Source organism: Reyranella sp. (assembly GCF_004297265.1).
Lineage (GTDB): Bacteria > Pseudomonadota > Alphaproteobacteria > Reyranellales > Reyranellaceae > Reyranella.
Genome location: NZ_SCUT01000017.1, coordinates 1 through 52,966, shown reverse-complemented (window position 1 = coordinate 52,966; position 52,966 = coordinate 1). Strand labels below are relative to the sequence as shown.

The window sequence follows — 52,966 nt, the reverse complement described above, 5'->3', positions numbered from 1 at the left end:
GCAATCCTTCTAAACCACTTCGACGCCGATCTCGGCGGCGATGCGGCGCAGGGCGGCGACGGAGCGGGCGGTCGCGTTGCGGCCGTCCTGCGGGCAATGCGTTTCGATGCTGGCATGGATTTCCCGGACCGGGTTTGGAGCCTTGGCCGATCCGGTCAGCAACCGCGTGAGTTCCTTCGCCCACGGCACGTCGCCATCGCCCAGCGGCACGGTGCGCTTGGCCGACAGGTCGCGGTCCTTGAGATGGATGAGGTCGACGAGAGGGGCCAGTACGGCGATCTCGGCATCGGTCGGCGGTGCGCCCATCGACCAGGCATTGCCGATATCGACCAGCGGGCGCAGGTGTGCCGGCATCGCATTGGGCGCCATGGCCTCTTCCATCGCGGTGAAGAAATCGGCCAGTTCGGCCAGAGAGCCGATGTTGCAGACCGGTTCGTTCTCGATCTCGACGTTGATGGAATAGGTGAGGGCGAGATCGGCCAACCGCTCGAAACGTCCGAAAAGATCGGCTGGCTTGTAACCGGGATAGCGCAAGTGCGTGAAGACGCGGATCTTCTCGGCGCCGAACACGGTGGCCATGTCGAAGGCATGCACCAGCGGATCGTCGGCGGGGCAATCGGCCGGATCGAAGGCGAAGTCGACCTTGCCGCCTTCGCTGCCCTTGCCGGGCGCGGCCCATTTCAGCAGCGGCGACACGAAGGTCGGAACCGTGAGGCCGGCCTGCTCGATCCGGCGCGCGATCGCGCCGCCTTCATCCAGCGACAGGCCGAGCAGGTTCCTTCCCTCCACCGTGCGCATGTCGAGGCGCCGCACCTCGTTTTCGCCGCAGAAGGAGATCATTTCGTCGAGGGACGGGCCGATTTCGTCGCCGATCACGGCGAGGGCGAGACGGGGCAGGGACATGCGGCTAACCTACTATGGGCGGGTCGCTGTGGCTAAAATCGGCGCCGATGCAGAGGAGACGGCATGAGCGACGATGCGATCTTCGTGGGAGCAAGCGAGGCCGACCAGTATCTCCTGCTGAAGTATGCCAACCGCCACGGCCTCGTGGCCGGCGCGACCGGCACGGGCAAGACCGTCACGCTGCAGACCATCGCCGAGGGCTTCTCCGCCTATGGCGTGCCGGTCTTCATGGCCGACGTGAAGGGCGACCTGTCGGGCGTCAGCCAGCCCGGCGGCGACAATCCACGGGCGCTCGAGCGCGCGAAACAGCTCGGCATCGACGGCTATGCCGGACGCGCCTTCCCGACGATCTTCTGGGACCTGTTCGGCGAGAAGGGCCATCCGATCCGCACGACGGTGAGCGAAGTGGGGCCGGTGCTGATGGCCCGCCTGCTGCAGCTCAACGAGACGCAGGAAGGCGTGCTCAACATCGTCTTCAGGATCGCCGACCAGCAGGGCCTGCTGCTGCTCGACTTCAAGGACTTGCAGGCGCTGCTGCAATGGGTCGCCGAGAATGCCGGCACGCTCACGACGGAATTCGGCAATGTCAGCAAGGCGTCGGTCGGCACCATCCAGCGCCAGCTCCTGACGCTCAGCCAGCAGGGCGGCGAACGGTTCTTCGGCGAGCCGGCCCTCGTGCTGACCGACATGATTCGCTGCGATCCCGCGGGCTACGGTGCCATCAACGTCCTGGCGGCCGACCGGCTGATGCAGAGTCCGCGCCTCTACGCGACCTTCCTTCTGTGGCTGCTGTCCGAACTCTTCGAATCGCTGCCCGAGGTGGGTGATCTCGACAAGCCGAAGTTCGTGTTCTTCTTCGACGAGGCGCATCTCCTGTTCGACGATGCGCCAAAGGCACTGCTGTCGCGCATCGAACAGGTGGTGCGGCTGATTCGCTCCAAGGGCGTCGGCATCTACTTCATCACGCAGAATCCGCTCGACGTGCCGGAGTCGGTCCTCGGCCAGCTCGGCAACCGGGTGCAGCATGCGTTGCGCGCTTTCACGCCGCGCGACCAGAAGGCGGTGAAGGTGGCGGCCGAGACGTTCCGCCCGAACAAGGCGTTCAATGCCGCGCAGGTCATCACCGAACTCGGTGTCGGCGAAGCGCTGCTGTCGTTCCTCGACGCCAAGGGCGTGCCGTTCCCGGTCGAACGCTGCTTCATCGCGCCGCCGCAGGGCCGCATCGGGCCGGCGACGGTGGAGGAGCGCGCGGCCGTGATGGCGGCGAGCCCGCTGGCCAGCAGGTACGACAAGGTCGTGGATCGCCAGTCGGCCTATGAGGTGCTGACCGGCCGGATCGCCACGCCGGCTGCCCCCGAATCCACTCCGGCACCGCGTCGCCGCGGCCAGTATGGATCGGTGCCGCCTACTGTGCCGGCCAAGACCGGGCCATGGGGACCTCGTTCGGAAGAGCCGCCACCTGAAGTCGAACAGCCAATCCCGCCGGCGCCGCGGCCCGAGCCGCGCCTCAAGAAGGCCCAGCCCCAGCCTCAACCACCCACGCCGGCACCGAAGAAGGTGCCGGCCGGCCGCCAGCGCGACTCGATCGGCATCACCGTCGCCAAGGCCGCGGGCCGCAGCGCGGCCACCATCGCCGCGCGCGAGGCGGCGAAGGCGGTGTTCGGAAAGGGCAAGGCGGCATCCATCGGCGCCACCATCGGCGGCGCCGTGCTGCGCGGCGTGCTGGGATCGATCCTGAGAGGCTGATCCGCCGGGGCCGGCGACGACCGCCCGATCAGCTCAGGCGGTCGAGTTCCTTGACGATGGCGTCGCCCATCTCCTGGGTGCCGACCTTCTTCACGCCGTCGGTGTTGCCCACCAGCAGGTCGCCGGTGCGGTAACCCGCCTTCAGCACGTTCTCGACGGCCAGCTCGACCATGTCGGCATCCTTGCCGAGGTCGAACGAGTAGCGAAGCATCATCGCATAGCTGAGCGTCTGGGCGATCGGATTGGCCAGGCCCTTGCCCGCGATGTCGGGCGCGCTGCCGTGGATCGGCTCATAGAGAGCCTTGCGGCGGCCGGCCGCGTCGGGTGCGCCGAGCGAAGCCGAGGGCAGGAGGCCCAGCGAACCGGTCAGCATCGAGGCTTCGTCCGACAGGATGTCGCCGAACAGGTTGTCGGTGACGATCACGTCGAATTCCTTGGGCGCGCGCAGCAGCTGCATGGCGAGCGCGTCGGCATACATGTGGCTGAGCTGGACGTCGGAATATTGCTCCTTGTGCAGCTTGGTCGCCTCCTCGCGCCACAGCACGCCGGTGTGCATGACGTTGGCCTTCTCCGAGGAGAGCACCTTGTTCTTGCGCTTGCGGGCCAGCTCGAAGGCGACGGCGCAGACGCGGCGGATTTCGGGGGCCGTGTAGCGCTGCGTGTCGAAGGCCTCGATCTCGCCGGCGGCATTGGTGTGGCGGCCGCGCGGCTCGCCGAAATAGACGCCGCTGGTCAGCTCGCGGATGATCATGATGTCGAGGCCCTTGACGATCTCGGGCTTCAACGACGAGGCATCGACCAGCGCGTCGAACACCTTGGCCGGGCGCAGGTTGGCGAAGAGGTCCATCTCCTTGCGCAGGCGCAGCAGGCCGCGCTCGGGCTTCTTGCTGAAATCGGCGGTGTCCCACTTCGGGCCGCCGACCGAGCCGAACAGCACGGCATCGGCTTCCAGGGCGGTCTTCATGGCGTCGTCGCTGAGCGGCACGCCGTGCTTGTCGAGGGCGGCGCCGCCCACGAGGTCTTCCTTGATGTCGAAGCCGATCGCGCGCTTCTTGCCCATCCAGGCAATGATCTTGCGGACTTCGTTCATCACCTCGGGGCCGATGCCGTCGCCGGGCAGCACGAGCAGATTGCGATTGGACGCCATGATGGTCAGGTCTTCCGTTGATTGTATGGCTTGAAGTTCAAAAACCCGCTGTCATCCCGAGCGCAGCGAGGGACCCTTGCTCAGACCGTGGAAAGGTCCCTCGCTGCGCTCGGGATGACAATGTGCGGGCGTTCGATGTGATCAGGACGCGCCGTGCAGCCAGGGCTGGGACTCGCTCTGGCGGCGCTCGAAGTCGTCGATCTCCGACTTCTTCTCCATGGTGAGGCCGATATCGTCGAGGCCTTCGATCAGGCACTTCTTGCGGAACGGGTCGATGTCGAAGTGGACGGTGCCGCCGTCCGGACCCTTGATCTCCTGCTTCTCGAGGTCGATCTCGATGATGGCGTTGGAGCCGCGGCTGGCATCGTCCATCAGCTTGTCGACGATCTCCTTCGGCACCTTGATCGGCAGGATGCCGTTCTTGAAGCAGTTGTTGTAGAAGATGTCCGCGAAATCCTCGGAGATGATGCAGCGGATGCCGAAGTCGAGCAGTGCCCAGGGCGCATGCTCGCGGCTCGAGCCGCAGCCGAAGTTGGGGCCCGCCACGATGATCTTGGCATTCTGGTAGGCTGGCTGGTCGAGGACGAAGTCCTTCTTCTGGCCGTCCGCCGTCCAGCGCATCTCGTAGAACAGGCCGTCCTTCAGGCCCGTGCGCTTGATGGTCTTCAGGAACTGCTTCGGAATGATCATGTCGGTGTCGACATTGACCATGGGCAGCGGCGCAGCGACGCCGCTCAGCGTCGTGAATTTCTCCATGAGACCTCCCGGAAAGGCCGGAATAAACGGGCTTTCTTCACCTTCGTCAAGGTGGCGGCACAAACCCCGACCTTGCCACTCCTGGGATGTTCCGCAGTCGTGAGTCAGCCGGTTCCAAGCTGCCACCCAGCGCAAAGTCACTTTTGGAACCCAGGTGAGCAAAATCTACGCCAAACGACAAGGAGTATGTCGCTCCGCGATGCTCGCCGCGCTGGGTGAGGTCAACTGGGGGAGGCCGGTGCAAATATCGTTGGGGATGGATTCTTTTGATGGTTTGAGTAACCGAATTGCACGCAGTGGTGGTGGTGTTAGAATTGGGTGAGCAAGCGCATGGACTGGGGGCGGAATGCTTGAAAGTGTAGATGTGATTCGTCGTCTAATGGCTGAAGATATGTCTGTATTGGAAGCCGCACTTGCCCAAGGTGAGAATGTCATCTTGTTTGGGGCTTCTGAGACGCCACCTGAAAGTGACAGACAACTCGGCAAAACCATTTTTGAAGAAACCTTGGCTGATTTGGCAGCCAAGATTTGTTCCGACAAGAGAATTATCTCAATCTTAGAGCGAGATAGGGAACTGGAAGAAGTCACTTTAATTACAACGATATTGGATATCGTTCTAACATCGGTTGGTGGCGTTCCTGTGCTTGTTCTGACGGCAATGATAGTTAAGTACGGTATTCGACGCCTTTGTCCGAGGCCCGCCCAATAATGCGGGAGATACTGGATGGCAACGCCTTCAAGTACGTCTGCGAATGTATGCTTGTCGCTAAACAAGCATTCCAAGGCGGCGATCCAGCGAAAGATATTACCGTCCGCTTCTATTCGGATGATGCGATTGCACCCAGGTGCACGCGAAAATCGCAAGGTATTTACTCGATCTACTTTCCCACCGGAGTATTCAATAGGCTTTATCTACTCTTAACAATAATGTTGTCTCCGACTTTGGATCGACTTGGATTGGTTGAGCAGAAACTCTCGCCGACCGACAAGAGAGATGTTGCCAATGCCATCCCAGGACGCCTCAGATGCATTTTTGATCCAGAGCATGCTCTGAACAGCGACGAAACTAAGAGTCTTCTTGCTGAATTCGCACTTCCCGCTCGCGGTGATCAGCTCACACGACTGCATATGCTCAGCGCAGCGTTCCTGTTTTTTTCCTATCACGAGCTCGCGCACATCGACAGTGGGCACTTCGAATTGGCTCAAGAGATAAACAGAAAGCCTGATGCTTGGGATTCCAAGTCTACTCTTGGAATGACACGTAAGGAGATCCTAGAAGGTTTAGAAGTTTCGGCGGATCAACAGTCGGCGAGATCCTTGACTGGTCCGATATTGGCCATTGTACAGGCGGAGAGCGATTCTCTCGCAAGCGGGAGGGTCTCGATCGCTGAGGTATTGCAAAAGGCACTCTGGCCGTTTGCGGTAGGGTTAGCATGTGCCGTCACGCTCACCGATTGGCGGAGTAGATCTTTTGATGTTGTCACATTGACTAACTACCCCCATCCAGTTGTTCGTTGGTCAATAATTCAAGGTGTCATCCGTGAGGAGCTAGGGTGGGATTCGCAGTTGGGTATGGCGTGGTTCGAGCATAGCAATGCGGCATTGCGTTTTGTGAACGGCCGAATTGGTGCCGCATACTTAAGCGAAGTCATCAAAGTAAATTGGGAGAAGCCTGGGCATCCCATAGCTCAACTACAAGTCGACAGGAACTTGTTCGGCAATAGTGTATTGTTTGAATATATTATTCGTTCAGTGGAGAGAGGTAGAAGGGCGGAATATATACTTAGTCAGTTTAGAGGAGGATTCCTCAAGCTCTTGCCTGCCTATTCGGATGTAGATCGAAATTGGGAAGAGCAGCTAAACAGATTCCGACTTATTAACGAACGCCGTAATCAAGCGTTAGCGGATCCTCTTGTTAATCCATTTTCTCAGTCTCCCACTCGGCGAAGCTAACGAGAGTCATAGAGCGGTGGTAATCGATAACTGAAGGGATCCTGCGGCCTAATTGGATTAGTCAGACCGTCGAGCGCCGATGCAGGGCAGTAAATCATAGCGTTCGAAGACTTGGGGTGATGGGTGCTCAATAGCCAAAGCTACCGCGTCTTGATCACCAGGGTGCTGGCGAGCATGTCGTGCAGGCCGCGCTTGCGGTCGGTGAAGGCCACCATGATGTAGCCGATGCAGAAGATCATCCCCGAGAGGATCTTGGCGAAATACCGCCCCGTGGCGTTGAGGAAGCTGATCCTCTTGCCGTCGTTGCTCACCACCCGCAGGCCCATCGCCATCTTGCCGACTGTGGCGCCCCTCTCGGAACTCTCCATCAGGGCGAAATAGAGCCAGAAGACGAGGAGCGACAGCAGGTTCACCGTGGGGTCGAAATTCTCCGGATGCTCGAAGTCCATGTACTTGATGCCGAAGACGGCCGTCACGACGCCGAGGACAATACTGACCAGGATGGCATCGATGATGTAGGCCACGACGCGGATCCAGAAGCCGCCATAGCCCACCGGCGTGGTGCCTGCCGGCGTCGCGTCCCAGACGGGAGGCGGGGGCGGAGCGGAGGAACCCGAATTCGGAACGCTGGCCATGTGTCTCTCCCCCTATCGTTGGTGAAGCGAACGCTACATTGGCCATGAGCGTTCCCGACTGCAAATAGAAACGGGCGGTGCCCTGTGGCACCGCCCGTCTTCCGTTCGTCACAAGGAACGGCGTCTACTGGAAGTCGCGAACGTCCGCGAGCGTGCCCCGGATGGCGGCGGCGGCGGCCATCGCCGGGCTCACCAGATGGGTGCGCCCGCCACGGCCCTGGCGGCCCTCGAAGTTGCGGTTCGAGGTCGAGGCGCAACGCTGGCCCGGCTCGATGCGATCGGCGTTCATCGCCAGGCACATCGAGCAGCCCTGCAGGCGCCATTCGAAGCCGGCCTCGAGGAAGATCTTGTCGAGACCTTCCTTCTCGGCCTGGGCCTTCACCAGGCCGGAGCCCGGCACGACCATGGCCGACACGGTCGAGGCGACCTTGCGGCCGCGCGCGATCTCGGCGGCGGCGCGCAGGTCCTCGATGCGGCCGTTGGTGCAGGAGCCGATGAAGACGCGGTCGATCGGCACGTCGACGAGGCGCGTTCCCGGCGTCAGGCCCATATAGGCCAGCGACCGGGTCCAGGCCTCGCGGCGGTTCTCGTCCGGCGCATTGGCCGGGTCGGGAACGACGTCGGTGATCGGCAGCGCGTCCTGTGGGCTCGTTCCCCAGGTCACCATCGGCGGAATGTCCGAGGCGCTGAGGTCGAGCTGCACGTCGAAGTGCGCGCCCTTGTCCGACGGCAGACGGCGCCACTGGCTGAGCGCCAGATCCCACGCCCCGCCCTTCGGCGCGTACGGGCGACCCTCGAGATACTGGAAGGTGGTCTCGTCGGGCGCGATCAGGCCGGCGCGGGCGCCCGCCTCGATCGACATGTTGCAGACCGTCATGCGGCCTTCCATCGTGAGCTCGCGGATGGCGCGGCCGGCATACTCGATCACGTAGCCGGTGCCGCCGGCGGTGCCGAGCTTGCCGATGATGGCCAGGATGACGTCCTTGGCCGTGACGCCGAGCGGCAGGCTGCCTTCGACCGACACGCGCATGTTCTTGGCCGGCTTCTGGATCAGCGTCTGCGTGGCGAGCACGTGCTCGACCTCGGAGGTGCCGATGCCGAAGGCCAGCGCGCCGAACGCGCCGTGCGTCGAGGTGTGGCTGTCGCCGCACACGATCGTCATGCCGGGCAGGGTCAGGCCCTGCTCGGGGCCGATCACGTGCACGATGCCGCGGCGCGGATCGTTCAGGCCGAAGTAGGGCACATGGAAGTCGGCGACGTTCTTCTCGAGCGTCTCGACCTGGACGCGCGACTCCTCGTCCTCGATGCCCTGGCTGAAGTCCGTCGTCGGCGTGTTGTGGTCGGCGACCGCAATGGTGGCGTCGGGCCGGCGCACCGGCCGTCCCGCCATGCGCAGGCCCTCGAAGGCCTGCGGGCTCGTCACCTCGTGAACGAGGTGACGGTCGATGTAGATGACACAGGTGCCGTCGTCCTGGCGATGGACGACGTGGCTGTCCCAGATCTTCTCGAACAGGGTCCGCGGTGGCGGCGGCGGGGCCGGCGGGGTGGCCGACTTCTTGCGGAACGCCATGCTGCGCCTGCTACTTCTTTCCGCCGCCCTTGGCGGCGCGGACGTTCTTCTCTTCCTTCGGCTTTTCCTTCTTGAGCTTCTCGCGGCGCGGACGCTTGAGAGCCTCCTCCGCCTGCGTGGCGAGCAGCTCGCGCTGGGCCTCGGTGTCCTCGGCGATGCGGCTCGCCTTGCCGCGCAGCTCGCGCAGGTAGTAGAGCTTGGCGCGGCGCACGACGCCCTTACGCACGACCTCGATTTCCCAGATGCTCGGGCTGTAGAGCGGGAACACGCGCTCCACGCCTTCGCCGAAGCTGATCTTGCGCACCGTGAACGAGGAGTTCACGCCGGCATTCTTGCGGCCGATGCACAGGCCCTCGTAGATCTGGAGACGCTCGCGGTTTCCTTCCTGCACCTTGACGTGCACCTTGAGGGTGTCGCCCGACTCGAAATACGGAACGGGCCGCTCTTCCTGCACCTTGTCGATCGTCGTCTGGCCGATCGCGTCGAGAATGTTCATCGCATCCATCCTTTCGTCACTTCTCATCGTTTCCAACTGCGGTCCGGCGACGGGCCCAAAGATCGGGCCGCCGCCTCCGCGTGATCTCTTCCCGCTGCTTCATCCGCCACTCGGCGACCTTGCCGTGGTGACCCGAGAGCAGAACCTCCGGCACGTGCCGTTCGATTCCGTCGGGTCCCGCCCAGGTCGCGGGCCGGGTGTAGTGCGGGTACTCCAACAATCCGTCCTCGAAACTCTCCTCGTTCGCCGAGTCCGCCGCGCCCATCACCCCGGGCAGCAGCCGTACACAGCAATCCATCATCGCCATGGCCGCGATCTCGCCGCCCGAAAGCACGAAATCGCCGACCGATATCTCCTCCAGCGCCTGGGCCTCGATGACCCTCTCGTCGACGCCCTCGAACCGACCGCACACCAGCAACACGCCCGGCCCCGCCGCCAGCTCCCGCCCGCGCGCCTGACTGAACGGCGCGCCTCGCGGCGAGAGCAGGACCTTCGGTACCCCCGGTACGGCGACCGCTTCGATCGCCGCCGACAGCACGTCGGGCTTCATCACCATGCCGGCGCCGCCTCCGAACGGTGCATCGTCCACCGTACGATGGCGGTCCCCGGCGAACCGCCTGATGTCGACGGCCTCCAGCGACCACACGCCTTCCTTCAGCGCCCGGCCGGCCAGGCTCTCGCCCAGCGGGCCCGGAAACATCTCCGGGAAAAGCGTCAGCGCGGTCGCGCGCCACACGTTAGTCCTCCGCCTCCTTCGCCGGCCCACCCGTCAGCAATCCTGCCGGCGGATCGACCGTAACCCTGCCGCCCTCGACGTCGATCTCGGGCACCGCCGCGTCGGTGAAGGGCAGCATCACCGAATGCCTCGATGCGCTGCCTCCCGACACTTCCATCGTCCTTCCGGCGCCGAAATCGTGGAAGGCCATGACCTTCCCCCAGTTTCGGCCTTCCCGGTCGAACGCGGCGAGCCCGATCAGGTCCGCCTCGTACCACTCCCGCTCGCCCGTCTCCGGCAGGCGCTCGCGCTCCACATAGAGCCGCAAGCCGCGGACTGCCTCGGCCGCCGTGCGATCGGCTACGCCCTCGATCCGGGCCAGGACCGCGCCCTTTACGGAGCTCAGCGCCTCGACCCGGTACTCCTTCGTTCCCTTCTCGTCCGACAGCGCGCCATAGGAGGCGATCGCCATCGGGTCCTCGGTGAAGCTCCTGATGCGCACCAAGCCGCGGACCCCATGGGGCGCCGCAACGACGCCCAGCAGGACGCGACCCTTGCTCATCGAAGCCGCCACCCGATCAGGTGGCCGCAGCTTCCTCGGCGGCCGGCGCGGCGGCAGCGGCCGCAGCAGCCTCGGCCTTCATGCGCTCCTGCGCCTTGGCGCGCGGCACGGACTTCTTGGTCTGCTCGCGGCGCTCGCGCGGCTTCATCAGCTCGGCCTGCGACAGGAACTTGGCGACGCGGTCGGACGGCTGCGCGCCGACCTTCAGCCAGTGCGCGATGCGCTCCTTGTCGAGCGTCAGGCGCTGGGCATGGTCGCGCGGCAGCAGCGGGTTGTAGGTGCCCAGCTTCTCGATGAAGCGGCCATCGCGCGGGCTGCGCGAATCGGCCACGACGATGTGGAAGAACGGACGCTTCTTGGCACCGTGCCGGGTCATGCGGATTGCGATCATTCTCTCAAGTCCTCTCTCTATCTTTCGATTTCGATACGTCTGATCTGTCTAACTTCGTCGAACCTTCAGCGCGGAAAGCCGGGCGGGCCGCCCATGCCGCCCATACCACCCAGGCTGCGCATGAATCCCTTTTCGCCGAGCTTGTTCACCCGCTTCATCATCTTGAGCATGTCGGCGTGCTGCTTGAGCAGCTTGTTGACGTCCTGCACCTGAACGCCCGCGCCCTTGGCGATGCGCTTCTTGCGCGAGGCGTGGATCAGGTCAGGATTGCGCCGTTCCTTCGGCGTCATCGACAGGATGACCGCCTCCTGACGCTTCAGCTGACCCTCGTCGATCTTGGCCTTGGACATCGCGGCCTTGGCCTGCATGGCGCCCGGCAGCATGCCCATCAGTCCCGACAGGCCGCCCATCTTGCGCAGCTGGCGCAGCTGGCTGAGCAGGTCGTCCATGTCGAACTGGCCCTTGCGGACCTTGGCGGCGAGCTTCTCGGCGTCTTCCTTGTCGATCGTCTCGGCGGCGCGCTCGACCAGCGAGACGATGTCGCCCATGCCGAGGATGCGCGAGGCAATGCGGTCGGGATGGAACGGCTCCAGCGCGTCGAACTTCTCGCCGACGCCGATCAGCTTGACCGGGCGGCCGGTGACGGCGCGCATCGACAGCGCCGCGCCGCCGCGCGCGTCGCCGTCGACGCGGGTCAGCACGATGCCGGTGACGGCCAGCCGGTCGTTGAACGCCTTGGCCACGTTCACGGCGTCCTGGCCGGTCATGGCGTCGGCGACGAGCAGCGTCTCCTTCGGCTTGGCGAGGTCGCTGATGTCGGCGACCTCCTTCATCAGCTCTTCGTCGATCGAGAGCCGGCCCGCCGTGTCGAGGATGAGGACGTCGAAGCCCTCGCGCTTGGCCGTCTCGAGGGCACGCCGGGTGATGGCGAGCGGCATCTCGAGCGGGACGATGGGCAGGGTCGGAACGCCGGTCTGCTCGCCCAGCACCTTGAGCTGGTGCTGCGCTGCCGGGCGGCGCGTGTCGAGCGAGGCCATCATGACCTTGCGGCGCGTCGAGAAGCTGCCGCCGAACATCTCTGCCGCCATGCCCTGCGGGCCCTGGCTCAGGCGATAGGCGATCTTGGCCGAGGAGGTGGTCTTGCCCGAGCCCTGCAGGCCGACCATCAGGATGACGACCGGCGGGATGGCGCCCAGATCGAGATCGGCGACGGTGCCGCCCAGCATCTCGACCAGGTGGTCGTTGACGATCTTGATGACCATCTGGCCCGGCGTGACCGAGCGGATGACGTCGGCGCCGATCGCCTTCGGGCGGACCTGGTCGATGAACTGGCGGACGACGGGCAGGGCGACGTCGGCCTCGAGCAGGGCGGTGCGGACCTCGCGCAGGGCCGCGTCGACATCGGCCTCGGAAAGCGCACCGCGCCCCCTCAGCTTGTCGAATACGTCACCCAGACGCTTGCTAAGACCCTCGAACATCGCGCTCCCGTTTGCTCAAAGACGTATGGCGCCGATGCGCGAACCTTCGCGGATCAGCGGAGCTCCCCGAAGGGGGAACCTTGTAAATCGGCACGACCGATTGAGCCGGCGGGGTATAAAGCCTGCCGCGTCAGGAGTCAAAACGCTTGGACGAGTCGTCTAACCCATTGATCGATAACACTTCCCGGCGCCTTCCGGGCTGGTCCGTGCTGGCTTTCCTGGTCGTCGCACCGCTGATCGGGCTGGCGGCGTTCTGGCTTTTGCCCGAGCGGACCAACCTTATCGTGCTGGCCGCCTTCTTCGGGGCGGGCCTGCTGGCGCTCCTCATCGCCGTCCTCCCTTTGGGCCGCGATGCGCCGGCCGCCCTGGGTTTGAGGTCCGTGGGCTGGCGACCGGTCGTCTTCGCGGTGCTGGGCACCACGGTCCTGTCCTTCGTCGTCAGCCAGCTCGGACCCCAGCCCGAGGGGGTACGGCAGGTTACCGAGGGCATCGAGGGCGTCCAGGCGCTCGAGACCCTGGCCGTCCTGGGCCTGCTGGCACCGATCACGGAAGAACTGGTCTTTCGCGGTCTGCTCTATGGCTGGCTGGCCGGCCGCTGGAACAACCTCGTCGCCTTCGTGCTCAGCTCGCTGGCCTTCGCCGCCGCCCATACAGAGCCCCTGCACATTCTTCTCGTCCTGCCGCTGGGCTTCTGGTTCGGCTGGCTGCGCTGGCGCACCGGCTCGCTGGTCCCGACGATCGTGGCGCACATCATCAACAACACGATCGCGGTGGCGGCGGCGACGTTCCTGAGCCCGTGAGTTTGTAACATATTCTGGGTGTGGGGTGTATTTTCCCCCATGATATGTTCCAAACTCATGGATCGACCATCACAACGCGACCGCCTCTCGGCTCTCCTTGAGACACACCCGATCGTGCGCGCCTACGAGCTGCGGCGGGAGGGCGTCTCGGCGCCCACCATCTCGCGGGCCGTGGCGGCTGGGAAACTCGTCAGGATTGCGCGAGGGCTCTATCGACGGGTCGATGCCGAACTGTCTGCCGACCAGTCGCTGGCAGAGGCATCCAAGCTGGTGCCCAAGGGAGTGATCGCTCTGATATCGGCGCTCGCCTTCCATGAGCTGACCGACCAGATGCCGAGGAAGGTCTGGATCGCGATCAGTCCGCGCGACTGGGCGCCTGTCACCACCTACCCTCCTATCCGCATCACGGAATTCCCAGAGAAATACATGACGCAGGGCGTCGAGAAGCATCGGATTTCCGGGGTCGATGTCCCGATATTCTCGGTGGTGAAGACGCTTGCCGACGTATTTCGCAGCCGGTCGGTCGATCGATCGATTGCCATCGAGGCGCTGCGCGCCGCACTGCGAAGCCGCAAGGCGACACCTGCGGAGATCGCCCAGTCCGCCCAGGACGGTGGCGCGTGGAAGATCATGCGGCCCTACCTTGAAGCGCTGGCGTCCGATGGCTGACGGGCGGCGGACATCCGCAGCGTCGATAAGGCAGCGTCTGCTCGACTTCGCGCGTGCCGAAGGTCGGGTCCATGAAGTCGTGCTGGTGCGATACGCGCTCGAGCGGCTGCTCTACCGCCTGTCCATCTCCCCTCATCGCGCCCGCTTTGCGCTGAAAGGCGGAATGCTCGTGACCCGGTGGATCGGCGGCGACAATCGGGAAACGCGGACGCCGATTTTCTCGGTTTTGGAGAGTCCACACCCGATGAACTGAAGGCGACTTTTGCGGAGATCATGGCTGCGGGCGTCGACGATGCCCTCGTATTCGACGTTGCCGCACTGCGGGCAGATCAGATCCGCGAAAGGATGGAATATGGAGGCGTCCGCCTTCGAACGACGGCGTACCTCGACAGAACGCGCATTCCGGTGACGGTGGACATCGGCTTCGGTGACGCCGTCGCGCCGAAGCTCGAGCAGATGAACTATCCTTCCATTCTGGGAATGGAGGAGCCTTCCATTCAGGCCTATCCACCGGCGGCCGTCGTCGCCGAGAAATTTCAGGCGATCGTCGCTCTTGGCCTAATCAACGGACGTATGAAGGACTTCCACGATCTGTGGGCCCATTCCGAAGGCGCTCGACATCCGTGCGGTCGATCTCGACGCTGCAATCAGCGCGACGTTCGACCGCAGGAAGACCGCAATACCATCGGGTCGGCCAGTCGGCCTTTCGCAGGCTTTCGTCGACGATGCGGCAAGGCAGCGCCAGTGGCGAAACTATGCGCGCTCCATCGGCCTCGACGCTGTCTCGCTTGTCGAGGTCGTGGATGCGGCCTGGGCGCTTGTCGGTCCATCATGCGAACGCCTGACTTCCGGGGCAGGCGGCCGGTGACGGATCGTCGACAGACGCGCCGATCAGGAGGCGAGCTTGCGCTCGACGAAGTCGAGACGATCCTGGCCCCAGAAGATCTCGCCGTCGATGACGTAGGAAGGCGCGCCGAACACGCCCTGCTGGATGGCGTGCTGGGTGTAGGCCTCGCGCTTCTCGGCGATGCCCGGCGCTTCGCTGGCCTTCATCACCGCCGTGCCGTCGAGGCCGCTTCCGTCGATGATCGCCTTCAAGGTGGCCGGATCGCCGCTGTTCTTCTCCTCGGCCCACAGGCCGGTCAGCACGGCGTGCGCCAGCTTGATCGCGTCCGCCATGCGGCCCTCTTCGCGCAGGGCGATGACGCACTTGGCGGCCGGGACCTCGTTGGCCGGGAAGAACTTGGGCTCCAGGGTCGTCTTCACGCCGAGATGATCGCGCCAGCGCTTCAGCTCCATCATGCGATAGGCCTGGCGTTGCGGCGAACGCTTGGGCAGCGGCAGGCCGCCGGACACGGCGAAGACCGAGCCGAAATCGACCGGCCAGATCGTGACCGTCGCGCCGTGCTTCTTCACCATGGCGTCGAAGCGTGCGGATCCGAGGTAGGTCCACGGCGAGTTCAGCGAGACGTAGTAATCGACATGCTTGCCCATAGGGTCCCCCAGAGAGGCGTTCGTTGGCGCGGACTGTGGCGCAAAGCCTGTCGATACGCCATCTTCGTGGCGTGACCGCCCCTCAACGAGCCATCGCCATCACCGGCGGCGATGCCGCCTATTTCGACCTGATGCGCGACTGCATCGCCTCGCTGCAGGCGACGGCGGAGGGCCGCGCCCTGGCGCTGGGCGTCCTCGATTGCGGACTGACCGAGGATCAGCGGGCCTGGTGTGTCGCGCGCGGCGCCACCCTGGTGGTACCGCAATGGGACTTCGACTTTCCCGGCCGCGAAACATTGAAGGACGGCTACAAGGCGCTGACGGCCCGGCCGTTCCTGCCGCGCTATTTCCCGAACTACGACCTCTATCTCTGGATCGACGGCGACTGCTGGGTGCAGCAGGGCGACGCGGTCGCCTTGTTCCTCGCCGCCGCGCGCACCGGTGCCCTCGCCGTGGCACCGGAGATCCATCGCTCGATGCGGCACTACCGCCATGCCTGGCAGGAATTCTCGTCGATCAACGGCGCGGCGTTCGAAGCCGCCTTCGACCGGGAACTGGCGGAACGTCTGATCCGCTATCCGCTGATCAACGCCGGCGTCTTCGCCCTCGCGGCCGATGCGCCGCACTGGCAGGGCTGGGCCGGGCTGCTGGGCGAGGCGCTGCAGCGCTCCACCGACATGACCGACCAGGTTGCGCTCAACGTGCTGGTCTATGACCGGGGTTTCGCCTGCGAGCCGCTGCCCAGCCGCTGCAACTGGCCGGTCCATCACGCCACACCGGCCTGGGACGCCGGCCGCGGCCTGTTCGTCGAGCCCGCCATGCCCTACGAGGCGCTCGGCATCCTGCATCTCACGATCTACACCAAACGCCTGCCGACATTGGACGTGCGCGAGATCGGCGGGCCGGATGCAGGGCAGGTGCGGGCACGCTCGTTGCGCTGGCCGGGCCGAACCGCCATATAGCGCCGCATGGCCGGAACGCCTTTTCTGAAGATGCACGGGCTGGGCAACGACTTCGTCGTGCTCGACGCGCGGGGCGGTGCCCTCGATCTCACGGTGCCGCGCCGGCGCGCCATCGCCGATCGCCGGCTGGGCGTCGGCTGCGACCAGCTCATCGTGCTGGAGCCGCCGACCGAGTCCGACGCCGACGTCTTCATGCGCATCTACAATCCCGACGGCACGGAAGCCCAGGCCTGCGGCAACGCCACGCGCTGCGTCGCCTCGGTGCTGATGGACGAGCGCAAGGCCGACGACGTGACGATCCAGACGGTTGCCGGCCTGCTCGAATCGCAGAAAGTCGGACGCGGCGCCAACGGGCTGCCGGTCATCTCCGTCGACATGGGGCTGGTGCGCATGGATTGGCGCGAGATTCCCGTCGCGACCGCCTGCGACACCAATCACATGCCGGTCGGCCTCGGGCCCCTGCACGACCCTGTCGGCACCAATGTCGGCAATCCGCACGCGACCTTCTTCGTCGACGATCTCGCATCGATCCCGATCACGGAGCTGGGGCCGAAGCTCGAGCACGATCCGTTCTTCCCCGAGCGGGTCAATGTCGGCGTTGCGCAGATCATCGGGAAGAACAAGCTGAGGCTGAGTGTCTGGGAACGCGGTGCGGGCCTCACGCTCGCCTGCGGCTCGGGCGCCTGTGCGGCCGGCGTTGCCGCCGCGCGGCGGGGGCTGACGGATCGCAAGGTCGACGTCGTCGTCGAGCATGGCACGCTCACCATCGAGTGGCTGCGCGACGACCATGTGTCGATGACCGGTGGCATCGCGCTCGCCTACAGGGGCGAACTCGACCGTTCGTTGCTCGCATGAGCGATACCGGCGAGCCGCAGAAGAAGGGCTGGTTTGCGCGCTTCCGCCGCGGGACCCCGGCTGTCGAGACACCCAGGCCTGCCGAGCCCGAGGTCGAGAAACTTGAACCGGTAGAGCCGGCCGTCACGGCTGAGCCCGAGACACAAGTCGCGCCGCCGCCCATCGAGCCGGTGCCGACGGCGCCGGAGCCCGAGACGGTCCCCGTCGAAACGGTGACCGAGGCCGAAGCGGTGGCCGCGAAGGAACCCGAGGTCGAGAAGCCCGAGGTCGAAAAGCCCGAGGTCGAAAAGCCCGAAGTCGAAAAGAAAGGTTGGCTGTCGCGCCTGCGCGAGGGCCTGTCCAAGTCGACCAGGAAGGTCGCCGAGAGCATCACCGGCCTCTTCACCAAGAAGAAGCTCGACCAGCAGACGCTCGACGATCTCGAGGACGTGCTGATCCAGGCCGACCTCGGCGTCGCCGTCGCCAGCCGGCTCGTGGCCAAGCTCGGCAAGGAACGGTTCGGCAAGGAAGTCACCGACGAGGAGGTGCGCGCGGCCTTCGCCGACGACATCGCCGAGATCCTGCAGCCGGTCGCTGTGCCGCTCACCATCGACGCCGCGCGCAAGCCGCATGTCGTGTTGGTGGTCGGCGTGAATGGCAGCGGCAAGACCACGACCATCGCCAAGCTCGCCGGCCTCTACAAGGGCGAGGGCCGCTCGGTGATGCTGGCCGCGGGCGACACGTTCCGCGCCGCCGCCGTTGAGCAGCTCAAGGTCTGGGGCGACCGCGCCGGCGTCCCGGTCGTGTCGAAGCAGACCGGCGCCGACGCGGCGGGCCTCGCCTACGAGGCGCTGGAGCGGGCGCGCGCCGAGAGGACCGACGTGCTGCTGATCGACACCGCCGGCCGCCTGCACAACAAGACCAACCTGATGGAAGAGCTCGCCAAGATCGTGCGCGTCATCCGCAAGCTCGATCCCGAGGCGCCGCATTCCTGCCTGCTGGTGCTCGATGCGACCACGGGCCAGAACGCCCATGCCCAGGTCGAGACCTTCCGGACCATGTCGCCAGTCGACGCGCTGGTGCTCACCAAGCTCGACGGCAGCGCCAAGGGCGGTGTGCTGGTGGCGCTGGCTGAGAAATTCAAGCTGCCGGTGGTTGCCATCGGTGTCGGCGAAGGCATCGACGATCTCCGGCCCTTCGAGGCAAGGGCCTTCGCGCGCGGATTGATGGGATTGCCGGTATGAGCACAGAGCGGAGCGGCGACGACAACGGCATGCGCCGGCTCTACGCCACGGCGCTTGAACTCGGGCCGCTGGTCCTGTTCTTCGCCGCCAACGGTCGCTGGGGCATCTACTGGGGCACCGGCATCTTCATCGTCGCGACCGCGATCGCGCTGCCCTGCTACCGCTGGCTGGAGAAGCGCTGGCCGGTCATGCCGCTGGTCGGCGGTTTCTTCGTGCTGGTGTTCGGCGGCCTCACCATCTGGCTGCAGGACGACACCTTCATCAAGCTGAAGCCCACGATCGTGAACTGCCTGTTCGCCGTGATCCTGGGGGGTGGGCTCGTCCTGTTCAAGAAGCCGCTGCTGAAGCCGTTGTTCGGCGCGGCCTTCCGGCTGACCGACGAGGGCTGGTATCAGCTCACGATGCGCTGGACGGTGTTCTTCTTCGTGCTGGCCATCGTCAACGAAGTGATGTGGCGCAACTTCCCGACCGATACGTGGATCGCCAGCAAGATGTTCCTCAGCTTCCCGCTGACGATGATCTTCGCCTTCCTGCAGATCCCGCTGCTCAGGCGCTACTGGGACGGTGACGACAATCCCTTCGTCCGCGGCAGCTGAGGCGCGGCACGACCCCTATATGATCTTCGCGTAGGCCAGCACGATCAAGCTGATCGAGAAGACGGCGGCCAGCGTTGCCCAGTCGACGCTGGAGAGCGTGTAGCCGCCCCAGTCGCCGGTGCGCGCCGGCCGTTGCCGCGGGGCGACGCGGACTTTCCACTGCGTCACCTGCTTCACGGTCTCGATGAAGCGGGCGGTCTCGGCGGGCCGCGGCGAGCCCAGGAACTTGACGGCCTGGTTGATCTCGAGGGCGACATCGCGACGATTCCGCCGCAGCGCCTCGACGGCGAACGCCTGCACGTCGGGATTGGATCCGAAATAGCGTTCGAGGAACTGATGCCTGAGGGCGTCGGCCAGCTCGTCCGCATCCGCCGCCACCTTCGTCTCGACGAGCGTGACCTGGAAGGTGAGAGCCAGCGCCGTAGACAGTTCCGCGAGTTCCCGGCGAGCCCGCTCCGCCTCCGGATAGTATCTCGCGATGTAATACCACGCCGCGTCGAGGTGCTCGTCCTCCATCTCTTGCCCGTCGTCGGACGGGTCGGCATCGGCGTCGAAATCGCCGGATGACGCGCCGCGATCCTCGCGAAGCCGGTCGTATTCGGCGCGCGAATCGGCATTCCCCAGGATCTCGTAGGCCTCGATGAGGCGCCGGGTCATCCGGTCGGCATTCGCCTTGTCGCCGTCATGCAGGTCCGGGTGATGCTTCTTGAGCAGCGCACGGTAGACGGCTGCCAGCGCGCCCTGGTCGATCGAGGGCAGGACACCGAGTATCGTGTAGTAGTCGGTTTCGCTGTTCATCCGGCCCTCTCGGGTCGCCGCTCGACTCCCGGACGACTAGACGCCGGCCGGCTTGCGCGGCGGCCACATACGGGCGAGGTCACCGGCGGGATTCGAGTAGGTGGAGAAGTCAGTCTTGTCGCGCGATTCGTGGAAGTGGGCGAGCGCCCACACGACCGTGGGGAAGGCGAGCTGGTCCCACGGTATGTCGGCCCAGTCGACCAGCGCCACTTCCTCGCTTTCGACGCCACAGGCGATCTCGGGTGTGACCAGCCGGGCGCGGTACATGATCTGCACCTGGCCGATGCGGGCCACGCTGTACATGGCGAGCAGCCGGTCGATCTCGATGGTGGCGCAGGCCTCTTCCAGCGCCTCGCGCTGCGCGGCCTGCTCGGTCGTCTCACCGAGTTCCATGTAGCCGGCGGGCAGCGTCCAGAAACCCTTGCGCGGTTCGATGGCGCGCCTGGCCAGCAGGATTTTGTCTTCCCAAGTGCACACGGCGCCGGCGACGACCTTGGGGTTCTGGTAGTGGATGAACTCGCAGCGGCCGCAGACCAGCCGCTCGCGATTGTCGCCGTCAGGAACCCGCTTCTCGAAATGTTCGGGCGGATCCCACGGCAGGCGCGGGCGATCGGGTTGGGTTGGCGGGGCGCTCATGCGCCGACGCTACGCCGCCCGTATCAGCGCCGCAACGCCGGGCAGGGTCTTGCCTTCCATCCATTCGAGGAAGGCGCCGCCGGCGGTCGAGACGTAGGAGAATTTTTCCTCCACGCCGGCGGCGGCCAGGGCCGCCACCGTGTCGCCGCCGCCGGCCACCGACAGCAGCTTGCCCATGCCGGTGAGCCGCGCCACGTCCCGGGCGATCGCCACCGTGCCGGTGTCGAACGGCTTGATCTCGAAGGCGCCGAGCGGGCCGTTCCAGACGACCGTCGAGCACTCGGCGAGCTCTTTCTGGTAGAGCGCGATCGACTTCGGTCCGACATCGAGGATCATCTTGTCGTCGGGACAGGCGTCCGCGTCGACCACGACGTGTGGTGAGTCGGCCTTGAACTCGTCCGCCGCCATGACGTCGACCGGCAGCAGGACGGCGCACTTGGCGGCCTTGGCCTTCTCCAGGATCTCGAGTGCGGTGGCCGCGAGATCCTTCTCGCACAGCGACTTGCCGACCTTGATCCCCTGCGCATGCATGAAGGTGTTCGCCATGCCGCCGCCGATGATCAGCTTGTCGACCTTGCCGACCAGGTTACCCAGCAGGTCGAGCTTGGTCGAGACCTTGGCGCCGCCGACGATGGCGCAGACCGGGCGCTTCGGATTGCCCAGCGCCTTGTCGAGCGCCTCGAGCTCCTCCTGCATCAGGCGGCCGGCGACCGCCGGCAGGCGATTGGCCAGGCCCTCGGTCGAGGCATGCGCGCGATGCGCGGTCGAGAAGGCATCGTTCACGTAGACGTCGCCCAGCAGCGAGAGCTTGTCGATGAAGCCCGCGTCGTTCTTCTCCTCCTCCTTGTGGAAGCGGAGATTCTCGAGCAGCAGCACGTCGCCTGCCTTCATGTTGCGCACGGCGGCTTCTGCCAGCGGGCCGATACAGTCCTCGGCGAAGGCGACCGTCTTGCCCAGCGCCTTCTCCAGCGGCTCGACCAGGGGCCGCAACGTCATCTCCGGCACGCGCTTGCCGTCGGGACGGCCGAAATGGCTGAGCACGATCACCTTCGCGCCCTTGGCCGCCAGCTCCTTGATGGTCGGCGCCGCACGCTCGATGCGCGTCGCGTCGGTCACCACGCCCTTCTTCATCGGCACGTTGAGGTCGACGCGCACCAGCACCCGCTTGCCGGACACGTCGGTGGAATCGATGGTCTTGAAGGTCGTCTGCGGCATGAACTCTCTCTCGTCTGTCGAACGGGCGTCTGGCGTTTCCGCCGTCTACCGTTTCCGAATTACGAATACCAGCACCTCGCCCTCGCGGCTCGAGGAGACCAGCTCGTGTCCGGTCTGCCGGCAGAAGGCGGGAAAGTCGGCCTCCGCGGCGGGATCGGTCGCGCGTACCGTGAGCAATCCACCGACCACGAGCTCGCGCAGCTTGCGGTTGGCGCGCAGCACCGGCAATGGGCAAAGCAGTCCCGTGGCGTCGTATTCCAGCGTTTGGGTCATCGCGGCTTGTAATATTGCAGGGCTTCGGGGAGCCAACGCTTGATGTCGGCGATGCGCGTCGTGTCGGCGGGGTGGGTGCTGAGCCATTCTGCCTGCCGCTTGCCGGAACTGGCGGCGCGCATGCGCTCCCAGAGGGCGACCGCCTCGCGCGGGTCGTAGCCCGCCATCGCCATCAGCACCAGGCCGATGCGGTCGGCTTCCGATTCCTGGGCGCGCGACATCGGCAGGATGTAGCCCACCGTCGCGCCGGCGCCGACCGCGGCCATCATCGCCGGCAGATAGGTGCGGCTGCGGCCGCTCACGGTCGCCGACAGGGCCACGGCCGCCGCGGCGGTGCCGACCGACGCCACCATCTGGTCGCTCATCCGCTCGGCGCCATGGCGCGCAAGGGCATGCGCCACTTCGTGGGCGATCACGACGGCCATGCCGGTCTCGGTCTTCGTGATCGGCAGCAGGCCCGTATAGACCACGACCTTGCCGCCGGGCAGGCAGAAGGCATTGGGCTCGTTCTTGTCGACGGTCTTGAATTCCCAGCGGAAGCGCGGCGCGCGCCACAGTTCCTGCGGCGGATGCTCGGCGGCGTTGGCGATGCGCCGGCCGACCTTCTCGACCATGGCGTTGGTCTGGGCGTCGCGCGACAGCGGTTCCTTGCTCAGCACTTCGCGATAGGCCTGCAGGCCCATCTCGCGTTCCTCGTTCTCGCTCACCAGCATCACCTGCGAGCGGCCGGACACCGGCGCCGTCTCGCACGCAGCGAGCAGAGACGCGAAGCCGCACGCGATCAGCAGGAAGCGCAGGATGGGGTGCATGGGCCGAAGTCTAGGGGCCCGTTCGCGCGCGGTCGAGAGTGCGTCAGTCGGCGAAGAAGCCCGGTCCGCCGCGGCGCTTCAGTTCCTCGCCGGCATCGCGCCCCAGGGCGGCGGCCTCGGCGATCGATCCACGACGTTCCGTTGCGATCACTTCCGATCCGTCGGGCCGGGCGATCAGGCCGCGCAGATGCAGCTCGCCGCCCGTCAGGATCGCATGTCCCGCAATCGGCGTGCGGCAGGATCCGTCGAGCACGACAAGCATGGCATGCTCGGCGCGCACGCACACGGCGGTGGGATCATGATCGATCGCGGCGAGCCAGCCGCGCGTCTGCGCGTCATTCTCTCGCGCCTCGATGCACACCGCGCCCTGGCCGACGGCCGGCAGCATCTCGGTTTCCGGGATGGCCGTGCCGACACCGGTCCTGCCCAGTCGCTTCAGCCCGGCCAGCGCCAGGATCGTCGCCTGCACGGTGCCGTCGGCACGCTTCGCCAAACGTGTGTCGACATTGCCGCGCAGCGTGACGATGCGCAGATCCGGGCGGCGATGCAGCAGCAGCGCCTTGCGACGCAGCGCCGACGTTCCGACGATGGCGCCCTGCGGCAACGCGTCGATGCGTGCGATGTCCCCCGCGATCAGAACATCGCGCGCATCCTCGCGCGGCAAGAACGCCGAAATCGCCAGGCCGGGCGGCTGTGCCGTCGGCATGTCCTTCATGCTGTGGACGGCGGCGTCGATGCGGCCCCGCAGCAGGGCCTCCTCGATCTCCTTGACGAAAAGTCCCTTGCCGCCGGCTTCGGAGAGCGGCCGGTCCTGGATCACGTCGCCCGTCGTCCGGATGGTCACGATCTCGATGGCGCCGGGTGCCGCGAGGGCGGGCACCGCCCTGGCCAGGGCGTCGCGCACGAGGCCGGTCTGGGTGAGGGCGAGAGGGCTGCCGCGCGTGCCGAGGCGGAGGAGGGGGGCCGTCATGGCCGCTGCTCTAGCGTAGGTCGCTTCGTCACGCCAGAAGGGCTCGTGCCGACAGGTCGCGGCCGCTGGCGGTTGCGGGGGCCGAAGCCGGCAGGCATGAAGGCGGCGAACAGAGCGCGAGCATGAGCCAGGATCTCGAAATCGTACCGTTGTTCGCCACGCCGCTCGTCGTCCACGACGTGCCGGATGCGGCCGCGTTGAATGCCGACCTGCGAAGGGTCATCGAGGCGCGCGAGAAGTCCCACCCCGGCACACAGGCTTCCAACGAAGGCGGCTGGCAGTCGACCTGGGACATGGAGCGCTGGGGCGGCGTGCCGGCGCTGAAGCTGCTGGCCATCGCCCGCAACACCGCCAATCGCGTGACGATCGACCGGTCGGGCAATGCTGGCGGCCCGCATCCCGGCGTCTTCGCCGTGACGTGGCGCGCCAACATGTGGGCCAACGTCAACCGCAGCGGCCACGGCAACCTGCCCCACACGCATCCCGGCGCCTTCTGGTCCGGGGTCTACTATGTCGACGATGGCGGCATCGCCGCCGATCCGTCGCTGGGCGGGGCGCTCGAATTCCTCGATCCGCGCGGAGCCGGCCCGGTAATGTATGCGCCGCATCTCGGCTTTGCGATGAAGGGCGGCCTGTCGGGCGGGGCCAACGAGGTCCTGCAGCCGAAGGCCGGCCGGATGGTCCTGTTCCCGTCGTGGCTGCTCCATCAGGTCCGCCACTATCGCGGCACGGCCGAGCGCATCTCGATCGCGTTCAACCTGAACCTGTAGAGTCTTCCCAACAAACACTTAACCTCATCCTGAAGAGCCGTGCGCAGCACGGCGTCTCGAAGGATGGGCAACAGACAGGGTGCGCGTTCCCACCCTTCGAGACGCATCGCTGCGCGATGCTCCTCAGGGTGAGGTCAGTGATTGAATCGATTCAGTTCATTTCCGGCCAGCCTCTCAGGATGAGGTGGTGCGTCGGCGAGGAGTCGTCTGGCGCCCCGGCGTGCGGGCCGCTAGAAGTCCCGCATGCGCGTGCTGGGAATCGAAACGAGCTGCGACGAGACCGCCGTCGCCGTGGTCGAAGGCGCGGCCGGGGCACAGCCGGTCGGCCGGATCCTGTCGAATACGGTCTACAGCCAGCTGACCGAGCATCGCCGGTTCGGCGGCGTGGTGCCGGAGATCGCTGCGCGGGCTCACCTGGAGCGCATCGATGGGCTGGTCGCCCAGGCGCTCGACGAGGCGGGTCTCGGGCTGGCCGATCTCGACGCCATCGCTGCGACCGGCGGGCCGGGGCTGATCGGTGGCGTGATGGTCGGTGTCATGACGGCCAAGGCGCTGGCCTTCGCGCACGACAAGCCGTTCATCGCGGTCAATCACCTCGAAGGTCATGCCCTCTCCGTGCGGCTGACGGAGCCCGTCGAGTTTCCTTACCTGCTGCTGCTCGTATCAGGTGGCCATTGCCAGCTGCTCACGGTGCGCGGTCCCGGCGACTTCACGCGGCTGGGCACCACCATCGACGATGCCGCCGGCGAATGCTTCGACAAGACCGCCAAGCTGCTGGGATTGGGCTTCCCCGGCGGACCGGCCGTCGAGAAAGCGGCGGTCGGCGGCGACCCGAAACGCTTCGCACTGCCGCGGCCGATGTGGCGCAAGCCCGGCTGCGACTTCTCCTTTTCGGGCCTCAAGACCGCCGTGCGCCAGACCGTCGAGAAGCTGCCTGCCGATGACGCGCGCGCCGTCGCCGATCTCTGCGCCTCCTTCCAGCGCACGGTGGGCGACGTCTTCGCCGACCGCTGCGCCAACGCGCTGGTGCTGGCCCCGTCGTCGACGCTGGTGGTGGCCGGTGGTGTCGCGGCCAATACCTATCTGCGCGGCCGGCTCGAAGAGGTCGCGGCGGCGCATGGCGCGCAGCTGGTCGCGCCGCCGGTCAGGCTCTGCACCGACAATGGCGCCATGATCGCCTGGGCCGGCGTCGAACGGCTGCGTCTCGGCCAGGTCGATGCGCTCGATTTCCGTCCCCGGCCACGCTGGCCGCTCGATCCCGCCGCCGCCAATCGGATGTAGAGTGCCGCCATGAGCCAGGCCCAGCCCGCCTTCGAAACCGTCGCTGCCTTCGCGACGCCGATCCTGATCGCCGATCTGCCCGACGGTCCGCAGCTCAATGCCGCGCTGATCCCGGTCCTCGCCAAGCGCGAGGCGGAACAGGCGAACGAGCCGCGCAGCACGCTCGGTGGGTGGCAGTCGAGCTGGGACCTCGACAAATGGGCGGGCGTTCCGGCGATCAAGCTGCTGGCGATCGCGCGCAACATCGCCAACCGCAGCACGACCGATCGCCAGGGCAATGCGGTCACGATCGCCTGGAAGGCCAACATCTGGGCCAACATCAATCGTGGCGGCCACGGCAACGAATTCCATTCCCATCCCGCCAGCTACTGGTCGGGCGTCTATTATGTCGACGATGGCGGCATCCCGGCCGATCCGTCGCTGGGCGGCGAGCTCGAGTTCATGGATCCGCGCGGCCCGGCGCCGGCGATGTACGCGCCGTATCTCGCCTTCAGCCTGCCGGGCGGCCTGTCGGTCGGCACCAACCAGACGATCTCGCCGCGGGCCGGGCGTCTGGTGATGTTCCCGTCCTGGGTGCTGCACCAGGTGCGACCCTATCGCGGCACGGCGCAGCGCATCTCCATCGCCTTCAATCTCAGCCTGTGACGGGGATCGCGTGACGGGCATCGCCCATATCGGCGTCGTGGGCGGCGGCGCCTGGGGGACGGCGCTGGCCTGTCTCGGGCGCCGGGCCGGTCGCAAGGTGACCCTGTGGTCGCGCGATCGCAGTGTTTCGGCCGCGATCGCGCACGACCGTCGCAACGAGATCTACCTGCCGGGACAATCGCTCGACGCCGGAATCGAAGCGGCAACGGACCTCATCGAGCTTGCCGGTTGCGATGCGATCCTCCTCGTCTGTCCGGCCCAGGCGTTGCGCACCGTGGCGCATGGCCTCCCCGGCAGCGGCCCCGTCGTGATCTGCGCCAAGGGGATCGAAGCCACGACGGGCCTGCTGATGCCCGAGGTGCTGGCCGAGGTCCTGCCGGGCCGGGCCATCGCCATGCTCTCGGGGCCCAGCTTCGCCGAGGAGGCCGTGCAGGGTCTTCCCACGGCGGTCAGCATCGCCACCGCCGATGCCGCGCTGGGTCGTGACCTCGCAGCCTCTCTCGCCGCCGGCATGTTCCGGCCTTACTGGACCGACGATGTGGTGGGCGTCTCGCTGGGCGGCGCGGTGAAGAACGTGCTGGCCATCGCCGCCGGCATCGTCGAAGGCCGCGGCCTCGGCCACAACGCGGCCGCCGCGCTGATCACCCGCGGCTTCGCCGAAATGGCGCGGCTCGGGCTTGCCCTTGGGGCCCGGCTCGAAACGCTGACGGGACTGAGCGGGCTCGGCGATCTCGTCCTCACCTGCCAGGGGCCCTTGTCGCGCAATCGCTCGCTCGGCGCCGCGCTCGGCAAGGGCATGTCATACGAAACCTACATGCAGGGCAGGCGGCAGGTGGTCGAAGGCGCCGCGACCGCGCCGGCGGTTCTCGAACGCGCCGCGAAGCTCGGCATCGAGATGCCGATATGCACCGCCGTCGATGCTATCCTGCATCGCGGCGCGGACCTCGACGAGTCGATCCGCGCCCTGTTGGCGCGGCCGCTGCGGCGCGAAGGCAAGTAAGGGCAGGGGGAAACGACATGGCGTACTGGCTCATCAAGTCCGAGCCTTCGGTCTATTCCTGGGCGCAGTTCGTGAAGGACGGCCAGACCTCCTGGACGGGCGTGCGCAACGCGCAGGCTGCGATCAACCTCAAGGCGATGAAGCCCGGCGACCGCTGCTTCTTCTACCATTCCAACGAGGGCAAGGAGATCGTCGGCATCGCTGAGGTCGTGAAGGCCGCCTATCCCGATCCCACCGACAAGGCGGGCAAGGCCGTCACCGTCGACGTGAAGCCGGTCGGCCCCGTGAAGACGCCGGTGACGCTGGCCGCGATCAAGGCCGATCCGAAGCTCGCGGATTTCGGCCTGGTGCGCCAGTCGCGCCTCTCGGTGGTGCCGGTCTCTGCCGAGCAGTGGAAGCTCATCGAGAAGATGGCGAAGTAAGCCGCAGCCCGGTCATGATCGACAATACCCGCGGCATCGTGGCGATGCTGGCGTCGGTCGTCGTCTTCATCTTCAACGATGCGCTGATCAAGCTCGCGGCCGAGACCGTGCCGTCGGTCCAGGCGATCGGCGTGCGCGGGCTGTTCGCCACGCTCTGGTGCGCGCTGGCCGTGCTGGCGACGGGCGCCTGGCGCAAGATGGCCTATGCCGTTCATCCCAAGGTCCTGCTGCGCGGCGGGCTGGAGGCGGGCGCGGCCATCATCTACCTGATCGCGCTGTTCCAGATCCCCTTTGCGATCGCCACCGCCGTCAATCTCTCGACGCCGTTGATCCTGACGGTTCTCGCCGTCCTCCTGCTCAAGGAGGATGTGCGCTGGCGGCGGTGGACCGCGGTGGGCGTGGGCTTCGTGGGCGTGCTGCTGGTCATCCAGCCGCGGCCCGGCGACATCAACGGCTGGACCTGGGTGGCACTCACCGGCACGTTTCTCGGCGCCTTTCGCGACATCATCGCGCGTCACCTGCCGCCGGCCGTGCCGACGCTCGTCGTCTCCTTCACCACGGCGATCACCGTTGCCATCGTCGGCTGCGCCTGGGCCCTGGCCGAAGGCTGGCAGCCGATCGATGCGCGCGCCCTGGGCTACATCGTCGCTTCCTCGCTGCTGCTCGCGATCGGCTACCAGTTCCTGGTGATTGCGCTGCGCTCGGGCGGCGAGATCTCGGTCATGGGATCGTTCCGCTACTCCTCGATCCTGTGGGCGCTCGCCATCGGCTATGTCGTGTGGGGCGAGGTCCCCAACAGCCTGGCCCTCGCCGGCATCGCCGTGATCGTGGGATCGGGCCTCTACATCCTGCACCGCGAGAGGGTGTCTCGATAGCGTTTGTCAGCGTCGCTCCCTGCTGCAGCGCCGGGCCGCCGGCATTCTATGGAGCACCCGGCGACGAGCCTCTTTCGTCGAGAGCCTGGCGGATCATCTGCGCGAGTTCGTGTCGTCGGAAGGGCTTTGCCAGCAGACGCACCCCCGCATCCAGTCGGCCCTGATGGGTGATCGCGTCTTCCGTGTAGCCCGACATGAAAACGATGGGTGTATCGGGCCACCGGCTGGACACGGCATCGGCAAGGGCCTTGCCGCCGATCGGTCCCGGCATGACGACGTCGGTGAGAAGCAGGTCGTACGGAGGCTGGGCATTTTCGCATTGCGCGAGTCCGGCCACACCATCGGCCGCCTCGTCGACCGTATAGCCAAGGTCGCGAAGTATTTCGCAAACCCTGGCGCGGACGTCGGCATTGTCCTCCACGACCAGGAGCCGCTCAGTGCCGGTCGCGAGAGAGGCCGCGTTGGCAACTGGTTGGGCATCGACAGTGCCGTCCGCTCGCGGCAGGTACATCTTGATCGACGTGCCACGATTGAGTTCGCTGTAGACCTTTATGTGGCCATTGGACTGCTTGATGAACCCGTAGACCATGCTGAGGCCCAGTCCGGTGCCTCGGCCGACCTCCTTGGTCGTGAAAAACGGTTCGAAGACCTTCTCCAGGGCGTCGGGCGGAATGCCGCTTCCCGTGTCGGTCACGGCGAGCATCGCATAGGCGCCGGCAGCTACGTCGGGGTTCTGTGAAACGTAGTCCTGGTCGAGGATCACGTTGCGGGTTTCGATCAGGAGCTGGCCACCGCGGGGCATCGCATCGCGCGCATTCAGGCTCAGGTTCACCAGCGAGGTCTCGAGTTGGGTGCGGTCGACGTTGGTAATCCACAGATCGTCGGCAAGGATCGCCTCGATTTCGATGTGTTCGCCCAGCGTGCGGCCGAGGAGCTTGCTTGTCGCGAATACGAGTTCGTTCAGATCGGTGAGGCGGGGTTGGAGCGCTTGGCGACGTGAATAGGCCAGGAGCTGCTGGGTAAGCTCGGCGGCACGCGATGCGGATTTCTCGATCTGTTCGAGTCTTTCCCGCGTTCGCGCGGGAAACTCCTGATCCAGCAACGCTTCGACATTGACCGAGATCAGCATGAGAATGTTGTTGAAGTCGTGAGCGAGGCCGCCGGTCAACTGGCCGACGGCTTCCATCTTCTGGGATTGACGAAGTTGCGACTCGACCTGGTTGCGTTCGCTGAGGTCGCGGATGATGCCGACATAGATCGGTTCGCCGAGATGCGTGGTTTCTCCTACCGCTAGGTGCATCGGGAAGGTCGAACCGTCCTTGCGCTGCCCGACTACTTCACGGGAGATGCCGATGATCTTTCGGACGCCGGTCGTCTGGTAATTTATCAGGTACTGGTCGTGCTCGCGCTCTATGTTGGGCGGCATCAGCATCTTGACGTTGTTGCCGACGACCTCCGCCGAGTCATACCCGAACAGCTTCTCGCAGGCTCGGTTGTAGACCTGCACGCGGCCCGTTCGATCGATGATGATCAATCCGTCCACCAGAGTGTCGAGAACCGTGTCGACGAGAGCCTGCAGGCGCGATTCGTTCATGGTCAGGCGGTCGGCCGCTGCGACCCGATCGCTGACGTCCCGGGTTATCTTGCCGAAGCCCAGCAATCTCCCGTCCTCGGCAACGATCGGCGTCACGACGACATTTGCCGAAAACACTCCACCGTCCTTGCGCACCCTCGGCCCGGTGACTTCGAAGCGACCTTTGGCGGCCGCTTCCTGAAGTGCCAGGGCGGGTTTTCCGGCAGCAATGTCCGCAGGCGTATAGAAGAGCGAGAAGTGCCGGCCCACGACTTCGTCGGCCTCGTAACCCTTGATGGCCGCCGCCCCGGCATTCCATGACATGATGGTACCGTCGGGCGAGAGCGTAACGACCGAGTAGTCGCGCAGGCCCTCGACGAACAGGCTGAGATGGTGTGCGGTCTCGTGCAACGCGGTGGGTCCCAGATGCACTGTGGTCACACTGCCCTCCCTGTTTCCTAGGGAGGTGAACCGACTGAAACCAGCGCTGCCAGGCCCCGCAACGAAACCGGCTTGGTTACGATCGTGCAAGGAGGCAGGCCAGCTGCGGGCTGCTGCGCGGATCGCAGGGCGTCAGGGTCGGGCGCGCCGGACATCAGAATCCACCGGCAGGAAGGGTGAACGGATGCAAACTCGACGTACAGTTCGGCGCCGTTTCCGTCCTGGAGATTCAGGTCGCACAGGACGACATCCAGGGCATCGCCGGACGATGGGGAGCGGTCGAGAAAGGAGCGCGCCTCCGCGACCGATCCCACCGCCGTGACTGTGAGCGAGCGCCGGCACAGATACTCGCATATCTCCCCCCGCAACTCGACGTTGTCTTCCACGAGGAGAACCCGAAGCGTCATTGGCCAACCTGCGGCAACAAAGTGCCTTCGCCTCAGGCCTTACTCCACGGCCAATTCGTCTTGCCGTCAATGCGATGCCGGCGAAAAAGTGCAGGAATATGCGACTTCTAGTGTTCTCTATCGAACAAAACGCTAACAGGGCGGACCCCGGGTGGCGTGTAAACCCGGTGATCTCCCGCGTGTTCTTCGCTCTCCTGGATGACCGCGCTGACCCGCTCGGCGGGTCCCCGATCTCGCCAGCCTTATCTTGCCACCCACGCCTCGTAATCGCGCGCGACCTCTTCGACGGCGGTGTCGTAGAAGCGCTTGCCGTGCTCGGGCGTCGCCTGGTTGGGGTCCGAGCCGATGCGGCCGTCGGGGAAGGTGCGGCGGTAATCCTCGGCATCGGCGAAGGAACCGTTCGGCGCGATGCGCGGCTCCATCTCCTTGCGCTGGATCGTCTCGGGATACTTGTACCAGGTGAGTGCCACCTCGGAGGCGGTGGCGTGGCTGCCCTCGCCGGTCGGATAGAGTTCTGAACTCAGCCGCTTGATGCCCGGCCCATCCCACCAGTTTCGGAGCGCGCACTTGATGGAGGGCTGGTTGCTCATCCGCTCCATCGAGCGCTCGGCATAGATCTCGGAGAAGGCCGCCGTGACGGTGGCGATGTTGCCGCCGTGCCCGTTCACGAAGAAGAAGCGCGTGAAGCCATGCCGCGCCAGCGACACCACCGTGTCGCGCACGACAGCGATGAGCGTCGTCGGCTTCAGGGTGATGGAGCCGGCGAAGTCGAGATGATGCTGCGCCATGCCGACCGAGATGGTCGGCGCCACCAGCACGCCCGCCTTCTCGCCGGCGCCGCGGGCGATCATCTCCGCCGTCAGCGCATCGGTGCCGATCAGGCCCGTGGGGCCGTGCTGCTCGGTCGAGCCGATCGGGATGATGATGCCGGTCTTGGTCTTGAGATAGTCGTCGACGAACTGCCACGTCTTGAGCTGAAGCTGCACGAACCGAAACTCCTGTGATGTGCCCGCAGGATGCGTCGCTTCGTGCAGCGAGACAAGGACGTCAGCGAGCCGATGTCAGCCCGGCACTACTTTGGCGGCCAGCCGGCGGCGGTCGAGATCGGCCAGCGCCTTGTCGCGGGCATCGGAAATCTGCTTGGCCTCGATCGTGCAGAGTTCCCGGTTGGTCGAGCTGCAGCGGCTGTTGACGAGATCGATCTCGGCTTTCGCCCCGGCCTCGAGTCGCTGCTGGATGCCCGCGAAGTGGGCGTCGCGGGCGGCATCGCTCGGGAAGCTCGTGGGCGTGAGCACGACCATGACGCGTTCGGGATACTTGTTGTTGGCGCCGGATGCGGCATCCACGACGATGCCGACCACGCCGCCCAGCAGCAGGTTGCCGACCGTCGCACCGGTGAAGCTCGAGACCAGCACCTCGTTCGATTGCTCGTAGCCGTCGCGATTGCAACTCACGATGACGCTTTCCTTGGAGCGCGAGACGCTGACCCGGCCAGGCGTCGGCTTGACCACGCCGATATTGGCGCCCTGGCGGTCGATCTTGCATTCGGCGCCCGCAGGATCGGATTCGACGTATACTTCCTGCGTCGTGCCGCCGACCACCGTCGCACACGCCGCCGTCGTCGCCAGCAAGGCGACAGCCATCACCAGGCGGCCCAGGCCCGCCAGTTTCCCGAAATCCATTCTCTCGTTTCTCCCCCTGCCGGAAGGCCCGGCGGGAGGAGTGCTACCACAGGGTGTGGGAGACTGGGAAGAGCAACTATGCGATGTGCCTCACGCGGGCAGCGGTTCACCGAGGTTGCCTTCGCTGTTGATCAGCAGCACGCGCGAGGTCGGGCCGAGGCCCAGCGCCTTGAAAGCGGCTTCGTCGGTGCAGACGCGCATCAGGCCGGCGAGACCCGCACAGCCCGAGGGGCCGGAGATGATCGCGGGATCGTTGCCCAACGGATTGGCATAGAGCCGGCGGGCCGGCAGGACGCTGTCCTCGCCGATGGTCATGAACCAGTCCGCCGCCGCGCCGATGATCGGCCAGGTCACGGGCGAGATCTCGCGGCAGGCGAGGCCGCCCATCACCGTGTCGGCATTGCCGCTGGCCAGGGTCGGCTTGCCGGCGAGGTTGCTCTGGAACCAGCAATCCGCGCTTTCGGGCTCGACTACGATCGAGATGGGCCGCTCGTCGCATACCGCCCAGAGATAGCCGATCACGGCGGCGGCCAGTCCGCCCACACCCGCCTGCACGAAGACATGGGTGGGGGCCTTGCCCCATTGCTGGACGGCCGCCTCGTGGACCAGCACGCAATAGCCGCGCATGACGCTGCGCGGCACCGAATCGTAGCCCTCCCACGACGTGTCGGAGATGATCGTCCAGCCGTTGGCTTCGGCCTGGCGGCGGCACTCGGCGACGGCGGTGTCGTAGTCGCCGTCGACCCGGATCACCTCGGCCCCGCGCGCCCGGATCGCGGCTTCCTTCTCGGCGCTGGTGAATTTCGGCAGGAAGATCACGCAGCGATTGCCGAACAGCTTCGCGCCCGCGGCGACCGAGCGTCCGTGGTTGCCCGAGCTGGCGGCGGTGAACACGAAGCGGCCGGTGATTTCCCTGTGCTCGCCCTTCATCACGCTCTCGAAGGAGGGCGTGGAATGATAGGCATCGCCGACCGCGCCGGTCAGCACGTTGGCGACGGCGATCACGCCGCCCAGCGCCTTGAAGGCACCGAACCCGAAGCGCTGGCTCTCGTCCTTGACCCGGATTTCGCCCACGCCCAGCCGCTGGGCCAGGGCCGGCAGCGCGTAGAGGGGCGTCGGCTTGTGCGCCGGGCAGGCCTTCAACTCCTCGCACAGTTCGGGAATCCCGTTGGGATTGATCACGAACCGCTGCTCGGGACCGAAGGGAAGGGGGCGCGTGGCGCGCGGATTTCTGGCCAGCCAGGGGGTCGTCATGCGGGGGTCATAGCATGCTAAGGTCCCCAAAACGGAGTGGCCCATGAAGGTGAACGTCGAAGTGACCTGCACGCCCGAGGAGGCCCGCGCCTTCATGGGACTGCCGGACATCAAGCCCATGCAGGACCGCATCATGGGCGAGATCGAGGAGCGGTTGCGCAACAGCCTCGCGTCGATGAACCCCGAGACGATCTTCAAGACCTGGCTGCCGGCCTCCATGCAGGGCATGGACCAGATGCAGCAGATGCAGCAGGTCTTCTGGTCCCAGTTGGCCAATATCGCCACCGGCGGATCGACCAAGAAGGAATAGACCGAGATCATGAGCCAGCGTGACAAGCCAGGCGATCCCAAGCCCTATTACGAAGCCCACGTCTTCTGCTGCACCAACCGCCGCCCGGCCGGTCATCCGCGCGGCTGCTGCGCCGAGCGCGGCGGCGAGGCGCTGCGGGATCACATGAAGAGCCGCGCCAAGGCGCTCGGCCTCAGGAACGTGCGCATCAATAACGCGGGCTGCCTCGACCGCTGCGAGCTGGGCCCGACGATCGTCATCTATCCGGAAGGGATCTGGTACCGCGTGCCGACCAAGGAAGACGTCGACGAGGTGCTGGATACACACCTCGTGAAGGGCGGCCGGGTCGAGCGGCTGATGCTGAAGCCGGAGGACAAATAACCGGCGGGCGAGGCTCCCAACCGAATCAAACGAAATAAACGAAACGATCGAAACGGAAAAAGGCCTCCCTGGGCCGTGGCCCTTGGCCGGGGAGGGGATTTTGCATGAGGCGTGCTTTATGACCCGGATCGGTCTCGCCGTAAGGTCCGGGTGAGCAGCTCCGCCGCGAGGGCCGCCCATTCCTCGTCCAGCGACTGCTGCGATACCGGCCGGCCCGCGCGCCGGTACCAGTAGCCGGCGTTCGCGAGATCGCCCTCCTGGCGATGGAGATGGGCATGGACGCTGTCGCAGTCCGGCTCGCCCTCGTGCGCCTGGACGCATTCGTGGGCGCGCGCCCAGTCGCCGCGGCGGGCCCACCACAGGGCCTGCAGGGCGGGGCCGGCCCCGGCGGGCGGCGCGTCGGCGGTGACGCTGGCGGCGAAGGCGTCGAGGGCGGTCATGGCGGCTCCGGTTAGCGGCGCTTCAGGCGGAAGCGCAGCAGGTGCAGGCGGTGCGAGAAGAAGCCCCAGGCGGCGAACTTCAGGTAGCGCTCATAGCGCCGCGTCTGGTCCTTGCCGACCATGTCGAGCGCTTCGGCGCGCCGGGCCTTGAGGTTGGCCGCCCAGATCTCGCACGTCCGGCCGTAGTCGTTGCGGTCGTTGCGGAAGCGCTCGACCTCGAAGATCCCGTTCGCGGCGGCGAGGATCTCCGGCAGGCGCGGCAGTTCGGATTCGGGAAAGATGTCCTCGATCAGCGGCCCGGTCGGGACTTTGTCGTCGGGATCGCCATAGGCGATCGTCTGCAGGGTCATGCGCGCGCCCGGCGCCAGCATGTCATGGCAGCGCGTGAAGAAATGGCGATAGATCGCGATCTTGGTTGGCGAGTCGTCCTGCTGCCGTGTGAAGTGCTCGAACGCGCCCACCGAGATGATGGCGCCGTAGGGCTCCGCCGGCTGGTGATCGGCCCAGCTTTCGACGCGGATATCGACGGGCGGCGAGCCGGCTTCGCGGAGCGCGGCGCGGGCGAGTTCGGCCTGCGCGTCGCTCAGGGTCAAGCCGACGCCGCGCGAGAGCGGCGGCGCCCCGGGCGCGCGCGTCGCGACCGCCGCCCGCAACATGCCGCCCCAGCCGCAGCCGATGTCGAGCAAAGAGGTCGCGCGGTCGGCGCCGGCGTTGCGCAGATGCCAGTCGATCTTGCGGCGCTGGGCGTCGGCGAGGGGGGCGGCGTCGTCCTCGTCGCGCCACATCGCCGAGGAGTAGGTCATCGTCTCGTCGAGCCACAGCCGGTAGAAATCGTTGCCGACGTCGTAGTGCGAACGGATGGCTTCCGGCGAGGCGCCGGCAGCGTGAGCGGTATCGGTCATGGGGTGGCCCTGATCTTCATGGTCGGACAATAGGCCATCCGCCGACGCAGCGGGCCACACGGTTTTTGCGACATTTGAGGTTATTGCATCGAGGGAATGTTTATTTCAGAAATAGAGCCCTGTGCGACGCACGAGGCAGCGTTTTCGCGCCTTTCGTGCAGGAACCGGGCATGGCAGCAGGCAGGATTGCTTCCGCATGACGACGACGGATGTGCCAAAAGGCGTTGGCCAGAAGGGCCGTTTCTATCTCACGAAGAACATCTGGGTGCCCCAGGAGCCCCTGGAGAAGCTCAATCTGAAGCTCTCGGATTGGATTCTGCAGAACATGCCCAAGCTGCCGCTGGCCGGTGACGAGGCGTTAAAGTCCTTTCCATTCCTGGCCGAGCTCAGGAAGAGCCACGACAAGATCAAGGCAGACCTCGACTACCTGCTCAGCCACCACGAGGAAATCCCCACCCTGCACGAGGTCCATCCGCGCGACCTCTATGTGCCGGGTCGTGCCTGGCGCACCTTCATCCTGAAGATCTACGGCCACGAGATCGAGGCGAACACGGCGGCGGTACCCGACACGATGGCCGCCATCAACCGGATCCCGGGCGTGCACACGGCCCTGTTCAGCATCCTCGCCGGCCGGGCCGAGATCGAGCCGCACCGCGGCTCCGCGGCGGGCGTCGTTCGTTTCCACTATCCGCTGATCGTGCCCAGCGAGCCGGAGAAATGCTGGATCGAGATCGGCGGCCACCATTTCTTCTGGGAAGTCGGCGTGCCGCTGGTGTTCGACGATACGCGCGAGCACTGGGTCAAGAACCAGACCGATGAGACGCGCGTCGTGCTGATCATCGACTTCAACGCCGACATGCCGTTTCCGGTGAACCTCTACACGGGTCTGCGCTACGAACTCGGCCGCCGCAGCGCCGAGGTGAAGGCCGTGTACGAACGCGCCGCGATCGGCGTGCCGCCGCGCTCGACGGGCAACGGCGCGGCGTAAAGTACTTCCCGTCGTCCTGAGCGGAGCCGCCTGTAGGGCGGCGCAGTCGAAGGACCTGTTTTTCGGCGCGTGACGTGTCGAAGAGAAAAGAGGTCCTTCGACTACGCGCCTTCGGCGCTGCGCTCAGGACGACGGATATTGGTTGCTATCTGGCATAAACTTTACTCGATCAGCTCGGCGAGCCGCTTGATGATGCGGGTCGGCTGCGCGGTGGCGTGAGCGGGCACGCCGGCATCGAATGGGTCGTACCAGATGCCGCACATGCCCAGCGCCTGCGGCGCCACCACTTCCCATTCGTAATTGTCGCCGACCATCCAGGCTTCTTCGGGAGCGACACCCAGCCGCTCCAGCGCGTGGCGGTAGACTGCCAGCTCGGGTTTGCCCTGGCCGAATTCGCCCTCGATCTGGATGTGATGGAAGCGATGGGCGAGCTCGAACCGCTCGATCTTGGCGCGCTGGGTCTCCGAGGCACCATTGGTGACGAGGGCGAGCCGCACCCCGGCGTCGCGCAGCGCATCGACCGTGGCGTGGGCGTCGGGATAGAGCCGGTATTCCTTGCGCCTGAGCTCGGTGAAGGAGTCCGCAATTCGATCGGCCAGCGCGTCGTCGGGCCGTCCCAGCCTGGCGAGACCACGACGGACCGACAGGCGGCGGGCGCCCGGGATGTCGAGCCGCCACTTCGCGGCCTCGGCCCGATCGTTCCAGAAGGCACGCGCCTCCTCCATCACCGCCGTCCGCACGCGCGCGATGGCCGCCTCGTCATGAGCGTCGAGATGGGCGGAAAAGACATGGAGCAGGCGGGTCCACGCCTCCTCCGGTTGCGCGTAGGCCCGGATCAGCGTGTCGTCCATGTCGAACAGGATGGCGCGGGGAAGCCCCGCCTTGGGAAGATCGGCCATCTCAGTTTGTCGGCTGGCCCGCGAAGGTCGTGGGCGCGGGACTGACGACCACGCCGCGGTCGCCCTGGATCTCGATCACCGCGAGCGCCCGCTCGGAGCGGCCGTCGGGCAGGAAGCGGAAGATGCCGTCGACGCCGGACCAGCCGTTGGGATTGGCGATCGCCTCGGCCGAAAAGTCGCCGCCCGGCTTCAGCCGCGCGAGCTGGCTGGCGAGCCCCACGCCGTCATAGGCGAGGGTCGCCAGCCGATGCGGCGGCCGGCCATAGGTCGAGACGAACCGGCGCTCGAAGTCGGCCCGCTTCGCCGGATCGGGCGCGGCGTACCATGCCCCACGCAGCATGGCCTCCGCGCCGACACCGGGGAAATCCCATACGCCCGTGCCGATGAGCTGGATCGCCCGGCCGTCGAGACCGTTGGTGGCGAGGGAGGCCAGCGCCGTCGACAGGAGGGGCGGCGCCACCGGCACGAGGACGGCGACCTTGCCGCTTTCGCCCTCGGTCCTGGCCGACGCGGCGAGCAGCCGGGCCTGGGCCGGGATGTCGGCGCCGTTGGGATCGAAGAATTCACGTCCGACCACGGTGCCGCCGCGCCGCGTGACATAGGTCTCGAGCGTGCTCGACATCTGTTGGCCGTAGGTCGTCTGGGGCGCGAAGGTCGCGAACCGTCGGATGCCGGCCTCGAACGCATGGTCGACCACGCGTCGGACCTGCGGCGGTGCCGCGATGCCCATGATCCAGACGCCGCGCTGGGCGACCTGCTCGTCATTGGAGAAGGCCACCACGTTCATGCCGCCCTGGTTGACCAGGGGCACCAGGGCCGAGGCCGACGTGCCGTAGAGCGGTCCCAGGACGAGGGCGGCGCCGTCGAGACGGGCCTTGCGATAGGCCTCGACGGCGGTGTCGGCGCTCTCGCCGCTGTCATAGGCCGAAAGGGCGATGTCCTTGGCGCCAGTGTCGAACAGCGCCATTTCGGCGGCCTGCTGCATGGCCTGCCCGATCGGCGCGGCGCGACCGCTGAGCGGCAGCAGGAGGGCGATGCGCGCCTTGCCCGAGGCGGTCAGCGGTGAGCCGGCCTTGGGCGAGACAGTCACCGACTGCGCGGTCCTCGTGCTAGGCTTGGGCGGCTCGCTGCAGGCGCCCAACAGGAGGGCGGCAGTGGCAAGCGCAATGAATGACCTACGCATCGGCGCGAAACTCCGGCGATCGGAAACAAATGGACTTGGACGAACGGCCCCAAGCTACCGGCGGGCAGCCCCCGCGTAAACCGCCGCTCACCCCGGGGCTGCATATTGTTGCCACACCCATCGGCAACATGCGCGACATCACGCTGCGCGCACTCGACGTGCTGCAAGCGGCCGACCTGATCGCCTGCGAGGACACCCGCGTGTTCGCCAAGCTCGCAACCCATTACGGCATCGCCGGCCCGACGGTGTCGTACAGCGACGCCACCCAGGAGAAATCCGAGCCGCGCCTCATGCGGGCGCTGGCCGCCGGCAAGAGCGTCGCCCTCGTTTCGGACGCCGGCATGCCGCTGATCTCCGATCCGGGCTATCGGCTGGTGCGCGCGGCGGTCGAGGCCGGCCATCCGGTCACCTCGGCGCCTGGACCCTCGGCCGTTCCGATGGCGCTGGCCTTGTCGGGCTTGCCGACCGACCGCTTCTTCTTCGCGGGCTTCCTGCCGGCCAGGTCGACGGAGCGCCGGCGCGCCATCGGCGAGGTGGCTGCCATCCCCTCGACCCTCGTGTTCTTCGAGGCGCCACATCGCCTGCCCGAATCGCTGGCCGATCTCCTGGAACTGCTGGGCGATCGGCCGGCGGCGGTGGCGCGGGAGCTGACCAAGCTGTTCGAGGAAGTCCGGCGCGGGTCGCTGGGGAAGCTCGCGGCCCACTACGCCGGACAGTCCGACGTGAAGGGCGAGATCGTGATCGTGATCGGCGCGCCCTCCGCCGAAACGGAGCGCAGCGCCGGCACCGTCGATGACGCGTTGCGCGAAGCGATGGTTGTCGCGTCGGTGAAGGACGCCGCGGCCGAGGTGGCGGCGCGCTACGGGCTGAAGCGGCGCGACGTCTATGCCCGCGCTCTCGAACTGAAGCGCGGTGCGCCATGACCATCAAGGCCCGACAGAAAGCCTACCGGATGGGGCATGCCGCCGAATGGCGGGCGGTGTGGCGGCTGCGGCTCGGTGGCTACACGATCCTGATCCGCCGCTACAAGACGCGCCTGGGCGAGATCGACATCGTCGCGCGCCGCGGCAACGTGCTGGCCTTCGTCGAGGTCAAGGCGCGCGGCGATTTCGTCAAGGCGGCCGACGCGCTGGGCGATCGCCAGTTTGGCCGCGTTTCGCGCGCCGCCAGCCTGTTCATCGCCCACCATCCGCGCTATGCCGCCTGCTCGGTGCGCTTCGATGCGGTGCTGGTCGGTGGCGTGTGGCCACGCCATCTGCCAGACGTCTGGCAAGCGCCGGAGTGACGCGTGGCGGACGGTCTGGCAGCTGATCTGGGTCCACTGAAGGATCTTTGTGCGGGAGACGGCGAGCGCATCGACCTGCTCGAGGCGGGATTCCTGCTGAGCGTACTGGGTCGCGGCGAGGCGATCGACCTCGCGCCCTTCCGCCAGCATGTGACGGCCATGACCGACGGCCTTGCGGATCTGGTGCACCGGCGCGGCGCGACGCCGGAAGCGCTGTCCGAGGTGATCGCACGGTCCTACGCCTATCGCGGCGACAGCGAGACCTACGACGACCTGCAGAATGCCGATCTCGTGCGCGTGATCGAGCGCCGCAAAGGTCTTCCCGTCGCGCTGTCCATCCTTTACCTGCACGTCGCCCGCGCCCAGGGCTGGCAGGCCGAAGGCCTGGCGTTCCCGGGTCATTTCCTGATCCGCATCGGCATCGACGGCGCGCGCCATGTCGTCGATCCCTTTCACGAAGGGGCCGTGCGCGAGGCCGCGGATCTGCGCAGGCTCCTGCGGCAGGTCCTGGGTCCCGACGCCGAACTCGCGCCGGCGCATTTCGATCCCGTTTCCGACCGCGACGTGCTGCTGCGACTCGAGAACAACGTGCGGCTGCGACTGGCCCGGCGCGAGGACTTGCCGGGTACGGCGCGCTCGCTCGACCGCATGCTGGCGATCGCGCCGGACAGGGTGGAACTGCTGTTCGAGGCGGGCCAGCTCAATGCGCGCCTCGACAAGCGGCGGGCGGCCATCGCGGCCTATGAACGCATCCTCGAACTCGACGTCGATGCCGACCTCCGCCATCAGGCATCGGCCCTGTTGCAGGAACTGCGCCGCGGCCTTAACTGAAACCAGCCGACCTCAGCCCCGAGCCCGCCAGTCAGGATTCCGCCATGAAGCTCAACGTTGCCATCCAGATGGACCATGTCTCGACGATCGACATCGACGGCGATTCGACCTTCGTGCTGGGGCTGGAAGCCGAGAAGCGCGGCTACACGGTGTGGCACTATACGCCGACCGACCTGATCTTCCGCGACCGCAAGGTGATGGCCCGGGCGCAGCCGATGAAGCTGCGCCGGGAGAAAGGCAATCACTTCACCCTGGGCGCGCCCGAGATGATCGATCTCTCGACCATCGACGTCGTGCTGTTGCGGCAGGACCCGCCGTTCGACATGTCGTACATCACGACGACGCATCTGCTCGAGCACATCCATCCGAAGACGCTGGTGGTGAACGACCCCGCCAGCGTGCGCAACGCGCCGGAGAAGCTGTTCGTCACGCATTTCGACAATGTGATGCCGCCGACCCTGATCACCGCCGATGCGCGCGCGCTGCGCGAGTTCCGCGATGAGCACCAGGACATCATCCTGAAGCCGCTGTTCGGCAATGGCGGCGCCGGCGTCTTCCGCGTCCGCCCCGACGACGAGAACTTCGCGTCGCTGCTCGAGATGTTCTCGCAGCGCAGCCGCGAGCCGGTGATCGCCCAGCGCTATCTTCCCGAGGTGCGCAAGGGCGACAAGCGCATCATCCTGATCGACGGCGAGGCGGTCGGCGCCATCGACCGCGTGCCGGCGGCCGGCGAAGCGCGCTCCAACATGCATGTCGGCGGCAAGGCGGTGAAGGCGTCGCTCACCCGGCGCGACAGGGAGCTGTGCGAGACGATCGGCCCGGAGCTCGCGAGGCGCGGCCTGATCTTCGTGGGCATCGACGTGATCGGCGACTATCTCACCGAGATCAACGTCACCTCGCCGACCGGTCTGCAGCAGATCAATCGCTTCGACGGCGTTTCGCTCGAGGCGCAGATCTGGGACCGGATCGAGGTCCGCTATCAGGAAACCCGGAGCAAGGCGTGATCCGACGCACGTTTCTCTGCCTCTCGATGGTCGTCCCGGCGGGCGCTGCCCTGGCGCAGGCATCGGGCTCCGACCTGCTCGGCCAGAAGCAGATCGTCCGGGCCGTGATGGAGGGCGATGAGGAGAAAGTCCGTCAGGCCCTGCTGAAGCAGGAGAGCCCGAACCAGACCGCCAACAACGGTCAGCCGCTGCTGATCGTGGCGGTGCGCGCGGGCCATGTCCCCGTGGTCGAGACCCTCCTGAAGGGCGGCGCCCGGGTCGATGCCGTCGATCCGGAAGGCTACTCGGCGCTCATGCGCGCCTCCGAAAAGGGTGACGTCGACATTACCGAAGTCCTGCTGCGCCGGACCGCCAGCACGCGGGTGCAGAATCGACAGGGACAGACGGCGCTGATGATCGCCTCGGGGCGTGGCTACGCCGAGATCGTACGGCTCCTCCTCGACAAGAAGGCCGAGCCCAATTCACGCGACTTCACCGGCCGTACCGCGCTTGGCTATGCCAAGCAGAACAGCCGCGGATCCATCGAGGCGATGCTGCGCACGGCCGGCGGCAAGGAATGACACCGGTCGGGGCGGCCCCGATCCGGGTGACCGGCTCGCTGGCGATCGACCCGGACGAGATCCAGGAAAGCTTCGTGCGCGCCGCCGGCCCTGGCGGCCAGCACGTCAACACGACGTCGACGGCGGTGCAGCTTCGGTTCGATGTCCGTCGCTCGCCGTCGCTGCCGGAGGATGTGCGACATCGCCTGGAACGTCTGGCGGGACGCCGCCTGACGAGCGAGGGGGTACTGGTGCTGGTGGCCCAGGGCCATCGCAGCCAGTTGCGCAATCGGGAGGAGGCTCTGGCTCGACTTGTCGAGTTGATCCGGGAGGCGACCCACAAGCCCAAGCCGCGTGTGAAGACGAAGGTGAGCCGGGCGGCGAAGCGCCGTCGTGTCGATGACAAGAAGCGTCACGGCGCCGTCAAATCCCTGCGGAAGGCGCGGTCATCCGACGACTGACGGCATGGCAGACGGTGCGCTAAGGTCGCGGCCTCGCAGCAGAAGAGGTGCCTCGTGGCAGATGTTCGCAAGGAGACAGACAGCCTCGGTGAGGTGAGCGTTCCCGCCGACAAGCTCTGGGGGGCCCAGACGCAGAGGTCGCTCGAGCATTTCAGCATCGGCAAGGACCTGATGCCGCGCGAGATGATCACCGCCTATGCGACCCTCAAGAAGGCCTGCGCGAACGCCAACCATGCCGGCAAGCGGCTCGACGACACGGCGCACGGACTGATCCTGGAGACCTGCGACGAGATCCTCGCCGGCCAGCATCACGACATGTTTCCGCTGCACGTGTGGATGACCGGCAGCGGGACGCAGTTCAACATGAACGTGAACGAGGTGATCTCGAACCGTTGCTGCCAGCTCGCGGGCACGCCGCTCGGCTCGAAGAAGCCGGTGCATCCCAACGATCACGTCAACATGTCGCAATCGTCCAACGATTCGTTCCCGTCGGTCATGTACATCGCGGCCGCGGTGAACACCAAGGAGCGGCTGCTGCCCTCGCTGCAGGCGCTGCACGATGCGATCGACGTCAAGGCGAAGGAGTGGGCCGACATCGTCAAGATCGGCCGCACCCACATGCAGGACGCGACGCCGATCACGCTCGGCCAGGAATGGTCGGGCTATGCCGGCATGCTGGCCGACAATATCGGCCGCATCGAGGATTCGCTGAAGGACGTCTATCGCCTGGCCCTGGGCGGCACGGCGGTCGGCACGGGCATCAATGCGGCGCCGGGATTCGCCGAGGCGGCGGCGGCGGAGATCGCCAGGCTGACCGGGCTGCCGTTCGTGACGGCACCGAACAAGTTCACGGTGCAGGGCGCGCACGACGCACTGGTGCAGCTCTCCGGCGCGTTCCGCACGCTCGCGGTCTCGCTCTACAAGATCGCCAACGACATCCGGTTGATGTCCTGCGGCCCGCGCGCCGGCTTCGCCGAACTGCACATCCCGGAGAACGAGCCGGGGTCCTCGATCATGCCGGGCAAGGTCAACCCGACCCAGGCCGAGGCGCTGACCATGGTCGCGGTGCAGGTCATGGCGAACGACGTTGCGGTCGGATTCGGCGGCGCCAGCGGCTATCTCGAGATGAACGTCTACAAGCCGCTGATGATCTACAACATCGCGCATTCGATCACGCTGATGACCGACGGCTGCGCCAACTTCCGCAAGTTCCTGGTAGAGGGCACCCAGCCCAACCTCAAGAAGATCAAGGAGTACGTCGACCGCTCGCTGATGCTGGTGACGGCGCTGGCGCCGGTGATCGGCTACGACAAGGCCTCGAAGATCGCCCACTACGCGATCGACCACGATCTCACGCTGAAGGAGGCCGCGCTGAAGCTCGAATACGTGACGGAGGCCGAGTTCGACAAGGTCGTCGACCCGTCGAAGATGGTCCACCCCTACGTCGCGACGGAGTAGGCAGCCGTCGCCTCATTGGAGCGCGCAACTCCAGTTGCGCTCAGGCATTGTCGGTCGATGAAGTCCGAGCGCAACTGGAGTTGCGCGCTCCAAGGATCGTCCTCATCACTCGACGATCCAGCGCCGCTCATCGCGACGTCGCCGCTCCAGGCGCTAACGCTCGTAGCGCCACTGCCGCTCGGTGAGGAAGCGCGAGGCGACCAGGCCCATCGCCATGCCGCCAACCGCGAAGCCACAGGTCGCGGCGGCCTCGACCGCCGGAAGCGCCCTGCCCTGGTTCAGGAAGACGATCGTCTGGAAGGCGAACAGACCGGGCGTCATCATGATGATGCTGGGCACCGTCAGAGCGATGCGCGGCGCATGCAGGCGGCTGCGCACCAGCGAGGCGCCCAGCCCGACCGCCAGCGCGCCGAAGAACGTCGCCTGGGGCAGGGCGAGGCCGAGATCGTGCAGGCCGAGCCGCACCTCGTTGCCGACCATCGACAGCAGCGCCACCGCGAGAACCGTGCGATGCGGGTTGTTGAACAGGATGCCGTAACCGTAGCCGCCGGCGAAGCAGGCGAGCGCCCGTCCCAGCACGGCGACCGGCTCGATCGCGCCGGGCGGCGACGCGGCCGGCGCCGGCGCGAGGCCGGCCAGCATCGCCACCACCGACATGCCGCAGGCGGCGCTCAATGTCAGCAGCACGCCGTAGAACAGACGTGTCACGCCGGCTTTGGTCTGGTGCTGCGTCAGGTCGAGCAGCGCGGCGACCAGGGGAAAGCCCGGCACCAGGAACAGCACCGACGAGATGAAGCCGATCGCGTGCGCGAAGGCGAATGTATGGACCCCGAAGCCGATCACGATCAGGCAGTAGAGGCCGGATGCCAGTACGGCGCACAGCGCGGTCATGGCGAACTGGTTGAAGCCCTGGCGCGAGAGCAGGGTCCGGGCCGCCTGGCCGATACCGCCGCTGACCGCCGCCGCACCGGTCGCCAGCAGGTCGCCGCCGTTGAGGTAGGAGAAGGCCGTCGAAGCGACCGCCATCGACAGGGCGACCGGCAGCAGCCCGTGTAACGGCGCCGCCTTCTCGATCCCGTCGAGCTCGGCTTTCAGCGTCGCCGTGTCGAGGCCGGGCGCGGCGCGGAGCGACAGCGATTCCAGCGCGGCGATCTTCGAGGCATCGACGCCGGGCGGCCCTATCTCGCGCGACAGCGTCGTGGCCTCGTCTCCGGTCCACGCCGTCGCGCCCAGGCCGACGGTCGACAGCTCGACCTCGATCCGTTCGACGCCGAGCGCATGGGCCAGGCGACGCATGGCATCGCGCACCCTGAAGGCGGTATCGCCGGCGCGCAGCATCAACGCGCCGAAACGCAGCAGGACGTCGAGGGTCTCGGTGAGCGCGGCCTGCGGGTCGGTCATCAGACCGTATGCAGGCCCAGCACTTCGGCGGTGTCCTTGCGCACGCGCTCGACCAGCGCGGCGTCCGTCTTCAGGTCCTGCCCATAGGAGGGGATCATCTCCTTGAGCTTCGGCACCCAGTGACCGACCAGCTGCTCGTGGAAGCAGTTCTCCAGCATATGGACCATGATCCAGACGGCGGTCGAGGCGCCCGGCGAAGCGCCGAGCAGGGCCACGATCGAGGAGTCGGCCGAATGCACGATCTCGGTGCCGAACTCCAGCTTGCCGGTGTGCGCCACGTCCTTGCGGATGATCTGGACGCGCTGGCCCGCGACATCGAACTCCCAGTCCTTTTCGTCGAGGTTGGGATAGAACTCGCGCAGCGCCTCGAAGCGGTGGGCCTTGGTCTGCAGCACCTGTCCGACCAGGTATTCCTCCAGCGGAAGATTGTCCCGCGCCACGGCGAGCAGCTGGAGGAGATTGTCCGGCCGCAGCGAGAGCGGCAGGTCGAACATCGAGCCGTGCTTCAGGAACTTGGTCGAGAAGCCGGCATAGGGGCCGAACAGCAGCCAGCGCTTGCCGTCGACATAGCGCGTGTCGAGATGAGGCACCGACATCGGCGGCGAGCCGCTGGCGGCCATGCCGTAGACCTTGGCCATGTGGCGCGTGGCGATCTCCTGCTTGCCGGAGCGCAGCCAGATGCCGCTCACCGGGAAGCCGGCGAAGCCGTCGGCCTCGGGAATGCCGGACTTCTGCAGCAGGGTCAGCGCCGCGCCGCCGGCGCCGAGGAAGACGTAGCGCGCGCCGATCGTCTTGTGAGCGTGGCCCTTCTCGTCCTTGACGTCGAGCGTCCAGCCGCCATCCGTGCGGCGGTGAAGGCCGGTGACCTGCTGGGAAAACTCGATCGAGAAACCTTCCTGGCGCCGCAGGTAGGTCAGCAGGTTGGTGGTGAGCATGCCGTAGTTCACGTCGGCGCCCGTCACCATGCGCGTCGCGGCGACCGGCTGGTTGGGATCGCGGCCTTCCATGATCAGCGGCGCCCACTCGCCGATCTGCTTGTGGTCCTCGGAATACTCCATGCCGCGATAGCAGTGATGCGCGCTCATTGCCGCGTGGCGCTTCTTCAGGAAGGCCTGGCGGTCGGCGCCGATCACGAAGCTCATGTGCGGCACGGGATGGATGAACGTATGCGCCGCCTCGATCGCGCCCTTCCTGACAAGGTACGACCAGAATTGCCGCGACAGGTCGAACTCGACATTGACCTCCAGCGCCTTGGAGATGTCGACGCTGCCGTCGGGGCGCTGCGGGGTGTAGTTCAGTTCGCAGTTGGCGGCATGGCCGGTGCCGGCGTTGTTCCACGGGCCGGAGCTTTCCTGCGCCTCGCCTTCCAGCCGCTCGACGATATGGACCTTGAGGTGAGGTTGCAGTTCCTTGAGAAACGTGGCCAGCGTCATGCTCATGATGCCGGCGCCGACCAAGACGACGTCGAAGTCGCCGGAATGATTGTCTGCCATCGAACTCTCCTAACGGCGATTGTCTTGGGTGGCGGGCTTGAACGGCACCGGCGCATCCTTGTCCAATACGACGTAGAGGCGACGCCACGGCTGGTCGTCGACCAGCCGCCAGGTGTGGCCGCCGCCGGTCGTGTCCTCGGCCAGCAGGATGTCGCCGGGCGCGAGGACGAAGTGCTGGCCGCCGCGCGTGCTGAAATCCAGGGTGCCGCTCAGGGTGACGACGAGCTGCCGTACGGGCGCGGTATGCCAAGCATAGGTGCCGCCGGGCTCGGTTTCCTGCAGCGACGCGCTGGTAACGGCGATCTTGCTGCTGAGCAGGTCGCCATGCGCACCCGGCTTCATGTCGATCCAGCCTTCCTCGACATGCGAATTCTGGTCTTCGCCCGTCCAAATCCGCACACACCGAATCATGCCGCCGCCCTGCGTTACCGTCCCCAGGCGACGGTAGTACGAGCCCCTGCAACTGGCAACAAAGCACGTTCAGTGCAGAGACTCAGGCGTCATCGGATCGGTATCGTCGGCGTTGGCGAGCCGGCGCTGCCGTCGATGGTGAGGGCGTGCCTATTCGCGGCGCCAGTCCGGATAGACGAAGCTCCTCCAACCCGAGCGATCAAACTTCTGCCACTGGCCTTCGGGCTGGGCGAGACGGTCGGCCACCGCGAATACGGCGGCGGGATGATGGCCGAGGCCGCAATGGCTGCCGATCACTTCGATGTTCTCGGCTTCGTGCGTCTCCGCGTTCAGGCAATTCTGCCACGCGCAGATGCCGTCGGTGCGGCTGAACACCGAGGTAGTGGGGACCGGCGGCGCGTCGGCGAGCGCCCCGCTGCTCAATTCGAGATTGTCCTCGACCTTGGTGCCCGAGGCCCATTCATAGACCTGCCAGGCGTTGGTGCTGAGCGGGGATCCGGCAAAGGGACTGCCGAGGCTTATCATGCAGCGGATCTTGTTGGGCCTGATCTTGGCGATGTGCCGCGCATAGAGACCGCCCAGGCTCCAGCCGACAAGGCTGAGCTTGCGTCGTCCATGACGCTCGTAGAGTTCGTCGACCCTCGCGATCATGTCGACTTCGACGTTGGCGCGCAGTCCGCAATTGCGGCCCTGCTTCCAGCCATGAGCCCGGTAGCCGTGGTCCTTCAGGAAGTCGCGCAACGGGCGCGTGCTTCCGTCGTCGGCGAGCAGGCCGGGGAGCACGAGAACGGGATGGCCGTCACCGCGCGGCGCCAGCGACAGCCAGGGGCGCATCACGCAGAAGGCGCTGAATTCCGGCAAGGCCCGGCTCTCGAGGAAGAACAGCGCCTTGGACGGCGGCGCCACCGATTCGCAAACGGACATCCAGAAACCTCACGCAGGAGAAAAAGCGGTTGTCTCTGGAACGGTTCTGGAGCCGCAAAGGTCCGTAATCCGACTGCGGCCAAGTAACCGTGCGCCGCCGCACGCAGCAACGTCGGGGGAAAAGTGCCGTTGGGAGCGCACGTCTCACAACTTGATGGGAAGCGCTTCCGCGCCAACCAACGCCGAACCCCAAGGATTTGACATGCCAACGACACAGGATGCCATCGCCCTGCTGAAAGCCGATCACCGCAAGGTCGAGGAGCTCTTCGAGAAGTATGAAAAGACACGCGACGAAGCCAGGAAGGTCGCACTCGTGCGCGAGATCTGCACCGAACTCACCGTGCATGCCTCGATCGAAGAGAAAATCTTCTATCCGGCGTGCAACGCCAAGGTCGAGGAAGACATGCTCGACGAGGCCTATGTCGAGCATGACGGGGCCAAGGTCCTCATCGCCGAGCTCTCCCAGGGTTCGCCCAAGGACGCGTTCTACGACGCCAAGGTCAAGGTCCTGTCCGAGTTGATCAAGCACCACGTCAAGGAAGAGGAGCAGCCGAAGGAAGGCATCTTCGCTCAGGCGCGCGAGGCCGGCCTCGATCTCGCAGCTCTCGGCACAAAGCTCAAGATGCTGAAGGACGAGCTGCTGGCCGACCTGACCAAGCGTACGGCGCTGCCGCCTCCGGAAACCCGCTCCTTCGCTGGCCATAAGATGATCCAGGGGCGGCCGGTCAAGCAAGCGAAGGCTGCCTAGCATGTCTAACCGCTCCACGGCGCTGGTGCTCTCGGGCGGCGTCGCCCTGGGCTCCTACCAGGCGGGCATCTACGAGGCTTTGGCTCAGGAGCCGGAGCTTTCCCCCGCCTGGATCGCCGCCAGTTCGGCCGGCACCCTCAATGGCGCACTGATCGCGGGCACGCCTGCCGAGCGTCGCTGCGAGGTGCTGCGCAGCTACTGGCTGCGCGGACCGGAGAGCGTGAACGCCCTGTCCTTCGGGATCACGCGTCACGCGCTCAATTGGGCCAGTGCCATGCAGTCGCGGCTGTTCGGTGCGGCCGGTCACATCCAGACGCTGGGGCCGCGGCTCTCCTTTTCGAGCTTCTACGATCTTGCCCCGACCGTCGCCTTCTTCAGGAAGACGATCGACTTCGGCCGCCTCAACTCGGGCGACATCCGCTTCACCGTGGCGACGACTGATATCGAGACCGGCGACGCGGTGATCTTCGACACGGGCAAAGGCGACCGCGTCGAGATCGACCATATCCTGGCGAGCTGCGGATTCCTGCCCGAGTTCGCGCCCGTTGAGATCGCGGGACGCCTGCTGGGTGATGGCGGTCTCTCGATCAATGCGCCCGTCGAACCCGTCTTCGACGAATTCGCCGGCACGTACAATACCGTGATCGTCGCCGATCTCTTTGCCCGTGATGGCGCACGACCCGTTGGCCTTCAAGCCTCGCTCGCCCGCAAGAACGCGCTCATATACGGCAATCAGACCTGGTATCGCCTCGAAGCCTGGCGGCGGTTGTGGCAGCGCGACCTGGTGGAAGACCGTGCCGCCCCGGCGGTTCTCTACCTCAGCTACCATCCCATCAGCGGCGAAGCGGGGCCGGAGTTGATCTACGATTTCTCCCTCGCCTCGGCGCGGGATCGATGGGCTGAGGGATTTTTGGACGGCCGTCACGCCGTGGCAAAGGTTGCCCGAGGCGAGACTGAGGCGGGCGCGACCACCGTTGTGCGGCGGCCGAAGATCGAAGCGGCCGGCGCCGATCGCATCCCCGCGATCCTGGCTGCCTGAGATGGCCAACGGGTCCTCCGGATCCCGCTATGCCGTCATCTTCGATGTCGACGGCACACTGATCGATTCCGTGGACTTCCACGCCCGCGCCTGGGTGGACGCCTTCGCGGACTTCGGCCACGCCGTGGCCTTCGACAAAGTGCGAAGACAGATCGGCAAGGGCGGCGACCAGCTCATGCCGATGTTCCTGAGTCGTGAGGAGATCGAGCAGACGGGCAAGGCGCTGGAGACCCACCGCGGGAACCTGCTGAAGGAACGCTATCTTTCGCAGTTCCGGGCCTTTCCCAAGGTGCGGGAGCTGGTCCAGCGCGTCCTGGACGACGGTGCTCGAGTTGCGTTGGGATCCTCGGCGAAGGAAGACGAGCTGGCGGAATACAAGAAGATCGCCGGCATCGAGGACCTGATCGATACCGAGACCTCGTCCGATGACGCCGAACACAGCAAGCCCTGTGCGGATATTTTCGAGGCGGCGATCAAGAAGCTTGGCATCACCGACCTGACCAGGATCCTGGTCGTGGGAGACACGCCCTATGACGCCCAGGCCGCCCTGAAGGCCGGGTTGCAGACGATCGGCCTGCGCTGCGGTGGCTGGTCGGCGGACGAGCTGCGCGGCGCGGGCTGCGTCACGGTGTTCGACGACCCAGCTGATCTCCTCGCCCACTACGACACGTCCCCCCTGGCGCGTCTGTCGCGCCCTCTCACACCTGCCTGAAGGTATCCGATGACACAGAAATCCAAATCGCTGCCGCAGTCCGACCTCTCGCCCGAGCGCGAGCATGAGCGCCTCAATCCCGGTGCTGGCGGTCCGCCATCGCAGCAGCAGGAGCGGAACAAGCCCAACCCCGCCACGACGCGCGACGATGGTGGTGCGGCGATTCCCGGCAGCCAGAATGAGGACGTGAAGGGTCATAGGCCGCACGGACCTCGAGGCGCCAGCACCTGAAGGCCTTCCGTCATCTTCAGCGGCGGAGATCCGGACGGTTCGCAAAGCTTTTGCCCACCTGAGCAACGCCGGGCGCGGCGTACCGTTCAGGGGCGCCAACCAGGCAGCAGGAGCGCGCTATGAGTGGATTGTTCGATTTCGTGAAGACCATCGGAAAGAAGATCTTCGGGGAAGGCGATCCCGATCCGGCGCCAAGATCAAGGCGAAGATCGAGAAGGACAATCCGGGCCTGAAGGATCTTGCCGTCAAGTTCGAGAACGGCATTGTCGAATTATCGGGCAGTGGTCCGGTGGAGGCTCTCCAAAAGGCCATTCTAATGGCTGGCAATGTCATGGGTGTCGGCGAGGTCAAGATTGCCGGTGTGGCGCCCGCGTCGGTCGACGACGGCACGCAGTACTACCTTATCAAGTCGGGTGACACGCTGTCTGCGGTCGCGAAGCAGTTCTACGGCGATGCCAACAAGTATCCGAAGATCTTCGAAGCCAACCGCGAGGTGATCAAGGACCCGAATCAGATCTTCCCCGGTCAGAAGATCCGTATTCCCAAGGTATGACGTCAAGCGCAGGCGTCATTGCCTGCGCTTCTCTCGTTCCCTAGACCGCGCGGCGGGCGGCGATTCGATTCCAGATGAACAGGACAACGATAGCGCCGACTGTCGCGGCGATGAAACCCGCGCCCTGGTCGGGGCGGTACCAGCCAACGGCCTGGCCGATGAAGGTCGCCACGAACGCACCTGCAATACCCAGCACCGTGGTCAGGATGAATCCAGACGGCTTGTTCGGGCCGGGCGCCAAGAGGCGCGCAATGATGCCGGCGACGAAGCCGATGACGACGATCCACAGAATGCCCATGGCTGCGCTCCCTCAGGACGTCTTGCTGGTCGGATGATCGATTTCGTCGGGGCTGGGAAGGCGGCCCTGAGGCGTCAATTCGTCGATCGTCGCGGGTAGCTGCGCCGCGAGGCCTGCGAGAAGTTCCTCACGGCTGAGGCCGGTGCGCTGGCTCAGGAACTCGATCTGCTCCGCCGTGAGGACACGGCTGAGATCGCCCGCTCCGATCGGCTTGTTTTCGTTGGGACTGACCCAGGAATCGGCGATGTCGGATTTGCCCGCGCCTTGGAACTGTTTCAGCAGGTCCCCCAGACCGCCACTCAGTATGGAGCCGAGCCCGCCCTGGCCAGCATTGCCGAAGCTATTCTTGAGGATATCGCCCAGGCCGCCCCCACTGGCTGGGGCCATGCCGGAGCCGGCCGGCTTCGCGGCGCTGAACCCCTTGACCGCCTTGTAGGCCAGCAGACCCAGCAAGGCCATGGTGATGGGCGACATGCCGCCGCCTCCGCCACCAA

63 protein-coding genes and 1 pseudogene are annotated in these 52,966 nt (G+C 66.1%); 32 read left to right on the top strand and 32 right to left on the bottom strand.

Annotation, left to right across the window (positions count from 1 at the left end):
* Nucleotides 1–9: 9 nt before the first annotated feature.
* Complete coding sequence (locus EPO41_RS05830) at nucleotides 10–903, bottom strand: TIM barrel protein (protein WP_296321753.1); 894 nt, start codon at nucleotides 901–903, stop codon at nucleotides 10–12.
* A gap of 63 nt (nucleotides 904–966) precedes the next feature.
* Here EPO41_RS05830 and EPO41_RS05825 point away from each other — a divergent pair, with 63 nt between their 5' ends.
* Nucleotides 967–2,649 (top strand): helicase HerA-like domain-containing protein, encoded by a 1,683-nt coding sequence (locus EPO41_RS05825; protein WP_296321750.1) that lies wholly within the window; start codon nucleotides 967–969, stop codon nucleotides 2,647–2,649.
* Nucleotides 2,650–2,677: 28 nt separating this feature from the next.
* Here EPO41_RS05825 and leuB read toward each other — a convergent pair whose 3' ends face one another.
* Complete coding sequence (gene leuB, locus EPO41_RS05820; RefSeq protein ID WP_296321747.1) at nucleotides 2,678–3,796, bottom strand: 3-isopropylmalate dehydrogenase; 1,119 nt, start codon at nucleotides 3,794–3,796, stop codon at nucleotides 2,678–2,680.
* Between the two features lie 141 nt (nucleotides 3,797–3,937).
* Complete coding sequence (gene leuD / locus EPO41_RS05815; protein WP_296321745.1) at nucleotides 3,938–4,552, bottom strand: 3-isopropylmalate dehydratase small subunit; 615 nt, start codon at nucleotides 4,550–4,552, stop codon at nucleotides 3,938–3,940.
* A gap of 346 nt (nucleotides 4,553–4,898) precedes the next feature.
* Between leuD and EPO41_RS05810 the strand changes: the two genes are divergently transcribed.
* Both EPO41_RS05810 and EPO41_RS05805 read left to right on the top strand, forming a co-directional pair.
* A complete protein-coding gene (locus EPO41_RS05810; protein ID WP_296321742.1) occupies nucleotides 4,899–5,261 on the top strand; it encodes a hypothetical protein in 363 nt (120 codons plus the stop codon).
* Nucleotides 5,240–6,505, top strand: coding sequence for a hypothetical protein (locus EPO41_RS05805; RefSeq protein ID WP_296321739.1), 1,266 nt, complete (start codon nucleotides 5,240–5,242; stop codon nucleotides 6,503–6,505). The genes EPO41_RS05810 and EPO41_RS05805 overlap by 22 nt, the downstream gene beginning before the upstream one ends.
* A gap of 140 nt (nucleotides 6,506–6,645) precedes the next feature.
* Here EPO41_RS05805 and EPO41_RS05800 read toward each other — a convergent pair whose 3' ends face one another.
* From EPO41_RS05800 to ffh, 7 genes are all read right to left on the bottom strand, one after another.
* Entirely contained in the window at nucleotides 6,646–7,140 is a 495-nt protein-coding gene (locus EPO41_RS05800; protein ID WP_296321736.1) for an RDD family protein, read from the bottom strand.
* Between the two features lie 124 nt (nucleotides 7,141–7,264).
* Complete coding sequence (leuC, locus tag EPO41_RS05795) at nucleotides 7,265–8,710, bottom strand: 3-isopropylmalate dehydratase large subunit (protein WP_296321733.1); 1,446 nt, start codon at nucleotides 8,708–8,710, stop codon at nucleotides 7,265–7,267.
* Between the two features lie 10 nt (nucleotides 8,711–8,720).
* Complete coding sequence (gene rplS, locus EPO41_RS05790) at nucleotides 8,721–9,206, bottom strand: 50S ribosomal protein L19 (RefSeq protein ID WP_296321730.1); 486 nt, start codon at nucleotides 9,204–9,206, stop codon at nucleotides 8,721–8,723.
* Between the two features lie 16 nt (nucleotides 9,207–9,222).
* Nucleotides 9,223–9,942 carry a tRNA (guanosine(37)-N1)-methyltransferase TrmD gene (gene trmD, locus EPO41_RS05785; RefSeq protein ID WP_296321727.1) on the bottom strand — a complete coding sequence of 240 codons (720 nt, stop codon included), beginning with the start codon at nucleotides 9,940–9,942 and terminating at the stop codon, nucleotides 9,223–9,225.
* Nucleotide 9,943: 1 nt separating this feature from the next.
* Complete coding sequence (gene rimM, locus EPO41_RS05780; RefSeq protein WP_296321725.1) at nucleotides 9,944–10,483, bottom strand: ribosome maturation factor RimM; 540 nt, start codon at nucleotides 10,481–10,483, stop codon at nucleotides 9,944–9,946.
* A 16-nt stretch (nucleotides 10,484–10,499) separates the two neighbouring features.
* The gene (rpsP, locus tag EPO41_RS05775) at nucleotides 10,500–10,874 is read right to left on the bottom strand and encodes a 30S ribosomal protein S16 (RefSeq protein ID WP_296321723.1); all 375 of its coding nucleotides are present in this window, start codon (nucleotides 10,872–10,874) and stop codon (nucleotides 10,500–10,502) included.
* A gap of 65 nt (nucleotides 10,875–10,939) precedes the next feature.
* Nucleotides 10,940–12,352 (bottom strand): signal recognition particle protein, encoded by a 1,413-nt coding sequence (gene ffh, locus EPO41_RS05770; RefSeq protein WP_296321719.1) that lies wholly within the window; start codon nucleotides 12,350–12,352, stop codon nucleotides 10,940–10,942.
* 167 nt (nucleotides 12,353–12,519) lie between these two features.
* On the opposite strand from ffh, the gene EPO41_RS05765 reads away from it, so the two are divergent.
* The 4 genes and pseudogenes from EPO41_RS05765 to EPO41_RS05750 all read left to right on the top strand — a co-directional run.
* On the top strand, nucleotides 12,520–13,152 hold the full coding sequence (locus tag EPO41_RS05765; RefSeq protein ID WP_296321716.1) for a type II CAAX endopeptidase family protein: 633 nt from the start codon (nucleotides 12,520–12,522) through the stop codon (nucleotides 13,150–13,152).
* Nucleotides 13,153–13,209: 57 nt separating this feature from the next.
* Entirely contained in the window at nucleotides 13,210–13,821 is a 612-nt protein-coding gene (locus EPO41_RS05760; protein WP_296321714.1) for an AbiEi antitoxin N-terminal domain-containing protein, read from the top strand.
* Nucleotides 13,814–14,074 (top strand): nucleotidyl transferase AbiEii/AbiGii toxin family protein, encoded by a 261-nt coding sequence (locus EPO41_RS05755; RefSeq protein WP_296321712.1) that lies wholly within the window; start codon nucleotides 13,814–13,816, stop codon nucleotides 14,072–14,074. The genes EPO41_RS05760 and EPO41_RS05755 overlap by 8 nt, the downstream gene beginning before the upstream one ends.
* Nucleotides 13,999–14,370, top strand: a pseudogene (locus EPO41_RS05750) (nucleotidyl transferase AbiEii/AbiGii toxin family protein); the annotation flags it as partial. The gene EPO41_RS05755 and the pseudogene EPO41_RS05750, both read left to right, overlap by 76 nt.
* A 342-nt stretch (nucleotides 14,371–14,712) precedes the next feature.
* On the opposite strand, the gene EPO41_RS05745 reads toward EPO41_RS05750, so the two are convergent.
* Nucleotides 14,713–15,315, bottom strand: a complete 603-nt coding sequence (locus EPO41_RS05745; RefSeq protein WP_296321710.1) for a 2-hydroxychromene-2-carboxylate isomerase — start codon at nucleotides 15,313–15,315, stop codon at nucleotides 14,713–14,715.
* Between the two features lie 71 nt (nucleotides 15,316–15,386).
* On the opposite strand from EPO41_RS05745, the gene EPO41_RS05740 reads away from it, so the two are divergent.
* From EPO41_RS05740 to EPO41_RS05725, 4 genes are read left to right on the top strand one after another with little or no spacing between them, the layout of a single operon-like run.
* Entirely contained in the window at nucleotides 15,387–16,277 is an 891-nt protein-coding gene (locus EPO41_RS05740; protein ID WP_296321708.1) for a hypothetical protein, read from the top strand.
* Between the two features lie 6 nt (nucleotides 16,278–16,283).
* Nucleotides 16,284–17,132: a diaminopimelate epimerase gene (gene dapF / locus EPO41_RS05735; RefSeq protein ID WP_296321705.1), complete on the top strand. Its 849-nt coding sequence runs from the start codon at nucleotides 16,284–16,286 to the stop codon at nucleotides 17,130–17,132.
* On the top strand, nucleotides 17,129–18,355 hold the full coding sequence (gene ftsY, locus EPO41_RS05730) for a signal recognition particle-docking protein FtsY (RefSeq protein WP_296321703.1): 1,227 nt from the start codon (nucleotides 17,129–17,131) through the stop codon (nucleotides 18,353–18,355). The genes dapF and ftsY overlap by 4 nt, the downstream gene beginning before the upstream one ends.
* Nucleotides 18,352–18,951 carry a septation protein A gene (locus EPO41_RS05725; RefSeq protein WP_296321700.1) on the top strand — a complete coding sequence of 200 codons (600 nt, stop codon included), beginning with the start codon at nucleotides 18,352–18,354 and terminating at the stop codon, nucleotides 18,949–18,951. The genes ftsY and EPO41_RS05725 overlap by 4 nt, the downstream gene beginning before the upstream one ends.
* 15 nt (nucleotides 18,952–18,966) lie before the next feature.
* Here EPO41_RS05725 and EPO41_RS05720 read toward each other — a convergent pair whose 3' ends face one another.
* From EPO41_RS05720 to hemC, 6 genes are read right to left on the bottom strand one after another with little or no spacing between them, the layout of a single operon-like run.
* The gene (locus EPO41_RS05720; RefSeq protein WP_296321697.1) at nucleotides 18,967–19,749 is read right to left on the bottom strand and encodes a J domain-containing protein; all 783 of its coding nucleotides are present in this window, start codon (nucleotides 19,747–19,749) and stop codon (nucleotides 18,967–18,969) included.
* Nucleotides 19,750–19,785: 36 nt separating this feature from the next.
* Nucleotides 19,786–20,385, bottom strand: a complete 600-nt coding sequence (locus tag EPO41_RS05715) for an NUDIX hydrolase (RefSeq protein WP_296321694.1) — start codon at nucleotides 20,383–20,385, stop codon at nucleotides 19,786–19,788.
* Between the two features lie 9 nt (nucleotides 20,386–20,394).
* Nucleotides 20,395–21,600, bottom strand: a complete 1,206-nt coding sequence (locus tag EPO41_RS05710) for a phosphoglycerate kinase (protein ID WP_296321692.1) — start codon at nucleotides 21,598–21,600, stop codon at nucleotides 20,395–20,397.
* 45 nt (nucleotides 21,601–21,645) lie between these two features.
* Nucleotides 21,646–21,873, bottom strand: coding sequence for a sulfurtransferase TusA family protein (locus EPO41_RS05705; RefSeq protein ID WP_296321689.1), 228 nt, complete (start codon nucleotides 21,871–21,873; stop codon nucleotides 21,646–21,648).
* Complete coding sequence (locus EPO41_RS05700; RefSeq protein WP_296321687.1) at nucleotides 21,870–22,682, bottom strand: M48 family metallopeptidase; 813 nt, start codon at nucleotides 22,680–22,682, stop codon at nucleotides 21,870–21,872. The genes EPO41_RS05705 and EPO41_RS05700 overlap by 4 nt, the downstream gene beginning before the upstream one ends.
* 43 nt (nucleotides 22,683–22,725) lie before the next feature.
* Nucleotides 22,726–23,652, bottom strand: coding sequence for a hydroxymethylbilane synthase (gene hemC, locus EPO41_RS05695; protein WP_296321684.1), 927 nt, complete (start codon nucleotides 23,650–23,652; stop codon nucleotides 22,726–22,728).
* Nucleotides 23,653–23,774: 122 nt separating this feature from the next.
* Here hemC and EPO41_RS05690 point away from each other — a divergent pair, with 122 nt between their 5' ends.
* The 6 genes from EPO41_RS05690 to EPO41_RS05665 all read left to right on the top strand — a co-directional run bounded on the left by EPO41_RS05690 (nucleotide 23,775) and on the right by EPO41_RS05665 (nucleotide 28,645).
* Nucleotides 23,775–24,422, top strand: coding sequence for a 2OG-Fe(II) oxygenase family protein (locus tag EPO41_RS05690; protein WP_296321681.1), 648 nt, complete (start codon nucleotides 23,775–23,777; stop codon nucleotides 24,420–24,422).
* Nucleotides 24,423–24,665: 243 nt separating this feature from the next.
* A complete protein-coding gene (tsaD, locus tag EPO41_RS05685; protein WP_296321678.1) occupies nucleotides 24,666–25,703 on the top strand; it encodes a tRNA (adenosine(37)-N6)-threonylcarbamoyltransferase complex transferase subunit TsaD in 1,038 nt (345 codons plus the stop codon).
* Between the two features lie 9 nt (nucleotides 25,704–25,712).
* Nucleotides 25,713–26,348: a TIGR02466 family protein gene (locus EPO41_RS05680; protein ID WP_296321675.1), complete on the top strand. Its 636-nt coding sequence runs from the start codon at nucleotides 25,713–25,715 to the stop codon at nucleotides 26,346–26,348.
* Nucleotides 26,349–26,358: 10 nt separating this feature from the next.
* On the top strand, nucleotides 26,359–27,348 hold the full coding sequence (locus tag EPO41_RS05675; protein WP_296321672.1) for an NAD(P)H-dependent glycerol-3-phosphate dehydrogenase: 990 nt from the start codon (nucleotides 26,359–26,361) through the stop codon (nucleotides 27,346–27,348).
* A gap of 17 nt (nucleotides 27,349–27,365) precedes the next feature.
* Nucleotides 27,366–27,770: an EVE domain-containing protein gene (locus EPO41_RS05670; RefSeq protein WP_296321669.1), complete on the top strand. Its 405-nt coding sequence runs from the start codon at nucleotides 27,366–27,368 to the stop codon at nucleotides 27,768–27,770.
* Nucleotides 27,771–27,784: 14 nt separating this feature from the next.
* A complete protein-coding gene (locus EPO41_RS05665) occupies nucleotides 27,785–28,645 on the top strand; it encodes a DMT family transporter (RefSeq protein ID WP_296321667.1) in 861 nt (286 codons plus the stop codon).
* A gap of 46 nt (nucleotides 28,646–28,691) precedes the next feature.
* Here the strand turns inward: EPO41_RS05665 and EPO41_RS05660 are convergent, their stop codons facing one another.
* The 5 genes from EPO41_RS05660 to EPO41_RS05645 all read right to left on the bottom strand — a co-directional run bounded on the left by EPO41_RS05660 (nucleotide 28,692) and on the right by EPO41_RS05645 (nucleotide 34,002).
* Complete coding sequence (locus EPO41_RS05660) at nucleotides 28,692–30,749, bottom strand: PAS domain-containing sensor histidine kinase (RefSeq protein WP_296321664.1); 2,058 nt, start codon at nucleotides 30,747–30,749, stop codon at nucleotides 28,692–28,694.
* Complete coding sequence (locus EPO41_RS29735) at nucleotides 30,677–31,066, bottom strand: response regulator (RefSeq protein WP_363246949.1); 390 nt, start codon at nucleotides 31,064–31,066, stop codon at nucleotides 30,677–30,679. The genes EPO41_RS05660 and EPO41_RS29735 overlap by 73 nt, the downstream gene beginning before the upstream one ends.
* A 242-nt stretch (nucleotides 31,067–31,308) precedes the next feature.
* Entirely contained in the window at nucleotides 31,309–32,052 is a 744-nt protein-coding gene (locus EPO41_RS05655) for a creatininase family protein (protein WP_296321661.1), read from the bottom strand.
* A 75-nt stretch (nucleotides 32,053–32,127) separates the two neighbouring features.
* The gene (locus tag EPO41_RS05650; RefSeq protein WP_296321658.1) at nucleotides 32,128–32,748 is read right to left on the bottom strand and encodes a hypothetical protein; all 621 of its coding nucleotides are present in this window, start codon (nucleotides 32,746–32,748) and stop codon (nucleotides 32,128–32,130) included.
* Between the two features lie 90 nt (nucleotides 32,749–32,838).
* The gene (locus tag EPO41_RS05645) at nucleotides 32,839–34,002 is read right to left on the bottom strand and encodes a diaminopropionate ammonia-lyase (RefSeq protein ID WP_296321656.1); all 1,164 of its coding nucleotides are present in this window, start codon (nucleotides 34,000–34,002) and stop codon (nucleotides 32,839–32,841) included.
* 43 nt (nucleotides 34,003–34,045) lie between these two features.
* Between EPO41_RS05645 and EPO41_RS05640 the strand changes: the two genes are divergently transcribed.
* Both EPO41_RS05640 and EPO41_RS05635 read left to right on the top strand, forming a co-directional pair.
* On the top strand, nucleotides 34,046–34,312 hold the full coding sequence (locus tag EPO41_RS05640; protein ID WP_296321654.1) for a DUF6489 family protein: 267 nt from the start codon (nucleotides 34,046–34,048) through the stop codon (nucleotides 34,310–34,312).
* A gap of 9 nt (nucleotides 34,313–34,321) precedes the next feature.
* On the top strand, nucleotides 34,322–34,672 hold the full coding sequence (locus EPO41_RS05635) for a (2Fe-2S) ferredoxin domain-containing protein (RefSeq protein WP_295133485.1): 351 nt from the start codon (nucleotides 34,322–34,324) through the stop codon (nucleotides 34,670–34,672).
* Nucleotides 34,673–34,788: 116 nt separating this feature from the next.
* Here EPO41_RS05635 and EPO41_RS05630 read toward each other — a convergent pair whose 3' ends face one another.
* Both EPO41_RS05630 and EPO41_RS05625 read right to left on the bottom strand, forming a co-directional pair.
* Nucleotides 34,789–35,112 (bottom strand): hypothetical protein, encoded by a 324-nt coding sequence (locus EPO41_RS05630; protein ID WP_296321651.1) that lies wholly within the window; start codon nucleotides 35,110–35,112, stop codon nucleotides 34,789–34,791.
* 11 nt (nucleotides 35,113–35,123) lie between these two features.
* Nucleotides 35,124–36,014 carry a cyclopropane-fatty-acyl-phospholipid synthase family protein gene (locus EPO41_RS05625; protein WP_296321648.1) on the bottom strand — a complete coding sequence of 297 codons (891 nt, stop codon included), beginning with the start codon at nucleotides 36,012–36,014 and terminating at the stop codon, nucleotides 35,124–35,126.
* 196 nt (nucleotides 36,015–36,210) lie between these two features.
* Between EPO41_RS05625 and EPO41_RS05620 the strand changes: the two genes are divergently transcribed.
* Complete coding sequence (locus EPO41_RS05620) at nucleotides 36,211–37,002, top strand: aspartyl/asparaginyl beta-hydroxylase domain-containing protein (protein ID WP_296321645.1); 792 nt, start codon at nucleotides 36,211–36,213, stop codon at nucleotides 37,000–37,002.
* Nucleotides 37,003–37,163: 161 nt separating this feature from the next.
* On the opposite strand, the gene EPO41_RS05615 is transcribed toward EPO41_RS05620, so the two are convergent.
* Complete coding sequence (locus EPO41_RS05615) at nucleotides 37,164–37,901, bottom strand: HAD family hydrolase (RefSeq protein ID WP_296321643.1); 738 nt, start codon at nucleotides 37,899–37,901, stop codon at nucleotides 37,164–37,166.
* 1 nt (nucleotide 37,902) lies between these two features.
* Nucleotides 37,903–39,084: a penicillin-binding protein activator gene (locus tag EPO41_RS05610; RefSeq protein WP_296321640.1), complete on the bottom strand. Its 1,182-nt coding sequence runs from the start codon at nucleotides 39,082–39,084 to the stop codon at nucleotides 37,903–37,905.
* A 29-nt stretch (nucleotides 39,085–39,113) separates the two neighbouring features.
* Between EPO41_RS05610 and rsmI the strand changes: the two genes are divergently transcribed.
* Genes rsmI through fumC form a run of 7 tightly spaced genes read left to right on the top strand, consistent with a single transcriptional unit; the run spans nucleotide 39,114 to nucleotide 44,662 of the window.
* Nucleotides 39,114–40,007, top strand: a complete 894-nt coding sequence (gene rsmI / locus EPO41_RS05605; RefSeq protein WP_296321636.1) for a 16S rRNA (cytidine(1402)-2'-O)-methyltransferase — start codon at nucleotides 39,114–39,116, stop codon at nucleotides 40,005–40,007.
* Nucleotides 40,004–40,369, top strand: coding sequence for a YraN family protein (locus EPO41_RS05600; protein ID WP_296321633.1), 366 nt, complete (start codon nucleotides 40,004–40,006; stop codon nucleotides 40,367–40,369). The genes rsmI and EPO41_RS05600 overlap by 4 nt, the downstream gene beginning before the upstream one ends.
* Before the next feature lie 3 nt (nucleotides 40,370–40,372).
* Entirely contained in the window at nucleotides 40,373–41,200 is an 828-nt protein-coding gene (locus tag EPO41_RS05595) for a transglutaminase-like domain-containing protein (RefSeq protein ID WP_296321631.1), read from the top strand.
* A gap of 44 nt (nucleotides 41,201–41,244) precedes the next feature.
* Entirely contained in the window at nucleotides 41,245–42,204 is a 960-nt protein-coding gene (gene gshB, locus EPO41_RS05590; RefSeq protein ID WP_296321627.1) for a glutathione synthase, read from the top strand.
* Nucleotides 42,201–42,764 carry an ankyrin repeat domain-containing protein gene (locus EPO41_RS05585; RefSeq protein WP_296321624.1) on the top strand — a complete coding sequence of 188 codons (564 nt, stop codon included), beginning with the start codon at nucleotides 42,201–42,203 and terminating at the stop codon, nucleotides 42,762–42,764. Before gshB ends, EPO41_RS05585 begins: the two co-directional genes overlap by 4 nt.
* On the top strand, nucleotides 42,761–43,204 hold the full coding sequence (arfB, locus tag EPO41_RS05580; protein WP_296321622.1) for an alternative ribosome rescue aminoacyl-tRNA hydrolase ArfB: 444 nt from the start codon (nucleotides 42,761–42,763) through the stop codon (nucleotides 43,202–43,204). The genes EPO41_RS05585 and arfB overlap by 4 nt, the downstream gene beginning before the upstream one ends.
* A 54-nt stretch (nucleotides 43,205–43,258) precedes the next feature.
* The gene (gene fumC, locus EPO41_RS05575) at nucleotides 43,259–44,662 is read left to right on the top strand and encodes a class II fumarate hydratase (RefSeq protein WP_296321620.1); all 1,404 of its coding nucleotides are present in this window, start codon (nucleotides 43,259–43,261) and stop codon (nucleotides 44,660–44,662) included.
* 153 nt (nucleotides 44,663–44,815) lie between these two features.
* Here fumC and EPO41_RS05570 read toward each other — a convergent pair whose 3' ends face one another.
* From EPO41_RS05570 to EPO41_RS05555, 4 genes are all read right to left on the bottom strand, one after another.
* Nucleotides 44,816–46,063 (bottom strand): threonine/serine exporter family protein, encoded by a 1,248-nt coding sequence (locus EPO41_RS05570; protein WP_296321614.1) that lies wholly within the window; start codon nucleotides 46,061–46,063, stop codon nucleotides 44,816–44,818.
* Nucleotides 46,063–47,556: a malate dehydrogenase (quinone) gene (mqo, locus tag EPO41_RS05565; RefSeq protein WP_296321611.1), complete on the bottom strand. Its 1,494-nt coding sequence runs from the start codon at nucleotides 47,554–47,556 to the stop codon at nucleotides 46,063–46,065. Before mqo ends, EPO41_RS05570 begins: the two co-directional genes overlap by 1 nt.
* A 9-nt stretch (nucleotides 47,557–47,565) precedes the next feature.
* Nucleotides 47,566–47,955: a cupin domain-containing protein gene (locus EPO41_RS05560; RefSeq protein ID WP_363246948.1), complete on the bottom strand. Its 390-nt coding sequence runs from the start codon at nucleotides 47,953–47,955 to the stop codon at nucleotides 47,566–47,568.
* A gap of 162 nt (nucleotides 47,956–48,117) precedes the next feature.
* Nucleotides 48,118–48,891, bottom strand: coding sequence for an alpha/beta hydrolase (locus tag EPO41_RS05555; RefSeq protein ID WP_296321603.1), 774 nt, complete (start codon nucleotides 48,889–48,891; stop codon nucleotides 48,118–48,120).
* Between the two features lie 202 nt (nucleotides 48,892–49,093).
* Here EPO41_RS05555 and EPO41_RS05550 point away from each other — a divergent pair, with 202 nt between their 5' ends.
* The 5 genes from EPO41_RS05550 (at nucleotide 49,094) to EPO41_RS05530 (ending at nucleotide 52,174) form a co-directional block, all read left to right on the top strand.
* The gene (locus EPO41_RS05550) at nucleotides 49,094–49,639 is read left to right on the top strand and encodes a hemerythrin domain-containing protein (protein ID WP_296321600.1); all 546 of its coding nucleotides are present in this window, start codon (nucleotides 49,094–49,096) and stop codon (nucleotides 49,637–49,639) included.
* 1 nt (nucleotide 49,640) lies between these two features.
* Nucleotides 49,641–50,678 carry a patatin-like phospholipase family protein gene (locus tag EPO41_RS05545; RefSeq protein ID WP_296321597.1) on the top strand — a complete coding sequence of 346 codons (1,038 nt, stop codon included), beginning with the start codon at nucleotides 49,641–49,643 and terminating at the stop codon, nucleotides 50,676–50,678.
* A 1-nt stretch (nucleotide 50,679) separates the two neighbouring features.
* Nucleotides 50,680–51,390: an HAD family hydrolase gene (locus EPO41_RS05540; RefSeq protein WP_296321595.1), complete on the top strand. Its 711-nt coding sequence runs from the start codon at nucleotides 50,680–50,682 to the stop codon at nucleotides 51,388–51,390.
* A 9-nt stretch (nucleotides 51,391–51,399) separates the two neighbouring features.
* Nucleotides 51,400–51,621 (top strand): hypothetical protein, encoded by a 222-nt coding sequence (locus tag EPO41_RS05535; RefSeq protein WP_296321593.1) that lies wholly within the window; start codon nucleotides 51,400–51,402, stop codon nucleotides 51,619–51,621.
* A 316-nt stretch (nucleotides 51,622–51,937) separates the two neighbouring features.
* On the top strand, nucleotides 51,938–52,174 hold the full coding sequence (locus tag EPO41_RS05530; RefSeq protein WP_296321590.1) for a LysM peptidoglycan-binding domain-containing protein: 237 nt from the start codon (nucleotides 51,938–51,940) through the stop codon (nucleotides 52,172–52,174).
* Between the two features lie 40 nt (nucleotides 52,175–52,214).
* On the opposite strand, the gene EPO41_RS05525 is transcribed toward EPO41_RS05530, so the two are convergent.
* Together EPO41_RS05525 and EPO41_RS05520 are read right to left on the bottom strand one after the other, a co-directional pair.
* Nucleotides 52,215–52,472 (bottom strand): GlsB/YeaQ/YmgE family stress response membrane protein, encoded by a 258-nt coding sequence (locus EPO41_RS05525; protein WP_296321587.1) that lies wholly within the window; start codon nucleotides 52,470–52,472, stop codon nucleotides 52,215–52,217.
* Nucleotides 52,473–52,484: 12 nt separating this feature from the next.
* Nucleotides 52,485–52,946 (bottom strand): YidB family protein, encoded by a 462-nt coding sequence (locus EPO41_RS05520; protein WP_296321584.1) that lies wholly within the window; start codon nucleotides 52,944–52,946, stop codon nucleotides 52,485–52,487.
* Between the last annotated feature and the right edge of the window lie 20 nt (nucleotides 52,947–52,966).

Bases quoted from the DNA above. Each gene is read 5' to 3' on its own strand.
- EPO41_RS05830 (WP_296321753.1), bottom strand. From the start codon at position 903: ATGTCCCTGCCCCGTCTCGCCCTCGCCGTGATCGGCGACGAAATCGGC.
- EPO41_RS05825 (WP_296321750.1), top strand. From the start codon at position 967: ATGAGCGACGATGCGATCTTCGTGGGAGCAAGCGAGGCCGACCAGTAT.
- leuB (WP_296321747.1), bottom strand. From the start codon at position 3,796: ATGGCGTCCAATCGCAATCTGCTCGTGCTGCCCGGCGACGGCATCGGC.
- leuD (WP_296321745.1), bottom strand. From the start codon at position 4,552: ATGGAGAAATTCACGACGCTGAGCGGCGTCGCTGCGCCGCTGCCCATG.
- EPO41_RS05810 (WP_296321742.1), top strand. From the start codon at position 4,899: ATGCTTGAAAGTGTAGATGTGATTCGTCGTCTAATGGCTGAAGATATG.
- EPO41_RS05800 (WP_296321736.1), bottom strand. From the start codon at position 7,140: ATGGCCAGCGTTCCGAATTCGGGTTCCTCCGCTCCGCCCCCGCCTCCC.
- leuC (WP_296321733.1), bottom strand. From the start codon at position 8,710: ATGGCGTTCCGCAAGAAGTCGGCCACCCCGCCGGCCCCGCCGCCGCCA.
- rplS (WP_296321730.1), bottom strand. From the start codon at position 9,206: ATGAACATTCTCGACGCGATCGGCCAGACGACGATCGACAAGGTGCAG.
- rimM (WP_296321725.1), bottom strand. From the start codon at position 10,483: ATGAGCAAGGGTCGCGTCCTGCTGGGCGTCGTTGCGGCGCCCCATGGG.
- rpsP (WP_296321723.1), bottom strand. From the start codon at position 10,874: ATGATCGCAATCCGCATGACCCGGCACGGTGCCAAGAAGCGTCCGTTC.
- ffh (WP_296321719.1), bottom strand. From the start codon at position 12,352: ATGTTCGAGGGTCTTAGCAAGCGTCTGGGTGACGTATTCGACAAGCTG.
- EPO41_RS05760 (WP_296321714.1), top strand. From the start codon at position 13,210: ATGGATCGACCATCACAACGCGACCGCCTCTCGGCTCTCCTTGAGACA.
- EPO41_RS05755 (WP_296321712.1), top strand. From the start codon at position 13,814: ATGGCTGACGGGCGGCGGACATCCGCAGCGTCGATAAGGCAGCGTCTG.
- EPO41_RS05745 (WP_296321710.1), bottom strand. From the start codon at position 15,315: ATGGGCAAGCATGTCGATTACTACGTCTCGCTGAACTCGCCGTGGACC.
- dapF (WP_296321705.1), top strand. From the start codon at position 16,284: ATGGCCGGAACGCCTTTTCTGAAGATGCACGGGCTGGGCAACGACTTC.
- ftsY (WP_296321703.1), top strand. From the start codon at position 17,129: ATGAGCGATACCGGCGAGCCGCAGAAGAAGGGCTGGTTTGCGCGCTTC.
- EPO41_RS05725 (WP_296321700.1), top strand. From the start codon at position 18,352: ATGAGCACAGAGCGGAGCGGCGACGACAACGGCATGCGCCGGCTCTAC.
- EPO41_RS05720 (WP_296321697.1), bottom strand. From the start codon at position 19,749: ATGAACAGCGAAACCGACTACTACACGATACTCGGTGTCCTGCCCTCG.
- EPO41_RS05715 (WP_296321694.1), bottom strand. From the start codon at position 20,385: ATGAGCGCCCCGCCAACCCAACCCGATCGCCCGCGCCTGCCGTGGGAT.
- EPO41_RS05710 (WP_296321692.1), bottom strand. From the start codon at position 21,600: ATGCCGCAGACGACCTTCAAGACCATCGATTCCACCGACGTGTCCGGC.
- EPO41_RS05705 (WP_296321689.1), bottom strand. From the start codon at position 21,873: ATGACCCAAACGCTGGAATACGACGCCACGGGACTGCTTTGCCCATTG.
- EPO41_RS05700 (WP_296321687.1), bottom strand. From the start codon at position 22,682: ATGCACCCCATCCTGCGCTTCCTGCTGATCGCGTGCGGCTTCGCGTCT.
- hemC (WP_296321684.1), bottom strand. From the start codon at position 23,652: ATGACGGCCCCCCTCCTCCGCCTCGGCACGCGCGGCAGCCCTCTCGCC.
- EPO41_RS05690 (WP_296321681.1), top strand. From the start codon at position 23,775: ATGAGCCAGGATCTCGAAATCGTACCGTTGTTCGCCACGCCGCTCGTC.
- tsaD (WP_296321678.1), top strand. From the start codon at position 24,666: ATGCGCGTGCTGGGAATCGAAACGAGCTGCGACGAGACCGCCGTCGCC.
- EPO41_RS05680 (WP_296321675.1), top strand. From the start codon at position 25,713: ATGAGCCAGGCCCAGCCCGCCTTCGAAACCGTCGCTGCCTTCGCGACG.
- EPO41_RS05670 (WP_296321669.1), top strand. From the start codon at position 27,366: ATGGCGTACTGGCTCATCAAGTCCGAGCCTTCGGTCTATTCCTGGGCG.
- EPO41_RS05665 (WP_296321667.1), top strand. From the start codon at position 27,785: ATGATCGACAATACCCGCGGCATCGTGGCGATGCTGGCGTCGGTCGTC.
- EPO41_RS29735 (WP_363246949.1), bottom strand. From the start codon at position 31,066: ATGACGCTTCGGGTTCTCCTCGTGGAAGACAACGTCGAGTTGCGGGGG.
- EPO41_RS05650 (WP_296321658.1), bottom strand. From the start codon at position 32,748: ATGGATTTCGGGAAACTGGCGGGCCTGGGCCGCCTGGTGATGGCTGTC.
- EPO41_RS05645 (WP_296321656.1), bottom strand. From the start codon at position 34,002: ATGACGACCCCCTGGCTGGCCAGAAATCCGCGCGCCACGCGCCCCCTT.
- EPO41_RS05640 (WP_296321654.1), top strand. From the start codon at position 34,046: ATGAAGGTGAACGTCGAAGTGACCTGCACGCCCGAGGAGGCCCGCGCC.
- EPO41_RS05635 (WP_295133485.1), top strand. From the start codon at position 34,322: ATGAGCCAGCGTGACAAGCCAGGCGATCCCAAGCCCTATTACGAAGCC.
- EPO41_RS05630 (WP_296321651.1), bottom strand. From the start codon at position 35,112: ATGACCGCCCTCGACGCCTTCGCCGCCAGCGTCACCGCCGACGCGCCG.
- EPO41_RS05625 (WP_296321648.1), bottom strand. From the start codon at position 36,014: ATGACCGATACCGCTCACGCTGCCGGCGCCTCGCCGGAAGCCATCCGT.
- EPO41_RS05620 (WP_296321645.1), top strand. From the start codon at position 36,211: ATGACGACGACGGATGTGCCAAAAGGCGTTGGCCAGAAGGGCCGTTTC.
- EPO41_RS05615 (WP_296321643.1), bottom strand. From the start codon at position 37,901: ATGGCCGATCTTCCCAAGGCGGGGCTTCCCCGCGCCATCCTGTTCGAC.
- EPO41_RS05610 (WP_296321640.1), bottom strand. From the start codon at position 39,084: ATGCGTAGGTCATTCATTGCGCTTGCCACTGCCGCCCTCCTGTTGGGC.
- rsmI (WP_296321636.1), top strand. From the start codon at position 39,114: ATGGACTTGGACGAACGGCCCCAAGCTACCGGCGGGCAGCCCCCGCGT.
- EPO41_RS05600 (WP_296321633.1), top strand. From the start codon at position 40,004: ATGACCATCAAGGCCCGACAGAAAGCCTACCGGATGGGGCATGCCGCC.
- gshB (WP_296321627.1), top strand. From the start codon at position 41,245: ATGAAGCTCAACGTTGCCATCCAGATGGACCATGTCTCGACGATCGAC.
- arfB (WP_296321622.1), top strand. From the start codon at position 42,761: ATGACACCGGTCGGGGCGGCCCCGATCCGGGTGACCGGCTCGCTGGCG.
- EPO41_RS05570 (WP_296321614.1), bottom strand. From the start codon at position 46,063: ATGACCGACCCGCAGGCCGCGCTCACCGAGACCCTCGACGTCCTGCTG.
- mqo (WP_296321611.1), bottom strand. From the start codon at position 47,556: ATGGCAGACAATCATTCCGGCGACTTCGACGTCGTCTTGGTCGGCGCC.
- EPO41_RS05555 (WP_296321603.1), bottom strand. From the start codon at position 48,891: ATGTCCGTTTGCGAATCGGTGGCGCCGCCGTCCAAGGCGCTGTTCTTC.
- EPO41_RS05550 (WP_296321600.1), top strand. From the start codon at position 49,094: ATGCCAACGACACAGGATGCCATCGCCCTGCTGAAAGCCGATCACCGC.
- EPO41_RS05545 (WP_296321597.1), top strand. From the start codon at position 49,641: ATGTCTAACCGCTCCACGGCGCTGGTGCTCTCGGGCGGCGTCGCCCTG.
- EPO41_RS05540 (WP_296321595.1), top strand. From the start codon at position 50,680: ATGGCCAACGGGTCCTCCGGATCCCGCTATGCCGTCATCTTCGATGTC.
- EPO41_RS05535 (WP_296321593.1), top strand. From the start codon at position 51,400: ATGACACAGAAATCCAAATCGCTGCCGCAGTCCGACCTCTCGCCCGAG.
- EPO41_RS05530 (WP_296321590.1), top strand. From the start codon at position 51,938: ATGGCTGGCAATGTCATGGGTGTCGGCGAGGTCAAGATTGCCGGTGTG.
- EPO41_RS05525 (WP_296321587.1), bottom strand. From the start codon at position 52,472: ATGGGCATTCTGTGGATCGTCGTCATCGGCTTCGTCGCCGGCATCATT.
- EPO41_RS05520 (WP_296321584.1), bottom strand. From the start codon at position 52,946: ATGTCGCCCATCACCATGGCCTTGCTGGGTCTGCTGGCCTACAAGGCG.